This window comes from Enterovirga sp. CN4-39 (assembly GCF_049446235.1).
Taxonomy (GTDB): domain Bacteria; phylum Pseudomonadota; class Alphaproteobacteria; order Rhizobiales; family Beijerinckiaceae; genus Enterovirga.
This window is the reverse complement of sequence record NZ_JBMSEF010000009.1, coordinates 1-56,997: the sequence shown is the minus strand read 5'-3', so window position 1 is coordinate 56,997 and position 56,997 is coordinate 1. Positions and strand designations below refer to the sequence as shown.

Annotated in this window: 50 protein-coding genes and 1 pseudogene (1 of these 51 only partly in view); 23 read left to right on the top strand and 28 right to left on the bottom strand. The window is 65.9% G+C overall.

Annotated features, from left to right (window positions below; all coding sequences use genetic code 11):
* From ACO2SS_RS15725 to ACO2SS_RS15700, 6 genes are all read right to left on the bottom strand, one after another.
* On the bottom strand, positions 1-310 hold the 5' portion of the coding sequence (locus ACO2SS_RS15725; RefSeq protein WP_423278634.1) for a hypothetical protein. The gene continues 77 nt to the left of window position 1, outside the view; the window shows 310 of its 387 coding nt (coding positions 1-310); its start codon is at positions 308-310; its stop codon lies off the left edge, out of view.
* A 270-nt stretch (positions 311-580) separates the two neighbouring features.
* The gene (locus tag ACO2SS_RS15720) at positions 581-2,419 is read right to left on the bottom strand and encodes an adenylate/guanylate cyclase domain-containing protein (RefSeq protein ID WP_423278633.1); all 1,839 of its coding nucleotides are present in this window, start codon (positions 2,417-2,419) and stop codon (positions 581-583) included.
* Between the two features lie 171 nt (positions 2,420-2,590).
* On the bottom strand, positions 2,591-3,016 hold the full coding sequence (locus tag ACO2SS_RS15715; RefSeq protein WP_423278632.1) for a hypothetical protein: 426 nt from the start codon (positions 3,014-3,016) through the stop codon (positions 2,591-2,593).
* A 120-nt stretch (positions 3,017-3,136) separates the two neighbouring features.
* Complete coding sequence (locus tag ACO2SS_RS15710; RefSeq protein WP_423278631.1) at positions 3,137-4,594, bottom strand: sugar transferase; 1,458 nt, start codon at positions 4,592-4,594, stop codon at positions 3,137-3,139.
* 94 nt (positions 4,595-4,688) lie between these two features.
* Entirely contained in the window at positions 4,689-5,687 is a 999-nt protein-coding gene (locus ACO2SS_RS15705) for an NAD-dependent epimerase/dehydratase family protein (RefSeq protein ID WP_423278630.1), read from the bottom strand.
* A 148-nt stretch (positions 5,688-5,835) separates the two neighbouring features.
* Positions 5,836-6,816: a UDP-glucuronic acid decarboxylase family protein gene (locus tag ACO2SS_RS15700; protein ID WP_423278629.1), complete on the bottom strand. Its 981-nt coding sequence runs from the start codon at positions 6,814-6,816 to the stop codon at positions 5,836-5,838.
* A 301-nt stretch (positions 6,817-7,117) separates the two neighbouring features.
* Between ACO2SS_RS15700 and ACO2SS_RS15695 the strand changes: the two genes are divergently transcribed.
* From ACO2SS_RS15695 to ACO2SS_RS15665, 7 genes are all read left to right on the top strand, one after another.
* Positions 7,118-8,602, top strand: coding sequence for a mannose-1-phosphate guanylyltransferase/mannose-6-phosphate isomerase (locus ACO2SS_RS15695; protein WP_423278628.1), 1,485 nt, complete (start codon positions 7,118-7,120; stop codon positions 8,600-8,602).
* 197 nt (positions 8,603-8,799) lie between these two features.
* On the top strand, positions 8,800-9,750 hold the full coding sequence (locus ACO2SS_RS15690) for an NAD-dependent epimerase/dehydratase family protein (protein WP_423278627.1): 951 nt from the start codon (positions 8,800-8,802) through the stop codon (positions 9,748-9,750).
* Positions 9,750-11,015, top strand: a complete 1,266-nt coding sequence (locus tag ACO2SS_RS15685; RefSeq protein ID WP_423278626.1) for a glycosyltransferase family 4 protein — start codon at positions 9,750-9,752, stop codon at positions 11,013-11,015. Before ACO2SS_RS15690 ends, ACO2SS_RS15685 begins: the two co-directional genes overlap by 1 nt.
* A 196-nt stretch (positions 11,016-11,211) precedes the next feature.
* The gene (locus tag ACO2SS_RS15680; protein ID WP_423278625.1) at positions 11,212-12,498 is read left to right on the top strand and encodes a lipopolysaccharide biosynthesis protein; all 1,287 of its coding nucleotides are present in this window, start codon (positions 11,212-11,214) and stop codon (positions 12,496-12,498) included.
* The gene (locus ACO2SS_RS15675; protein WP_423278624.1) at positions 12,485-13,201 is read left to right on the top strand and encodes a glycosyltransferase; all 717 of its coding nucleotides are present in this window, start codon (positions 12,485-12,487) and stop codon (positions 13,199-13,201) included. Before ACO2SS_RS15680 ends, ACO2SS_RS15675 begins: the two co-directional genes overlap by 14 nt.
* A 12-nt stretch (positions 13,202-13,213) precedes the next feature.
* Positions 13,214-14,026: a glycosyltransferase family 2 protein gene (locus tag ACO2SS_RS15670; protein ID WP_423278623.1), complete on the top strand. Its 813-nt coding sequence runs from the start codon at positions 13,214-13,216 to the stop codon at positions 14,024-14,026.
* A gap of 19 nt (positions 14,027-14,045) precedes the next feature.
* Complete coding sequence (locus ACO2SS_RS15665) at positions 14,046-15,386, top strand: O-antigen ligase family protein (protein ID WP_423278622.1); 1,341 nt, start codon at positions 14,046-14,048, stop codon at positions 15,384-15,386.
* A gap of 106 nt (positions 15,387-15,492) precedes the next feature.
* Here the strand turns inward: ACO2SS_RS15665 and ACO2SS_RS15660 are convergent, their stop codons facing one another.
* The gene (locus ACO2SS_RS15660) at positions 15,493-15,753 is read right to left on the bottom strand and encodes a hypothetical protein (protein ID WP_423278621.1); all 261 of its coding nucleotides are present in this window, start codon (positions 15,751-15,753) and stop codon (positions 15,493-15,495) included.
* A gap of 307 nt (positions 15,754-16,060) precedes the next feature.
* On the opposite strand from ACO2SS_RS15660, the gene ACO2SS_RS15655 reads away from it, so the two are divergent.
* Positions 16,061-16,861 (top strand): hypothetical protein, encoded by an 801-nt coding sequence (locus ACO2SS_RS15655; RefSeq protein ID WP_423278620.1) that lies wholly within the window; start codon positions 16,061-16,063, stop codon positions 16,859-16,861.
* Here the strand turns inward: ACO2SS_RS15655 and ACO2SS_RS15650 are convergent.
* From ACO2SS_RS15650 to ACO2SS_RS15625, 6 genes are all read right to left on the bottom strand, one after another.
* Complete coding sequence (locus ACO2SS_RS15650; RefSeq protein WP_423278619.1) at positions 16,858-17,577, bottom strand: ABC transporter ATP-binding protein; 720 nt, start codon at positions 17,575-17,577, stop codon at positions 16,858-16,860. The two genes, ACO2SS_RS15655 and ACO2SS_RS15650, sit on opposite strands and share 4 nt — an antisense overlap.
* Entirely contained in the window at positions 17,574-18,323 is a 750-nt protein-coding gene (locus ACO2SS_RS15645) for an ABC transporter ATP-binding protein (protein WP_423278618.1), read from the bottom strand. Before ACO2SS_RS15645 ends, ACO2SS_RS15650 begins: the two co-directional genes overlap by 4 nt.
* A complete protein-coding gene (locus ACO2SS_RS15640) occupies positions 18,320-19,339 on the bottom strand; it encodes a branched-chain amino acid ABC transporter permease (protein ID WP_423278617.1) in 1,020 nt (339 codons plus the stop codon). Before ACO2SS_RS15640 ends, ACO2SS_RS15645 begins: the two co-directional genes overlap by 4 nt.
* A 4-nt stretch (positions 19,340-19,343) precedes the next feature.
* Positions 19,344-20,198 carry a branched-chain amino acid ABC transporter permease gene (locus ACO2SS_RS15635; protein ID WP_423278616.1) on the bottom strand — a complete coding sequence of 285 codons (855 nt, stop codon included), beginning with the start codon at positions 20,196-20,198 and terminating at the stop codon, positions 19,344-19,346.
* Positions 20,199-20,259: 61 nt separating this feature from the next.
* Positions 20,260-21,432, bottom strand: coding sequence for an ABC transporter substrate-binding protein (locus tag ACO2SS_RS15630; RefSeq protein WP_423278615.1), 1,173 nt, complete (start codon positions 21,430-21,432; stop codon positions 20,260-20,262).
* 106 nt (positions 21,433-21,538) lie between these two features.
* The gene (locus ACO2SS_RS15625; RefSeq protein ID WP_423278614.1) at positions 21,539-22,195 is read right to left on the bottom strand and encodes a class II aldolase/adducin family protein; all 657 of its coding nucleotides are present in this window, start codon (positions 22,193-22,195) and stop codon (positions 21,539-21,541) included.
* 72 nt (positions 22,196-22,267) lie between these two features.
* Here ACO2SS_RS15625 and ACO2SS_RS15620 point away from each other — a divergent pair, with 72 nt between their 5' ends.
* On the top strand, positions 22,268-22,570 hold the full coding sequence (locus tag ACO2SS_RS15620; protein WP_423278613.1) for a hypothetical protein: 303 nt from the start codon (positions 22,268-22,270) through the stop codon (positions 22,568-22,570).
* Positions 22,571-23,171: 601 nt separating this feature from the next.
* On the opposite strand, the gene ACO2SS_RS15615 is transcribed toward ACO2SS_RS15620, so the two are convergent.
* Complete coding sequence (locus ACO2SS_RS15615) at positions 23,172-25,010, bottom strand: glycosyltransferase family 2 protein (protein ID WP_423278612.1); 1,839 nt, start codon at positions 25,008-25,010, stop codon at positions 23,172-23,174.
* A gap of 802 nt (positions 25,011-25,812) precedes the next feature.
* Between ACO2SS_RS15615 and ACO2SS_RS15610 the strand changes: the two genes are divergently transcribed.
* From ACO2SS_RS15610 to ACO2SS_RS15595, 4 genes are all read left to right on the top strand, one after another.
* Positions 25,813-26,868, top strand: coding sequence for a hypothetical protein (locus ACO2SS_RS15610; protein WP_423278611.1), 1,056 nt, complete (start codon positions 25,813-25,815; stop codon positions 26,866-26,868).
* Between the two features lie 33 nt (positions 26,869-26,901).
* On the top strand, positions 26,902-27,549 hold the full coding sequence (locus ACO2SS_RS15605; RefSeq protein WP_423278610.1) for an ABC transporter ATP-binding protein: 648 nt from the start codon (positions 26,902-26,904) through the stop codon (positions 27,547-27,549).
* 136 nt (positions 27,550-27,685) lie between these two features.
* The gene (locus tag ACO2SS_RS15600) at positions 27,686-28,483 is read left to right on the top strand and encodes an ABC transporter permease (RefSeq protein WP_423278609.1); all 798 of its coding nucleotides are present in this window, start codon (positions 27,686-27,688) and stop codon (positions 28,481-28,483) included.
* Between the two features lie 131 nt (positions 28,484-28,614).
* Entirely contained in the window at positions 28,615-30,123 is a 1,509-nt protein-coding gene (locus ACO2SS_RS15595; protein ID WP_423278607.1) for a glycosyl hydrolase family 28-related protein, read from the top strand.
* Here ACO2SS_RS15595 and ACO2SS_RS15590 read toward each other — a convergent pair.
* Positions 30,096-31,481: a glycosyltransferase family 4 protein gene (locus ACO2SS_RS15590; protein ID WP_423278606.1), complete on the bottom strand. Its 1,386-nt coding sequence runs from the start codon at positions 31,479-31,481 to the stop codon at positions 30,096-30,098. The two genes, ACO2SS_RS15595 and ACO2SS_RS15590, sit on opposite strands and share 28 nt — an antisense overlap.
* A 443-nt stretch (positions 31,482-31,924) precedes the next feature.
* Here ACO2SS_RS15590 and ACO2SS_RS15585 point away from each other — a divergent pair, with 443 nt between their 5' ends.
* Both ACO2SS_RS15585 and ACO2SS_RS15580 read left to right on the top strand, forming a co-directional pair.
* Positions 31,925-33,364: a glycosyltransferase gene (locus ACO2SS_RS15585; RefSeq protein ID WP_423278605.1), complete on the top strand. Its 1,440-nt coding sequence runs from the start codon at positions 31,925-31,927 to the stop codon at positions 33,362-33,364.
* A 36-nt stretch (positions 33,365-33,400) separates the two neighbouring features.
* Complete coding sequence (locus tag ACO2SS_RS15580) at positions 33,401-34,882, top strand: hypothetical protein (RefSeq protein ID WP_423278604.1); 1,482 nt, start codon at positions 33,401-33,403, stop codon at positions 34,880-34,882.
* A 141-nt stretch (positions 34,883-35,023) separates the two neighbouring features.
* On the opposite strand, the gene ACO2SS_RS15575 is transcribed toward ACO2SS_RS15580, so the two are convergent.
* Entirely contained in the window at positions 35,024-36,175 is a 1,152-nt protein-coding gene (locus ACO2SS_RS15575) for a hypothetical protein (protein ID WP_423278603.1), read from the bottom strand.
* Between the two features lie 72 nt (positions 36,176-36,247).
* Complete coding sequence (locus tag ACO2SS_RS15570) at positions 36,248-37,210, bottom strand: FkbM family methyltransferase (RefSeq protein ID WP_423278602.1); 963 nt, start codon at positions 37,208-37,210, stop codon at positions 36,248-36,250.
* A gap of 363 nt (positions 37,211-37,573) precedes the next feature.
* Here ACO2SS_RS15570 and ACO2SS_RS15565 point away from each other — a divergent pair, with 363 nt between their 5' ends.
* The 7 genes from ACO2SS_RS15565 to ACO2SS_RS15535 all read left to right on the top strand — a co-directional run bounded on the left by ACO2SS_RS15565 (position 37,574) and on the right by ACO2SS_RS15535 (position 44,491).
* Positions 37,574-38,515, top strand: a complete 942-nt coding sequence (locus ACO2SS_RS15565; RefSeq protein WP_423278601.1) for an SMP-30/gluconolactonase/LRE family protein — start codon at positions 37,574-37,576, stop codon at positions 38,513-38,515.
* Between the two features lie 64 nt (positions 38,516-38,579).
* Positions 38,580-39,107 carry a YidB family protein gene (locus ACO2SS_RS15560; RefSeq protein WP_423278600.1) on the top strand — a complete coding sequence of 176 codons (528 nt, stop codon included), beginning with the start codon at positions 38,580-38,582 and terminating at the stop codon, positions 39,105-39,107.
* Positions 39,108-39,214: 107 nt separating this feature from the next.
* Complete coding sequence (locus ACO2SS_RS15555) at positions 39,215-40,966, top strand: IlvD/Edd family dehydratase (RefSeq protein WP_423278599.1); 1,752 nt, start codon at positions 39,215-39,217, stop codon at positions 40,964-40,966.
* 32 nt (positions 40,967-40,998) lie between these two features.
* Positions 40,999-41,997: a Bug family tripartite tricarboxylate transporter substrate binding protein gene (locus ACO2SS_RS15550; protein WP_423278598.1), complete on the top strand. Its 999-nt coding sequence runs from the start codon at positions 40,999-41,001 to the stop codon at positions 41,995-41,997.
* Positions 41,998-42,162: 165 nt separating this feature from the next.
* Entirely contained in the window at positions 42,163-43,377 is a 1,215-nt protein-coding gene (locus ACO2SS_RS15545) for an NADP-dependent isocitrate dehydrogenase (protein ID WP_423278597.1), read from the top strand.
* A gap of 280 nt (positions 43,378-43,657) precedes the next feature.
* Positions 43,658-43,942, top strand: a complete 285-nt coding sequence (locus tag ACO2SS_RS15540; RefSeq protein WP_423278596.1) for a hypothetical protein — start codon at positions 43,658-43,660, stop codon at positions 43,940-43,942.
* Positions 43,943-44,023: 81 nt separating this feature from the next.
* The gene (locus ACO2SS_RS15535; RefSeq protein WP_423278595.1) at positions 44,024-44,491 is read left to right on the top strand and encodes a GFA family protein; all 468 of its coding nucleotides are present in this window, start codon (positions 44,024-44,026) and stop codon (positions 44,489-44,491) included.
* 11 nt (positions 44,492-44,502) lie between these two features.
* Here the strand turns inward: ACO2SS_RS15535 and ACO2SS_RS15530 are convergent, their stop codons facing one another.
* The 11 genes from ACO2SS_RS15530 to flgB form a co-directional block, all read right to left on the bottom strand.
* A complete protein-coding gene (locus ACO2SS_RS15530) occupies positions 44,503-44,886 on the bottom strand; it encodes a RidA family protein (protein WP_423278594.1) in 384 nt (127 codons plus the stop codon).
* A gap of 95 nt (positions 44,887-44,981) precedes the next feature.
* Positions 44,982-47,639, bottom strand: a complete 2,658-nt coding sequence (alaS, locus tag ACO2SS_RS15525) for an alanine--tRNA ligase (RefSeq protein ID WP_423278593.1) — start codon at positions 47,637-47,639, stop codon at positions 44,982-44,984.
* A 171-nt stretch (positions 47,640-47,810) separates the two neighbouring features.
* Positions 47,811-48,191, bottom strand: a complete 381-nt coding sequence (locus tag ACO2SS_RS15520; RefSeq protein WP_423278592.1) for a helix-turn-helix domain-containing protein — start codon at positions 48,189-48,191, stop codon at positions 47,811-47,813.
* A 117-nt stretch (positions 48,192-48,308) separates the two neighbouring features.
* Complete coding sequence (gene recA / locus ACO2SS_RS15515; RefSeq protein ID WP_423278591.1) at positions 48,309-49,394, bottom strand: recombinase RecA; 1,086 nt, start codon at positions 49,392-49,394, stop codon at positions 48,309-48,311.
* Between the two features lie 858 nt (positions 49,395-50,252).
* Positions 50,253-52,778 carry a cell cycle histidine kinase CckA gene (gene cckA, locus ACO2SS_RS15510; protein WP_423278590.1) on the bottom strand — a complete coding sequence of 842 codons (2,526 nt, stop codon included), beginning with the start codon at positions 52,776-52,778 and terminating at the stop codon, positions 50,253-50,255.
* A 30-nt stretch (positions 52,779-52,808) separates the two neighbouring features.
* Positions 52,809-53,876 carry a flagellar biosynthesis protein FlhB gene (gene flhB, locus ACO2SS_RS15505; RefSeq protein ID WP_423278589.1) on the bottom strand — a complete coding sequence of 356 codons (1,068 nt, stop codon included), beginning with the start codon at positions 53,874-53,876 and terminating at the stop codon, positions 52,809-52,811.
* Positions 53,876-54,634 (bottom strand): flagellar biosynthetic protein FliR, encoded by a 759-nt coding sequence (gene fliR, locus ACO2SS_RS15500; RefSeq protein ID WP_423278588.1) that lies wholly within the window; start codon positions 54,632-54,634, stop codon positions 53,876-53,878. Before fliR ends, flhB begins: the two co-directional genes overlap by 1 nt.
* A 42-nt stretch (positions 54,635-54,676) precedes the next feature.
* Positions 54,677-54,943 (bottom strand): flagellar biosynthesis protein FliQ, encoded by a 267-nt coding sequence (gene fliQ / locus ACO2SS_RS15495; RefSeq protein WP_423278587.1) that lies wholly within the window; start codon positions 54,941-54,943, stop codon positions 54,677-54,679.
* Between the two features lies 1 nt (position 54,944).
* Complete coding sequence (fliE, locus tag ACO2SS_RS15490) at positions 54,945-55,262, bottom strand: flagellar hook-basal body complex protein FliE (protein ID WP_423278586.1); 318 nt, start codon at positions 55,260-55,262, stop codon at positions 54,945-54,947.
* 16 nt (positions 55,263-55,278) lie between these two features.
* Positions 55,279-55,689, bottom strand: a complete 411-nt coding sequence (flgC, locus tag ACO2SS_RS15485) for a flagellar basal body rod protein FlgC (RefSeq protein ID WP_423278585.1) — start codon at positions 55,687-55,689, stop codon at positions 55,279-55,281.
* The gene (flgB, locus tag ACO2SS_RS15480; protein WP_423278584.1) at positions 55,689-56,084 is read right to left on the bottom strand and encodes a flagellar basal body rod protein FlgB; all 396 of its coding nucleotides are present in this window, start codon (positions 56,082-56,084) and stop codon (positions 55,689-55,691) included. Before flgB ends, flgC begins: the two co-directional genes overlap by 1 nt.
* 249 nt (positions 56,085-56,333) lie before the next feature.
* On the opposite strand from flgB, the pseudogene ACO2SS_RS15475 reads away from it, so the two are divergent.
* Positions 56,334-56,997 (top strand): annotated as a pseudogene (locus ACO2SS_RS15475) (hypothetical protein); the annotation flags it as partial.

Genomic DNA, 56,997 nt, shown 5'->3' with positions numbered 1-56,997 from the left:
TGTGGTCCAGGCGCTCAGCGGCCTCATAGCCGCTCAGCCTCGTCCCGACATGGCAGGAGCAGAATGCGAAGTGCATCTCCCTGTCGCTCAGATCGAAGAAGTCGGTGCAATCCCCGACCCTGTCACTTTTCAGCCCGGCCGAGCGCAGGAGCGGATCCTCATAGGCGACCGTCAACGGTGAGTTCTCGGAACGGCATTCCCGCCTGGTTGCCTGCGGCAGGTGCTCGATCTCGTTCAGTGACCGAAGCTTGCGGTCAGGATCTGCCCGGAGCAGCGCGATCCAGCGCTCGAGACGCTGCTCGCGGCTCATCCACTCCTGAGACTCCGGGGAACGGACTTCTGCTATCGCTTGCAGTTCGACAAACGGCTTGTGCTCCATGAGCCTTCTCCTCTGAGAAGATCAGGTCGAAGCCCCCACTCTTGTTTGAGGAGACGCCTCCAAGAAAGCAAGCGGAAAGTCGAAGCACCCGAAAAGGCTAAGCTCGGCAAAACCCTTCGCCGGAGAGAGGCTAATCATGTCTGCGACACCATGCGTCCACACGCCCCCCGCCCTGCGGCGCACGGTCTGTCATAACCTGTACTATTCTACCCCTGCCCGCCTTAGCCCCTCTTCAAACCGCGAACGAAATTCTTCGTTGGCGCAGTAGGCGAAATCTGCTCGCATCAGCGAGAGGCTGTAGCCTGGCTTCTTCTTCAGGAGCAGATCCCTTGCCTGCGCTGCCTCCTCAACTCTGGCTTGAAGGCCGAGGAGCGACAGAAGGGCAGTGTACGGAAAGTACGTCGCATTAGACTGCGCAATTGCTTTGCGGGAGAAGAACTCGGCCTGCCCGAGCTCGTCCAGCGCGAAATGCGCCATCGAGCGGACGTGGTAGAAGGTCCACCGATGCGGATCGCGCGGGCTGAGGTCCAGAGCGCGCTCGACGAGGGCGATCGCCTCCTCTTCCCGGCGGCAGAAGACGCACGCGAAGGCGAGGGCAAAGTAGCCCTGTGCGAAGCTCGGATTGAGTTCGATCGTCTTCTCGAGCGCGGCTATGGCCTCGCCGTATCGACCGGAAAGGCAGAGCGCGCGTCCAAGAACGCAGTGGCAAACGGAATCGCGCTCATCCAGCCGCACCGCCGCCTCGGCGGATTCGAGCGCAGAAGCGAGCAGGCGAGGACGTTCGGGCGGCTCCGCGTAGAAGCATTCCTGGAGCTGGACGTAGGAGAGCGCGGCCTGCGCCCGCGCCAGTGCGGGATCGATCCCGATCGCTTTCCGGAACAGCGCCTCGGCCGTCGAGAAGCCCTCCCCCGTGAAGAACCACAGGTGCCAGAACCCACGTTGGTAGCAGTCCCAGGCATCCAGGTTTCCGGGATGCTTGCGGGCGGCAACCTCCTGCTCGACGCTTCCGAGTTCCGGCTCGATCGTGGCTGCGATCTGCCGCGCCATCTCCTCGTGAATGTCGAAGATATCGTCCAGATCGAAGGCGTAGACTTCGGACCAGAGCTGCCGCTCCGACTGTGTCTCGATGAGCTCGACCGCGATCCGGACGTGGTCGCCGCGCTTGCTGAACGAGCCCTCGACGAGGTAGCGGGCGTTCAGGGCATCCCCGATTTCCCGCACGCTCAGCCGGCTGCCCTGGAATGGCTGCGTCGAGTGGCGCGTGAGGACGTCGAGCCATCGTGATCGCCCGAGCAGGCGGATCACGTCCTCGGTGAGGCCGTAGCTGAAATAGGCATAGTCCGGCGTGCCGCTTTCGCACGCGAAGGGAAGAACCGCGACCCGTGGCTTTCTGCCCGCCGTAGGGCTGTGGTCCGAACCGAGTCCAGCAAGGAGCTGATCGGAAATTGTCCCCGCGGCCCGGCCGATCTCGCCGGGCAGGACATGGAACACCCGCACCGGCCGGGTGATGTTCTTTACGCTCTGCTCCCCGGCATCGTGAAAGGAGACGTCAAGCTTGTCCCTGACCTGATCGCGGACGGCTCGCGAAACGCAGATACCGCCGGGCTCCGCCAAAGCTTGGAGCCGCGCGGCGATGTTGACGGCATCGCCGTAGATCTGCTCGGCCTCGCGCACGACATCGCCCACATGGACACCGACCCGGAACCGGACCCCACCGTCAGAGGTGGCGGGGCCGCCCGCGGCAGAGCCTGACAAAGCCTGGAATCGCAGCGCGCAGGCAATCGCCGCGATGACGCTGGAGAATTCGGCGAGGATGCTATCGCCGGCCGTGTTGACCACCCGTCCGCCGCATGCCGCCGCTACGGTTTCGAACAATGAGCGATGATCCCGAAGCGCGCTGAGCGTTCCGATCTCGTTCCCGGCCATGAGCCGCGAATAGCCCGCCACGTCCGCGAACAGGATCGCAGCAAGACGTCTCCGATGCGATGGCGCGCGGTCCGGCGAAGTCGCCGATCTCGGGACCGAACCGGCATTCTGCATGTGGCCCTGCCTTCGAGGCGCGGGGCGGGGATCCTCGACCGCCGCCGCCACGCCGCACTACGGACCGATCGCCATCATCGGAAATACATTGCGGCGGGAGCCACCGAGCAACTCCGAACAGCGTACGGTTTCAGGCGGATCGATCCGTATGAACAGCCTTCACGAGAGCTTTTAGTTCCTGGAGAGATGCGGATCAACTTGGCTCTGATCGGCAGAAATCGCGCGCAGGCGTGACGCCTTTGACCGGTTCAATTCGGCGAGAGCGGTGAGTTGCGCGATCATGGCGACCGCGTCCGCGCGATCCTTCACATCTTCAAGGGCTTCGAGGAGATGACGAAGGCGTTGTGCCCGGTCCTCAAGTTCGAGTGCCTTCTGGTCGAAGTGACCAAGCAGGCGAGCCCGCGCCCGTCTGACCAAGGCGTGGCTCTCGGCATCCATCCGAGGCCCAGCCGACCCTCCCTCCCATCCATCCAGCATCACGTCGCCCTCGGCTTCATTGCCCTGAAAGCGGAGCAGCGATGGTTTCGGATGCCGGCCTTCGTGGATCCGTCTGCTCTTCTGAGCCGCGATCGCAAGACGCTGGGTCGCGCGCCCCAAATTAGGCAACCCAGGCTCTTCGCTTCCAGGCGAATCCGCAATCTGCCCTTCCGGGCTACCTCAAGAGACGCCGAGGGCAGGGATTCCCTCGCCGGACCCTGCCGGCCACGCGGGCACGCCTCAGCAGGCACCCCGAGCTGCCGCTACCGTGATGGGGGTGCGGAGGAGGATGTAGAAGTCCAGCCACACGGACCAGTTCTGAATGTAATACGTATCCTGCGCCTTCTGCACCGCGAGGTCGCCGTTGCTCCTGGCCGAGATCTGCCAGAAGCCCGTCAGCCCGGGTGGAACGCTGGCTCGCAGCCGCCGGAAATCCTCGTCGAAGCCCTGCATATGATAGGCTGGGAAAGGACGCGGCCCGACAAGGCTGATGTGGCCGAGCACAACATTGATGAGTTGAGGCAGCTCGTCGAGGCTGTACTTGCGCAGCAGGCGGCCGATCCGCGGGATCACGCGCGGGTCATCCTGGAGCTTGAAGAAGGCATCCCACTGCGCGCGAGCGGCGGCGTTGCTCGCCAGATGAGCCTTCAGCCGGGCATCCGCATCCACGTACATCGTCCGGAACTTGAGGACCTCGATCACCTTCCCGTCCATTCCCGTACGCGCCTGCCGGAAGAACACCGGCCCGGGCGAGGCGAGCTTGATCGCGAGCGCGATGAGCAACATCACGGGGGACGCAATGATGAGAAGCGGGATCCCGAAAGAGCAATCGAGGCATCGCTTCACGAGAAGGTTTCGCCGCCTGAAGATGCCGCGGGGCACGTCGAAGCCGAATCCGTCGCAGAGCGAGCGCAGCTTCAGGCAGGAGGTCGGGCCGTTCGCCGCCCAATGCGCCAACACGACATGCGCGAAGGGAAGTCTGAGCAGGTCAGAGGACGCGTGCGGGTCCCGCGCCGCGACGAGCACCACCCTGATGCGCCGGCTCAGGCGATCCGCCTCGCTGCTGCGGCCGATCACCGGAAGCGGCAGATCGGGGTTTCGACGCTCGTCCCATTCCGAGTCGGTGTCGATGAATCCGACGATGTCGAGGCCGTATTCGGGCCTGGCAAGGAGAGCGTGCGCCAACGCGATGCTGTGGGGCCCCGTCCCGATCAGCGCGGTGGGGACGCCCCAGAAGCCCGCCCGAACCAGCAGCGCCCGCACGGCCTCGCTCGCATAGAACCCGAGCGGCACGATCAGGATGCCCGCGAGCACCACCTGGCCTACGACGACGTCGGTCAGAACCCTCTCGCCAGCGCCAAGCACGAGCAGGGCCGCGAAGCTGAACAACGCAACGCCAATTCCTCTGGCGCGCAGTCGTTCGACCGGCCCCATCCCCCACTCTGTGTACAGCCCCGCCGCCAGGAAGGCGAAGACGCTGAAGAAGGCGGATGGGATTATCGCGACCAATTCCGCCGGAGCGGGAAGAGCGATTGCCGCGAAGGCTTGGGCCAGGTGGACGATGACTAAATCGGCTGCGCCGAGCGTACCGACGCAGGCCAGCCGCTTGAGGCTGCGCGGTACCTCCCGGGAGCGCCCGCCGGCCTCCGCCGCCGCGACCTGGCGGATCGCGACGGACCGGCTGCTTCCTTGGGGCACGTCAAGTCCGGGTGAGCTTGCGTCCATTGCTGCACCCCCGGCGCATGAAAGCGCCACACGAGACTACGCGGTGACGGGCAGGCCAGGCGGGCGGTTATTCGGCCGCCATCGTTGGCAGCGGCATCCTGTGCTCGACCAGGCCGACCTGCTGCTCGATCCACTCGTAGGTCGGAACCAGCCCTTCCTTGACGAGCGTCTTCGGCTCCCAGCCGAGCACCTCCCGCAGCCTCGTGTTGTCGCTGTTCCGGCCGCGCACACCCTGCGGCCGCGAGGTATCGTGAACCTTGATGATCCGCTTCCCGGCGATCTCGGCCACGATGTCCACCAACTGGTCGATCGAGACGAGTTCGTCCGTGCCGAGATTTAGCGGCGCCGCATGGTCGGACTGCATGATCCGGTAGATGCCTTCCACGCAGTCGTCGACGTACATGAACGAACGCGTCTGCTGGCCGTCGCCCCAGATCTCAACCATGTCGCCGCTCGCCGCCATGGCTATCTTGCGGCAGATCGCGGCCGGCGCTTTCTCACGCCCTCCGTCGTAGGTGCCGAGCGGGCCGTAGACGTTGTGGAACCGGACCGAGCGCGTCTTGAAGCCATAATCGGCATCGAAGTACTCGCAGAGCTTCTCCATGAAGAGCTTCTCGAGGCCGTATCCCTCCTCCGGCTGGGCGGGAAACGCATCCTCCTCCCGGAGAGGCACGACGTCGGGCTTGTCCTGCAGATACATCGGATAGACGCAGGCCGAAGAGGAGAACAGGAACCGCTGCACCCCGCTCGCCCGCGCGGCTTGGAGCATATGCGCGTTGATCAGGGTGTTGTTGATCGAGATCGTCGCGTGCGAGCCGCTGATGTAACCGATGCCGCCCATGTCGGCCGCGAGGTGGTAGACCTCGTCCACCCCTTCCACGACCCCCTCGCAGTTATCCATTTCACGAAGGTCGCAGAGGGCGAATTCATCGGCAGGCGAAGCCTCGAAAGATGGAGCCTTGATGTCGGCACCACGCACGCGATAGCCTTTTGCCATTAGGTATTTGACCAGATGATGCCCAATAAATCCGCCGGCACCCGTGACAAGAGCAAACTTCCGCGACATCCCTGATCTCCTCTGAGCTTCAGCAATATCTAACGAAGTCAGTACTTTTGATATTGCGCGTAAGGAGTAATTCCTGGAGCACGCGACATAATCTTACCAAACGATGCCGCGAGCCAACGCCCCAGGTACCGTCCCCGCCAGCAGACGCCTAAGCGTGAGCGGCCGTTCGTAGCCGAGCCACGGGATCCTTCGAGGAGGAGAGCAGCGCCTCGAAATACGCGATGGTCCGCGCGAGCCCTGCCTCGAGCGGGACCTTCGGGGCCCAGTGCAGAAGGTCTCGTGCCTTCGAGATTTCGGGGCAACGCTGCCTGGGGTCGTCGACCGGTAGCGGACGCCGCACCAGTTCGGAACGCGAGCCCGTAAGTTCGATGACCTTCTCGGCGAGTTCCAGGATCGTGATCTCGGCCGGATTTCCGAGGTTCACGGGCGTCGACAGGTCTCCGCCGACGTTCATCAGGCGCACGAGACCTTCGACCAAGTCATCGACATAGCAGAAGGAACGGGTCTGCTGGCCCTCCCCATAGATCGTGATCGGCTCGTTCCGAAGCGCCTGCATGATGAAGTTCGACACCACGCGGCCGTCTTCCGGGTGCATGTTGGGCCCGTAGGTATTGAAGATGCGGGCGACGCGGATCGGCAGCTTGTGCTGACGGTAGTAGTCGAAGAAGAGCGTCTCGGCGCAGCGCTTCCCTTCGTCGTAGCAGGCCCTCGGACCGACGACGTTCACTCGCCCCCAGTACTCCTCGACCTGAGGATGGACCTCGGGGTCTCCATAAACTTCGCTGGTCGAACTCTGCAGGATGGGGCAGCGCAGCCGCTTTGCGAGCCCCAGCATGTTGATGGCGCCGAGGATGCTCGTCTTCGTCGTCTGGACTGGGTCGCGCTGATAATGGATCGGCGAGGCCGGGCAGGCGAGATTGTAGATCTCGTCGACCTCCACGTAGAGCGGGAACGTGACATCATGGCGCATCAGCTCGAGGCGGCGAACATCCGTCACGTTATCAAGGTTGGCCCGGCTCCCAGTGTAGTAGTTGTCGACGCAAAGAACGTCGTGACCCTCGGTGACCAGCCTTGCACAGAGATGTGAGCCTATGAAGCCGGCCCCGCCCGTCACGAGTATCCTTTTCATCGCTTGATCCTTGATTGCGCGTGCATAGCAGGCGCCTTCAATGGACCCGCCGCAATCGCGCATGCGGATTGGTATCGACCCACGTCTATTCTGAAAGAGGTACTTCCCATTCTGGCTTGCGGGTCGCAGAGCGCCCGCGTCGTGCAGGGATCACAGGATCCAAGGCCGCCGGCGCAAGTACCCCGAAATGGCCGCCAAGCTTGCCGTCGTTGCACGCCTCACCTGCCGCTCGCTCGCCGTAACGTTCCAGCGGGCCGCATCTGGGCTGGCCCCAGCGTCATCAGGGCGTCAGGAGGCGAGAATGCAGAAGCGGATCAGGCCGCTGATCATGTGCGGCGGGGCTGGAACACGGCTCTGGCCAGCGTCGCGTGAGACGATGCCGAAGCAGTTCCTCCCGCTCCTTGGTAATCGGTCAAGCTTCCAGCAAACCTTGCTGCGCACCCAGGATGCCGATTGGGCCGGCACGCCGCTGATCATCGCCAACGAGGCCTATCGTTTCATCATCGAGCGGCAGCTCAGCGAGATCGACGCGGTCGCGGACCTCCTCCTCGAGCCGATCAAGCGGGACTCAGCGCCGGCCATCATGGCGGGCACCCTCGCCCTCTCGCAGGACGACGCCAAGACGCCCGTCCTGGTGCTCGCGGCCGACCACCACGTGTCCGACGCCGTGGCCTTCAACAGCGCTGTGCGCGACGGCCTTCAGGCTGCCTGCGACGGCTGGATCGTGACGTTCGGCGTGAACCCGACCCGTGCAGCAACCGAGTTCGGCTATATCGAGCCTGGCCCGGCCGCATCGGGCAAGGCCGCGAAGGTCCGCCGCTTCAGCGAGAAGCCTGATCCGGACACGGCCGCCAGGCTGATCGCCCAGGGCGGCCTCTGGAATTCCGGAAACTTCCTATTCTGCGCGGAGACGCTGCTCGGGGAGTGCGAGCGGCTCGTGCCGTCGTCGCTGTCGGCCGTACGCGCCGCCGTCGCCCGGAGCCAAACGATCGCAGGGGCCCGTGTCCTAGCGGCCGACGAATTCAGTCGCGCCGAGGGAACCTCCATCGACTACGCCGTCATGGAGCACACCGACCGCGCGGCCGTCGTGCCGGTCTCCTGCGGATGGTCCGACATCGGCAGTTGGGACGCGTTGTGGTCTCTGTCGGACCAAGACGATGCCGGCAACGTGCCGCGCGGCGAGGTGGCGCTCGTGGATGCGAGCGGATGCTTCGTCTGGACAAACCGCCAGGTCACATCGCTCCTCGGCGTGCACGATCTCGTGGTCGTGGCGGACGAGGACGCAATCCTGATCGCCGACCGCAACCGGAGCGCCGAGGTCAAGCAGGTCGTCCAACTGCTCAAGTCCAAGGGCAGAACGGAGGCGAGTGCCCACGCCCGGGTTCATCGTCCTTGGGGCTGGTATGAGGCTCTCGATCGCGGCGAGCGCTACCAGGTCAAGCGCATCGTAGTCCATCCGGGCGGCCGCCTGTCGCTTCAGAAGCACCGCTTCAGAGCCGAGCACTGGGTTGTTGTGAGCGGCCAGGCCCACGTGACGGTGGGAGAGGAAGTAAGCATCCTCGGCGCCAACGAGCACGCCCACATACCGCTCGGAGCCGTCCACCGGCTGGAGAACTTCGGCAACACGCCGGTCGTGCTCATCGAAGTCCAGTCCGGCTCCTACCTCGGGGAAGACGATATCGTCAGGCTCGAGGACATCTACAACCGCGAGGCCGTCCCGCGTTCGGAAGCCCCATCCCACCTCGGCGAGGAAGCGCGCCGCGACGTCGGCGCGGCCGGCTCGTAATCCTCCAGCGGATCCGGCTCCCCAGAGTAACCCGTAATTGACGTTCTACGGGGGCCCAACAGATGGCAAGATCGCTCTAGTCAACTGTGTAGACACTGAGAATTATGAGGCCTCCACTTCCGCCAAGCGATCATTGAGCTTGGACATTCGGAGGCCTCATCTTCCAGCTACCCCCGCGAACTTGCCCGGAGAAAGAAATGCGCGTTCTCATTTCCGGCGGAAACGGCTATGTCGGACGGGAGCTCGCAACCCTCCTCGCTCCTGGCCACGAAGTCTGCGTCCTCGACAACTTGCGGTACGGGCGGGTCCGGTTCACCGAGCACGACCTGAAGCGGCTCCGGTTCGAGGTGGCGGACATAACCGACCGGACGGCGGTCGACAGAGTCGTCAAGTCGTTCCGGCCGGAGGTCGTCGTCCACCTGGCCGCCATACATTATATTCCCGAATGCGAGGCCGACCCGGCAGGCGCGATTGCGACGAACGTCGTTGGAACGACGAACCTTCTTCTCGCAACCGAGCCCGGCTGCCGGTTCGTCTTCGCCAGCAGCGGCGCGGTCTATGCCCCCGCTGCCGAGCCGCACGCCGAATCCTCCGAGTTGAAGCCGAGCGACATCTACGGCTTCACGAAGCTCCAGGCGGAGGATTACGTCCGACACATCGCACGCGATCGCCGGCTCGAGGCGGTCGTCGTTCGCCTGTTCAATGTGATCGGGCCGGGGGAGACGAATCCCCATCTCGTGCCGGAGATCGTGGCTCAGCTGAAATGCGGCCGGGCGACGATCAAGCTCGGCAACATCTGGCCCAAGCGCGACTATGTGCACGTCGCCGATGCCGCGCGAGGCTTTGCAGCCACGGCGCTCAGCAGCGCCGTCTCCCCGGGAGAGACCGTGATCGTCAATCTCGGGACGTCGCGGAGCTATTCCGTGGCCTCGGTCCTGCGGAAGCTCCGCCGTATCGCCGGGGTACACTTCGTTCTCGAGCGGGACGAGAGCCGTGTCCGGCCCGTGGACCGGCCGTTCCTGGCTGCCGATAACAGCCTGATCCGCCGATTGTTCGGCTGGAGCCCGAACCACACGATCGAGGACGCGCTCGCCGATCTCTGGAGCAATCCGGACCTGTCCGACGCCCTGTTGGCGAGATATCGGTGATGCGCGTTCTCGCCGCGATCGTCATTCCTCCGCACATGAGCGCGAGCGGCGCCGTGCGGGCGGGCGAAAGGCTGAGCGCAGAGCTCTCGCGCCACTGCGACGTCACCGTCGCAAGCATGATGAACGGCAAGGCCGTCGACCGCCGGATCAAGGGTATCGGGTCCGTCGAGCGGCTTGAGATCCGTTCGAGACTGCCGCTCCTCCTTCCATGGTCCCGCATCCCGCAGGGCTACGGCACACCCTTCTACAGCTCCGACATCCCGGAGATCGTACGTCGGGAGAGCTTCGATCTCGTCCACATCCACAACCCGATGCCGGGGCTGGAGATGGAACGGGTCGGCAATGCCTGCCGGCAGCGGGGTATCCCCTACGTGATCTCGACCCACGGCTACAACGAGATCGCCAATGGCGAGGCTATCCACCGCTTCTCGGTGGCGCGACGGCTGGCATGGCGAACGCTGGTCTCGGACCCGGTACGGCGGGTGACGGCCAACGCGGACGGCGTTTTCGCGCTCTCGCCGGCCGATGTGGCGATCGTTCGTCGGATGGGCTTCGAGGGCGAGATCTCGATCGTCACGAACGGGGTCGATCTTCCGCCCGAAAACGCGAGCGCGACCGACGAGGCCGCCCTTCATCGCTACGCCATCCCGCCCCGCGGTGAAGACGACGTTCCCACCTTCATGTTCCTCGCCAACCACACCCCGAACAAGGGACTTCCGGTCCTGCTCGAAGCGTTCCGGGGCGTGCGCTCGCCTTACCGGCTGATCCTTGGGGGCGAGCAGCGCGGCGGCATCGACTACGACGGGGCGAAAAAGGCCTGCGAGCCCGGCCAGGAGATCATCGTCACGGGCCGGCTGGAGGATGAGGAGGTTTCGGCGCTGCTCCGGCGCTCCGACCTGTTCGTGTTTCCCACGCTTGCAGACACGCTGCCTCTGGTCGTGCTGGAGGCCATGGCCCACGGCAAGCCGGTGCTGGCGTCGCGCGTCGGTGGCATCCCCTTCCAGCTCGATGGCGAGAGCGGCGTGCTGGTGCCACCCGGGGACCCGGCCGCCCTGGCTGCCGAGATCGAGAGACTTGCTCGCTCGCCCGACAGGCTCGCCGAAATGGGCCGGCATGCCCGGGGGCGCGTTGAGGCGCATTTCACCTGGCCAATTGCTGCGCAGCAAGCGCTGGCCGGCTACGAGCGCGTGCTCCGCCGGGAGGTCCGCGTACCGGCGAGATCTCGGTCCCGATTGCTCCCCCTCCAGCAGGATACGTTGGGATGAAGGTCGGGTTGGCGCGTCGTGGCGGAACTGGCGGTTCATTTGCTCCAGTTGCCGGCCCGAGGTTCGGAGCTATGGAGCCCGTGCTCCCCCTAGCTTTGTTGCCGATTCCGTCCGTGCCCCTAGCGGCGGGCGCGTACGACCGACGTGGGGTGTCGCCTCGGACGGTCCGGCCAAGCCTCGCGCAGGCTGCCGCTCGATGAGCGGGATCGAGCGGATCGAGGAGGCGCAGCGCGGATTTCCGCGGTGGGTCCCCGTCGTGCCGCCGCAGGTTCTGCGTGCATTCTGGACGCTTTCGGATCAGGCCGTCGTCAGCATCGGCTCGTTCGCGCTCAGCGTCCTCCTGGCACGCCGCTTCGTGCCGGCCGACTACGGGACCTACGCGCTTCTTGTCGGGGGCATGCTGATGCTCCAGATGGCGCTTGCCTCGCTTGTCTTCCATCCTCTTTCCATATTCAGGAGCATGGCGAGCGAGGAACGCCGAAGCCGATACACCTGGACAAGCCTCGTCATCGCCGGCCTTCTTTGCCTGCCTCTCGCGGCCATACTCGCGGCAGGTCTGCTCTCGACCGGGCGAACGGACCTCATCGGGCCTGCGCTCTGTTACTTCCTGAGCTGGCAGGTCCACGAAGCCGCGAGGCGCAACCTGCTCACGGATTTCAGGTTCTGGGATGCCCTGCCCGGTGACCTTATCGGCTACCCGGGCCAGGCGATCGTCGCATTGGGCCTCTTCGGCCTCGGCGATCTAACGCTCCGGGCTGTCCTGATCTGGGGATCGGCGACGTTCCTGATCGGCAGCGCGGCGCATTTTGCACGGCTCGAGCTGAAGCGCGGCAGCATTTCGGAGCTCCTCGGGGACGCACGTGCATTTTGGGCGACCGGGCGATGGTCGCTGCTTAGCAACGCCCTCTCGTTCGTCCGACTCATGGTCTCGCCCTGGACGCTCGCCTTTCTTCACGGTCCCGCCGCGACCGGCATGTTGCAGGCGGCGTCGAATCTCGTGGCGGTGACCAACCCGATCGTCACGGGTCTGTGCAATGTCGTCCCTCAGACGGCGGCGCGGGAGCGGCATCACGGGATAGGACGCGCGCTGAGGGCCTCGGCTTCCTACGGCTTGGTTGGCCTGCCGCTGATCGCGCTCACTTACGGTGTGGCCTTCGCTTTCCCGGAGCAACTCCTGCAGCTCGTGTACGGGGGGAACTCACCCTACGCCGCGTTCAGCAGCGGGGTACGCATCCTGGTCGTCGGCGCTTTCCTGACCTACACGACCGAACTGATCTGCGCGTTCTTCCACGGGATCGACCAGCCGCGCACGGCTTTCCTGACAAACGCCGCCGGCGCGGCCGCAGCCGGAATGCTCGCGTTCCCGATGATCTGGCTGTGGGGCGCCACCGGCGCCTGCTGGGTGGTGGCGGCCACCAGCGCTGTCCGGCTGATCACGGCTTGCCTCCTGCTCTCGAGGATGATGGCGCATGACGCTCGCTAGCGACGCTCGCCCTTTCGCGAGTTCGGGGCATGGGGCGACGTATCCCGCCACTCACAAGCTGCACATCCGGCATGTACTGATCGATGCCCAGGACAGGAGGGCGCAGGCGGGCCGCGCGACCGCGCTCGCTCTCGCCCAGGCGGAGGCCGATGTCGAAGCCGAGGTTGAATTGGTCGTGCTCCGCGCCGGCCAGCATCCGGCCTCCGACATCTGCGAATTGCCCACCCAGTTCCTTCCCGCTGAAATTGATCAGCGGACGGGGCGGATGGGCTCGCTCAATCCGGAGATCATGGCCGTCCTCGACTCCTACCGCCCAGGCACCCTCTTTCACCTTCACGGCGGCAGCGAGTTCGTCTTCCTGCAACTCGGCCGGAGGCTGCGGCGACGCGGCACTCCCTATCTGGTCACGACGCACGGCGCCTATGCCGAGGCGATCGGGAAATCCCGGATGCCCGGGCAGCTTGGCCCTGGCCTTGCCCGCCGGCTCCTCTGGAAGTCGTTTTTCGAGGGAGCGGAGTTGGTCTTCGTCTCCTCACCCGCCGAACGAGACATGCTCCGCGGGATCGCATCCCGCAGCCGGCTATCGCCCAACTGGGGCGTCCCGCGCTTCTCGGCCGGCGCCAGGCCGGCCGAGAGCCTAGCCCCGAATCGCAATTGCCCTGCCCTCGACCTTCCCCTTCCAATGAAGGTCCGCGCTGCCTGAGGAGACGCCAAGGTGATCGTGACCGTTGTCACCCCGACCCTCAATGGCGTCGGCTATCTTCGCCAATGCATCGAGTCCGTGAAACGGAACCATGGGCAAGGCTACGAGGTCGACCACGTTATCGTCGACGGCGGCAGCACCGATGGGACGGTCGAACTCGCCCAGTCCTATGGGCTGCGAATACGCCAGGGGCGCGACGACGGCATCTTCGATGCTATCAACAAGGGCTCTTTCGACTCCAAGGGCGACCTTCTCGGGTTTCTCGGCGCCGACGACGTGATGCTCGATGGAGCGCTGCAGGCGGTGACGGAGGCTCGGCGCAAGCGCGGGCGGCGCTGGATCGTCGGGGGCATCCGCTGGATCGACGAAAAGGGCCTGTCGCTCGGGGAACTCGCCGCACCTCCCGCGTGGATGACGACCCGGATGCATGTGTGTCTCGGCTGGAACCCGATCATGCACATGTCGACGTACATCGCGCGCGACTTCTTCGAAGAGCTCGGCGGCTTCGACAAGCGCTTCCGGGATTCCGGTGATTACGACCTTTTCGCGCGGGCCCTCGCGCGCAGCCCCTACGAGCGGCTGCCGCAACCGCTTACATGCTTCCGGCGGACCGGCGAGAACAACAGCGCCATCCATTTCGCCCGCACGAGGGCCGAAAATCGCTCCGTGCGGGAGGCGTTCGGACCGCGGTCTGAGACCGAGCGCGCGTTCTGGCGGTTCGTCCTGCGGGCCTGGATGAACGGCCGCAATCCACGCTGGATGATGGCCAAGTTCACCGGGGCCGCCCAGCATCGGCTCGGGTTGCAGGAGAAGGCCTATTTTTGAGCGGGCGAGCGCCCGCGCCATGGGTGTGGCGGGGGCTCCATTCGCGGCGATTGCCGGCCCTGCACCGCGGCCGATCTCGCCAGACCGGCCCGATCTCCACGACCGCTATGTCGGCCTCCTGTTCTTTGCCCTGGTCGGCTACGCAACATTGGGGAAGGGTTTCGCATATCTGGGCATCGCGCCGCTCTTCATCGGCGAGGTCGTTCTCGCGCTCGGCCTCCTCGCTCTGCTTCGGTCAGGCTGCCTCGTAGCGATCTGGGCCGGGTTGCCCAATCTCCTGCTTCTCTGCCTTATGACCTGGGTATTGGCCCGCACGGCGCCTTTCGTCGGCGCCTACGGGCTCAATGCCCCCCGAGACAGCATGGTCGTGATGTACGGCCTCTTTGCCCTGATCGTCACGGCATTGCTTATCGAGAAGCCCGCGAGGCTCGGCCGCGTGCTGCAATCCTACGCGCGGTTTGCCTGGTTCTACGGGATCTTCGGCGGCCTGATCTACCACGCCACCAACCCCGGCTTCCTGGGCTCGTCGGGAGCGTTCCAGCTTCCGCAGGTCCGCGCGGGCGAGGCAGCCGTGCACCTCGCGGGAGCTGGAGTGTTCATGGTGGTCGGCCTTGGGAAGTCGACCCGGATGTGGTGGTTCCTCTTCCTGGTCAGCGTCGTCATGGTCGTCCCGAGCCGCGCCGCCATGCTGACCTGCCTTCTGCCGCTCATACTCGGCGTCATTCTCTCTGGGCAGTTGGGACGGGTGCTTCCCGGGCTGGGGATAGGCCTCCTGATCCTTCTTGCGGCCTATGCCGCCGATTTCGAAATCGAGACACCGGGGGGGCGCAGCGTCGGCCCCGTGCAGATGGTGGAGAACGTGGAGAGCATCGTGGGCCGCAGCGAGGCCTCGAACCTCGACGGCACGAAGCTCTGGCGGCTGCGATGGTGGCAAAGCATCCGCGATTACACGTTCGGCGGCGATTACTTCTGGACGGGAAAGGGCTTCGGCGTGAACCTCGCTGAGGCGGACGGGTTCACGCTCGAGGCGGGTCCTTCTGCGCTGAGAAGTCCACATAACGCACATATGACGATTCTCAGCCGCACAGGCGTGCCCGGGCTCTTTCTGTGGAGCGCGACCGGCTTGGCCTGGTTCGGCCTCCTTGCGCTCGCCGCCCTCCGGGCAAAGCTGGAAGGGCTTCACCAGTGGAGCGGGATATTCATCTGGATCCTGTGCTACGGGGCGGGAATCATCATCAATTCGTCATTCGATGTGGCGCTGGAAGGCCCCATGCTGGGCATCTGGTTCTGGTCGATCTTCGGCCTGGGCGTCGGCGCCATGATGATCTTCGCCGCCAGGGACAGGCTCTTGGCGGCCTGAAGGCGACCGCAGGCAGACGCTGGCGCTCCATCGCGCAGGACGGTTTCCACGCCTCCGGTTGTCTCTCCCGGCCGAGAGGGCGGGAGAGCTGGCCGAGTTCCTCGGCTTAGCGCCCCGGATCCGACCAGCGATTGTTCAGCAGCGTATTGAGAGTCGTGCAGGCCCAGTCGTATTCGGCCGAACCCGCAGCAGGCTTTTCCTTGCTGCAGATTTCCGCGAAGCGCCTCAGCGACGCGGGATCGCGCGTCACCGTCCCATGGAGGGAGGCCACATAGGCCTCGAGCGCGGCGACCTTACCCGTGAGGCGCTTCACTTCTTCCGCGAGCACCTGCATGGCTTCCGCTGTGTCGGCGGGTAGCTCTCTCATGTTTTCCTCCCTTTTCAGGATGAAAGCAGATTGCCGCCTGCCTGTTCCAGACTTTTCGTCAGGCGAGCGCCGAGCAAGCGGCCGAGTTTTCGGCGGGGGAGCGCTCGCTCTCCCGGACGGATGAATCAAGGCGGACCTCCAGGCCCGAAGAATCGCACGACGCTAGCGACAATACATCTACAATCGAACGTACCCTTAGGACGATTTGCCTTTATGATCCTGAGATTTGCCCCCGCGGCCGGTTTGTAATTTTGTAGCTAGCGATTGAACGTGGACGGCTACGTTCTCGATTTGGGAGGGCCACGCGATGGTTGCTCCTTCCGACAAGATTTTTCCTCTCGGCGTCCTGATCGACTACTGGAACCTGCAGCCGGATATTCCCGGTTCGGGAAAGATCAGGATTTGCGTCAACAGCTACAAGTGCCGCAATCCGGCCTTCGGTGGGACCGTCAAAGAGGAGATGATCAAGGACGCTTTCCTGGGTGTGAGCAAGTGGAAGATCGTCGCCGAGGCGGGCGGGGCGAAAAAATACGTGGACGCATTTGTCGGGAAGGGATCTCCCGATACGATCACGACGATCCTTGAGCTCGTCTACAAGTACAAGGACGACTTCCTGAAAGCGTATGGAAAATCTCAGACGGAGCCGTACAAGGCCTGTGCCCGCATCCTCAAGGCTGATTCCTCCCCGGAAGCGATGTTGCAGGCCTTCTGCGACGCATTCATCGGGCTCGACTGCAACGGCTTCGTCGGGAACTTCGTTCAACGAGCGAATCACGCGCTGAAGCTGGAGGCATCGTCATCGATCAAGACCGGGTTCTACTCGGCCCGGAAGGCGGTTCGGAAGAGCCCGGAGGAGATCCGGGACCGCGATCTCGTGATCTGGTCGAATTTCCTCCACATCGCCGCCGTCGACCACGTCCAGCCGGAGACCGGGAGGGTGATGGTGGCCCAGTCCACGGCCGGCGGCCCCCAGGCGAACAACCACAAACCGGTTGCGGTCAATGGAGGGCTCTTCCGCTTCGACCCGCCGGCGACGCGGTTCGGCGGCCAAGTCTACATCCTCGATGTGGGATTATCGGAGCCGGCAAAGCAGGCCGTCTCTCCCTAGGCACCCGCTCGGCCTGCAACGCCGAGATAGCGGTCCAGCGCCGCCCCATCCTGCAGGAGCGCCGCGCTGTTGGCGCGATGCGCGATCGCCCCGCGTTCGAGGATGACGGCCTCGTCGGTCACACGCAGGATCTTCTGGGCGTGCTGCTCGACGATGATGGCCGACATGCCTTCTTCACGCAGGATTCTCTGCAACGCCGCGAGCAATTCCTCGATGATGATGGGCGCGAGACCCTCGGTCGGCTCGTCCAGCAGCATGAGCCTCGGATTGAGGACAAGTGCGCGACCGATCGCCAGCATCTGCTGCTCGCCACCAGATAGCTGGTTGCCCATGTTGGAGCGCCGCTCCTTCAGGCGCGGGAACAGGCGGTAGACGCGCTCGACCGTCCAAGGTCCGGGACGAGCGACGGCCGTCATGTTCTCCTCGACAGTGAGCGAGCGGAAGATGTTTCGCTCCTGCGGCACCCAGCCGATCCCGGCCTCCGCCCTCCTTTCGGGGCCGAGCCTGGTGATGTCGCGGCCCGCAAGCACGATCGACCCGCCGCGATGGCGGGTCACGCCAATGATCGTGTTGAGAAGCGTCGTCTTGCCGACGCCGTTGCGGCCGAGGACGGCCAGCGAGCGCCCACCCTTGAGGCGAAGCTGGATACCGTCGATGACGACGGCCTCGCCATAGCCGGCCCGCAGGCCATCGAGAACCAGGAGGTCGTCGCTCAAAGGCCGCCCTCCCCGAGATAGACGGCCCGGACGCGGGGATCCGACGACACCTGGGCCACCGTACCCTCCGCGAAGAGAGCGCCATTCACCAGCACCGAGATGCGTTCCGCAAAGGAGAAGACGAGGTCCATGTCGTGCTCGATCAGCAGAACGGACACATCCCGCGGCAACCCAGCCACCACGGCCAGCAATTCCTGTCGCTCGGCTGCCGGGACGCCCGCCGCCGGCTCGTCAAGCAGCAGCACGCGCGGCCTCGCCGCAAAAGCCAGAGCAATCTCCAGGAGGCGCTGCTTGCCGTAAGGGAGGGTGGCGGTCCGCTCTTCCAGGACGTCGGTCAGGCCAAAACGCGCCGCCGCCTCCTCGATCTCGGCCATGATCGGGCCGCTCGCGCCGAGGTTGCGCCACCAATGCCAGCCGCCGCCGAGCCGCTCGGAGACGACGAGGCCGATCGACTCGAGCGGAGTCAGGCCCGGGAAAAGCTGGTTGATCTGGAAAGTGCGGGCGAGGCCGCGTCGGACTCGGGCATCGGGCGACAGCCGCGTCACCTCCGCACCGTCGAGCAGCACCGAGCCGGCGGTCGGGGTGAGAACGCCCGTCAAGAGATTGATGAAGGTGGTCTTGCCGGCACCATTCGGCCCGATGAGCGCATGACGCGCCCCTTTCTCGAGGCGGAAGCTCACGGCATCAGTCGCCGTGATGCCGCCGAAGCTCTTGCTTAGCCTTATGGTTTCAAGCGCGGCCGTCATGGCTTTCGCTCCCGCCCAGCCCAGGACCGGCGGCCGAGCAGTCCGAGGCCGCCGCCGAGCAGATGGCCGAGGCCGGCGCTGATCCGCTCGCGTCCGACGAGAACCAGGCAGACGAGGATAAGGCCGATCCAGAACAGCCAGTATTGCGGCGTGAGGGTCGCGAAGGCGTCCTGAAGAAGCTTGAAGACGACGGCTCCGATGAGCCCTCCATAGAGGTAGCCGGCTCCGCCGATGACGAGCACGAGCAGAACGTCGGCCGAGCGGTGGAACTCGAGCACATCGAGCGAGACGAACTGGGTGGTCTGTGCGAGGAGCGCCCCGGCAACGCCGGCATAGCCCGCCGAGAGGGTGTAGACGGCCACGAGGCGCCGGTTAGCCGGCACCCCGACTGCCCGCGCGCGCAGGGGATTGTCCCTGACCGCCATCAGCGAAAGGCCGTAAGGCGAGTACACGACCCGGCGCGCGAGCAGAAACAAAAGAAAGAGGATTGCGAGCGTGTAGGCGTGGGCGACCCTGCCGAAAATGTCGAACTCAAACAGGCCGAGGATGGGTCCCATCGACACGCCCTGGAGCCCATCGGCGCCGCCCGTCAGCCACGATGCCTGGTTGGCGATCTCTCCGAACACCAAGGCGACCCCGAGCGTCACCATGAGCCGGGTGAGGTCCGCCCCCCGCAGGACCAGGAAGCTCGTGACGTATCCCGCGAGCGCTGCCGCGAGGGCCGATGCGCCGAGCCCGGCGAGCGGGTCGGAGATCCCATGCTTGGCGAAAAGACCGGCCACATAGGCGCCAAGGCCGAAGAAGGCTGCATGGCCGAGCGAGACGATGCCGGCATAGCCGAGGATGAGGTCGAGCGAGAGGGCGAAGAGGGCGAGGATCGCGATCTCGCTGGCGAGAAGGTGCTTGTCGCTCACCAGGAAGAGCGAGCCAAAGGCGGCGAGCCAGAAGACGATTTCGGGCCAGCGCCAGCGGGAGCGGTGCTGCAGGCCTCCCTCGACGGTCCCGGACAGCGGCATCGCCTCACCGGGCACGGGCGAAGAGCCCCTGCGGCCGAAGCACGAGGACGACGATCATGAGGGTGTAGATCACGAAGGCCCCGAAGGCGGGCACGTAGTACTTTCCGGCGACGTCCGCGATACCGAGGATGAGCGAGGCGACGAAGGGCCCGACGATGCCGGACGTGCCCCCGACGGTCACCACGATCAGGAAGTAGATCATGAACTTGAGGGGGAAGGTCGGGTCGAGGCCGAGGATCTCCGCCCCGAGCGCGCCGCCGAGCCCGGCAAGGCCGGATCCGACCGCGAAGGTGACGGCGAAGATCGCACCCACATTGATGCCGAGCCCGCGTGCGACCCGAGGATCGTCCACGGCAGCCCGCAGACGGCTTCCGAAACGGGTCTTCGTGAGCGTGAGTTGAAGGCTGACCACCAGGACCGCGCAGACGGCGATGATGAAGGAACGGTAGAGCCCAACCTGCACGCCGGCGACCTCCACACGTCCCTGGAGCCAGGCCGGCAAGCGCATGAACTGCTGCTGCGAGCCGACGAAGTAGTCGACGCCCGCTACCGCCATGAAGGTGAGCCCGATCGAGAAGAGCACCTGGTCGAGATGCGAGCGGCCGTACAGGTGGACGTAGAGCGTCCGCTCCAACAGGAGGCCTATCGCGCCTGGGATGAGGAACGCGAAGGGCAGCGTCGCGATGAACGGGACGCCCCAGCGGTTCAGCATGAGCGCGCTGACATAGCCCCCCGCCATGGCGAAGGCGCCGTGAGCGAGGTTCACGAAATTCATCAGTCCCAGCGTCACGGCCAGCCCGCAGGCGAGCACGAAGAGCAGCATGCCGTAGGCAATGCCGTCGAACAGGATGGTCAGCACGGGACGCGCGAGACGGCGCGCCGGATGCGTCGCGCCGAGCTGGACATCACCCGGCGCCGGTTCAGTTCGACTTCGCGGCCTTCACGGGATCCTTGACGTCCGCGATGGTCTCGAACTCGACGTTGTAGAGTTCGCCCCCTACCCTCTCGACCTTGCGGACATAGACGTTCTGGACGATGTCCCGCGTCTTGGGGTCGATCGAGACGGGGCCGCGGGGGCTGAGCCAACTGAGGCTCTTCATCGCGTCGACGAGCGCCTGGCCGCCCTGCCCGTTCGTCTTCTTCAGGCCCTCGTAGATCACATGCATGCCGTCGTAGCCGCCGACGGCCATGAAGTTCGGCCGCATGTTCGCAGCCTTCCGGAACTCGGCCACGAAGGTCTTGTTCTCCGGGCTGTCATGCGCGGCCGAGTAATGGTGGCTGGACACGACACCAAGCGCCACCTCGCCCATATCGTTGAGGATGTCATCGTCCACGACATCCCCGGTCGAGATGAGCCGGATGCCGGACTTGTCGAGCCCGCGCTCGGCGAATTGCTTCATGAGCTGAGCGCCGACGCCCGAGGGAACAAAGGTGAAGAGAGCGTCTGGCTTCGCATCCGCAGCCCGCTGCAGGAAGGGCGAGAAATCCGGATTGCGCAGTGGCACGCGGAGGTTCTCGACGGTGCCGCTGCCCTTGGCGAGGGTCTCCGAAAAGGCCTTTTCGGCGTCGATCCCCGGTCCGTAGTCGGAGACAAGCGTCACGACCTTCCTGAGCCCGTTCTTGGAGGCCCATTCCGCCATCGGGGTTGCGACCTGCGCGAGCGTGAAACCCGAGCGAACGATGAAAGGCGAGGCTTCGGTAATGGTCGAGGTGGCGGCGCACATCACGACGGCCGGCACCTTCGCCTGGGTGGCGAGCGGGGCTGCCGCCAGCGCAAGCGGCGTCAGGCCGAAGCCTGCGAGCACCGACACCTTGTCGTTGACGATCAATTCCTGGGCGAGCCGCTTCGTCACGTCCGCCGTGCCGGTATCGTCCTTCACGATGACCTGCACCTTGCGTCCGGCAACCGTGTCGCCATGCTGCTGCTGGTAGAGCTTCACAGCCGCCTCGACCTGGCGGCCCGTGGACGCGAAGGGTCCGCTCATCGGGAGGATCAGGCCGATCCTGATCGGCTCCTGCGCCCATGCGTTGCCGCTGGCCAGCGCGGCCGACAGCATCGCTGCGCCGGCCAAGAGCTTGCGCCTGTTCGTCATCCCGATCCCTCCCGGAACTTTGCACTTTCTTATCTTGGCGGCCGCTCGAAGCCGAGACGTTCGGAACGCGACTTTCGTCGCCGGACGAGGGCCGCCGCTTGCGCCTTCAGGCCTGCGGGATCCGCGCGCGTCCATAATAACCGTAGCGTCGGCGAGCTTCCGCCATGTCGTCCGGCGACAGGAGCACGGGCGAGCCGGCCTGAAGCGCCAGGATGTATTGGCGCGCCAGCATCTCCAGCAGGGAAGCCCCTTTCGCGGCCTCGGCCATGCTGCGGCCCACGCTGATCATGCCGTGGTTCGCGAGGAGACAGGCATTGCCTGCTCCCAACGTTTCCGCGGCGCCGCGCGCCAGGTCCGGCGAACCGAAATGGGCATAGGGAGCGCAGGGAATCGCGTCCGTGCCGAAAAAGGCGACCATGTAGTGGAAGGCCGGAAGCGGCTGGCGCAGGCAAGACAGGGCCGTGCAGGCGTCCGAGTGCGTATGGACGATCGCCATTACGTCCGGCCTGGCTTCATATATCGCGGCGTGCATCGGCCATTCGCTGGACGGGATCCCCTGCCCTCCCACCTCTCCGTTCCGGTCGATCAGGACGATCTGCTCCGGCTCGATGGACTGGTCGGCTCCCGTCGGCGTGATGAGGATCCTGTCACCCTCGCGCAGGCTGAGGTTCCCGGCGCTCAGAAGGAGTAGCCCTTCGGCCGCGAGGCCGCGATAGGCATCCACCAGAGCGGTCCGCTTGCTCGCACCATCCGCGACTAGCATCCTGTCTTCCTCCTCCTGGACCGCACCTGCGGTCCGGCGGGAGCCTGCGCCCCTGCCGGCACGGGAGTCGAGATGCTGCACGCGAAACCTGTGGTCTCGGGTGCGCGCCTGCTTTCCGGAGCCTGCCGACTCATGATCGGTGAAACCATGCGGTACCGGCTGGGCATGAAGGACGATGGTTGGCTCGTCGTCGACACGGAGCGGCGGCGCGTCGCCCAGTTCGGCGGCCTCAAGCTCGAGGGGCTCTCGGCCGAGGAAGCGCATATCGGCCTGGGACTGATGGAAGCGTTCGACCGGGGCCTCGCGACCGGGGTGGAACGGGAGCCGTTGCCGCCCCTGGCTGAGAATGCCGGACGGGACGCGTTGCAGGCGTGATCGCCACCCGCTGCCAGAAACAAACCAAAACTCCGGCCAGGAACCAAGCTCGGCTTTAAGGGTTGGAGGCGCAACCGGCCGCCACCTGGCGGCTGGGACGCCATCCTGGAGGGGTCAAGGGGCATTCAGTTGGGCTGGCGCGCACAAGGCGGGTTGCGCTTCCTGGCTTGAGGGCCCATGTAGGGATAGACCTCGATTCGACCCGGCGCAGGCTCGCCCCGGTCTCGAGGCATCTCAGCCTCCATCGATTTGAGGATCTTGTCATACGCCCGACATCGAGCCGGGCCAATAATCATGCCGGCCATGGGAGCCGGTGCATAGGAACGACGTGCAGATTTCATTCATCAAAAGCGACAACCACCATCAGAAGAACGCAGCAGACCGGTCACGCGGCGGCCCGGACATCCCGGTCGTCTCCGGCAAGCGGAGCAAGGGCTGGAAGCCCCAACCCTCAGGTCTGACGAGGGACGAAACACGCGATCTCGTCCGTGAGATGATCGGCTGAGGTCAGCCGCGCCCCACCAGGTTTCGGCTCCTTAGCAGCCCCAGGGACCCGCCGCGCGCCGCAGTCCGACGCTGCCGGCGGGGACCCTTTATCCCCTCATTCCAGCCAGTCGTTGAAGCGGGTCGTCGAGAAGAGAGGGTTGTAGAACGGGTCGTCGTGGATGAGGGGGCGCCACCTCTCCCGGAAGCGCGCGGCCTCTTCCAGAAAGCGAACCCGCTTCGGGCCGCGATCCTTCCCGCGGCTGGCCGATTCCAGGTGCTTGAGGACGACCTGCGGGACGAGCAGGTTCTGGTAGCCCTTCGCCTGCAATCGGAGGCAGAAGTCGACGTCGTTGAAAGCGACGGCAAATGCCTCGTCGAAACCGTCGACCTCAAGGAACTTGCGGCGATCGACAGCGAGGCAGGCTCCGGTCACGGCGGACACCTCGTGAACGGCCTTCATCCTCAACAGGTGGCCGTAATGGCCCCGTACCGGCATGTTGCGATCCCGGTGTCCGGCCTCGCCACCCATACCGATACTCACACCGGCATGTTGGATGCGCTCGTCTCCGTAGAGCAGGAGCGCGCCGACGCCGCCGATCTCCGGCTGCTGCGCCCACCCGCCCAGGCGGGTCAGCCAATCCCCCTGCTCGACCTCGCAGTCGTTGTTCAGCAGCAGAAGGACATCTCCCCTCGCGGCCGCGGCGCCGGTGTTCACGAGCCTCGAGAAGTTGAAGACACCCGGGTCGCGGATGACCGTGAATCCGCCGCTAGTCTCAAGGCCGGCCAGGTACTTGATGGAATCGGGGCTCGTCGAGTCGTTGTCGACGACGATGACTTCGTAGGGACAGGTCCGCTCCGTCGCCGCCGAGATGGTGTCGATCGCGCGGCGCAGCAATTCCACCCGGTCCCGCGTCGGGATGACAATGGATACGATGGGGCCGGGCGGGGCCGGACTGCGCGCGAGGCCGGGGGTGGCAAGCTCCTTGATCGGGCGCGGCTGCTCCGATGCAGTTTTCAGCAGCACGCGCTTCAGGTGTCCGAAGGCTTTGCGCGGCCTATGCCGCCCGGCCGCCACCAACGCCCCCCACCACGGGAGGGCGTCCCCATCGACCCGCTGCGCGGCCTCCGCGAGCACGTCCGCCCGAAACAGGCACAAGCGCCCGACATAGTCGACCTGCTGGAGGAAGACCGGGCTCCAATCGGGCTTCAGTTGCGGATAGAGCCGCCCATCCCACCGGTCGACCTCGGCGCTGTCCGAATAGAGCACGTCGAGCGTCGGATTTGCCTGAAGGTAGTGCCTCAGCAGCAGGATTGCCTTGGGGTCGAGAATGTCGCCGGCCCTGAGCAGGCCGACCCACCCGCACGTTGAGCGCGAGGCGAGACCGAGCGTGATCCGATCGGCAGCCCCGTTCTCCGCAGGAACGAGCTCCACGCATTCCCGAAGCCCAAGCCGCCCGACTTCCGCTCCCACCGACGCCGCCCGATCGGGCCGAAGCGCGATGGTCAGGCGGAATGCCCGGTCATGCTGCGCGGCCAGCGAGTTGAGGGTGCGCGACACTCCAGCCGCGCCTTCTGCCGCCACGCTCATGACAAAGGCGAGTTCGCCGACATCAGGAACGCCCGCGCCCAGCGCCGCGTCCAGACCATCCGGCTCCAGCTTCCGCTCCCGCTCGGCGGCAAAGGCCGCGAAGGCGGGGGTTCGCCTGAGGTCGAGCGCGGTGCGGGCCATCACGGCGCGCTGCCTCATTCCGCGAACCCGACTCAGCAGGTAATGGGGGATGCGAGACGGATGGCGCGTGAAAACCCGCAAGGCGACCGAAAAATCGCCTAGACTGACCAGGCGGTCGACGCGGATATCCTGCCCTGCACCGAGGGGGGCAAGGATGTCCACGCTCACGAGGTCGGTCGGCGCGAGGCCGATCCAGCGCGCACGTCCGAAAGTTGCCGCGGGCAAGAGGCAATCCTGCGCCGCGCCGCCCGAGCGACGGAAGCGCAGAAGTGGCCGCACGGGCTGGCCGACGAAACTCTGGCTGAATTCGATCCGGACCCACCTGGACCGCAAGCTAGATGCGTCCGCGAGGCAGAAAACGGTCCTCATCGAGCCCGATGTGGGAGAAGGAGAAATGGGGAGACTCGTTCCGATCGAACTGAACTGGCTTCAAAGGCGGACGCTTCTCTGAGCCACAGACATCAGCCCCGTGCGCACGCCCCGGTCAGGATCCGCGTCGAAAGAGGCTACTTTCAAGCCGGTCAGGGCGGAGACTGGGCGCTGCTCATTGTGTTTCCTTGTACCTTACAGCCGATCGAAGGCCAATTCGCCGCGGGGCACATCAGGGTTGCAGTACAGTTAGCTTCGCAACCGGGCGGCAGAGCTTCCAAGGCCGGCGCGTCCGCCCCCCTTCCTGTCACGCTGCGCCGCAACTTGGACGCAAATCCAGCGTAGCCGAACCGGTCGGTTTGGAGCCGGGGGGCTTCAGCCAGGATCGAGCTCGGCCATGGGCCGAGGTGACATCTGAGCTTGAGCCGGTCTAAGGATCAGCCACGGACGCTCTGGAAAGGCGAACGACCTTCGAATGCCACAGCTTGAGTACAAGACCCGCTCCGGTGTCGGCCTGACGGAGGAAGGGCGCGCTCGGGGTGCACTCTCGCTCTTGAAGGGCCGGATTGCTGCCCTGCGCCCCGCCTCCTCCGTGGTCCCGCGGCCTATTGCTCGCGGAACCCAGCGCACCCGCAGGAAATCCTGGCTGTTCCGAGCGATGGTCATAGCTCCGACCATTGCCGCCGCCATCTACCTGTTTGCCATCGCATCGGACCAGTACATCTCCGAGGCGCGCTTCGTCGTTCGGAACGCCCAGAAGCAAGGCGGCTCTGGTATCGGCGCCCTCCTGCAAAACGCCGGGGTGAGCGGTGTCCGGGACGAAGCGTATCCGGTCATCGACTTCCTGAAATCGAGGGACGCGGTCCGAGAACTGGAGCAGAAGGTTCCGCTTCGAGAGATGTTGAGCCGCCCCGGCGCCGACTTCCTCGCACGCTTTCCGTCCTTCTACTCGGAAGGGACATTCGAGGAGCTGTATGAGCACCTGTCGAGCATCCTAACCGTCACACACGATGCGACGACCGGCATAACGACGCTCAAGGTACGGGCGTTCGCGCCCAGCGACTCGCAGCGCATTGCCGAGGCGCTGATCGAGTCCAGCGAGCAGCTGGTCAATCGAATGAACGAGCGCTCGCTGCAGGACGCGGTCGGCTTGGCGACCAAGCAATTGGTCAAGGCGGAGCAGCGCTCCGCTGCAGCTCAGCAGGCCATCACCGCCTATCAGATCAAGGCCGGGCTGGTGGACACCGCGTCGACCGCCAAGACCTACCTGGAGCTGATCGGCGGCCTCGAAAAGGAACTTGCGGCCACCAGGACCCAGATCTCGCAAACGCGTTCCGTCTCGCCGAACAACCCCGGTATACAGGCGCTGCTCGACAAGGAGGCGGCCCTCTCCAAACAGATCACGGCCGAGCGGAGCAAACTCCTGGGGGCCGATGGGTCTCTGGTCGGGAGCTTCGCCGAATTCCAGCGGCTGACACTCGAGGCGGAGTTCGCCGCCAAGGCCTTGCTGGCCACGAACACCTTGCTCGAGTCGGCCCGGATGGAGGCTCTGCGCAAGCAGCTGTACCTGGAGCGGGTCGTCGAGCCGAACACCGCCGATTCTTCGCGCTATCCGCGCCGGTGGCTGGCGATCCTGACCATCTTCGGAACCCTGTTCCTCGCCTATGGGATCGTTCGCCTCCTCATCGTGAATGCACGCGAGCACGCCAGCTAAGGCGCGAGCGGCAGTGTCATTTCGGGAAGAGACATGATCCGGGTCGACTCCCTCGTGAAGGAGTACAAGACGGGGCACACGTTCAAACGCGTGCTCGACAACGTGAACTTCGACGTCCGCCCAGGCGAGCGCGTGGCTGTCCTCGGGCGGAACGGGGCCGGGAAATCCACGCTCGTGCGGATCATCGGGGGCGTCGAGTATCCGACCAGCGGCCGGATCGATCGACAGATGTCGCTGTCGTGGCCCCTCGGGCTGAGCGGCGGGTTCCAGGGAAGCCTGACCGGCCTCGACAACGTCCGGTTCATCGCCCGGATCTACGACAAGGACTATCGGGAGGTCCGCGACTACGTTGAAGAGTTCTCCGAACTGGGAAAATACCTGCAGGCGCCGGTCAAGACCTATTCATCCGGCATGCGGGCCCGGCTCGCCTTCGGGCTGTCGCTCGCGATCGATTTCGACTGCTACCTGATCGACGAAGTGATCTTCGTCGGGGACCAGCGCTTTCACCGGAAGTGCCGCTACGAAATCTTCGAGAGGCGGCCCGACCGCGCCCTCCTCCTAGTCAGCCACGACGCCGGGATTATCAATGAGTACTGCACCAGCGCAGTCGTCCTGCATCAAGGGAAGTCGAAGACCTTTTTTGACCTTCAACTCGCCATCGATATCTACAACGCGCTGTGACGATGCGGGTGCAACAAGCTAGCGCCGCCGTTGAGCGCAGACGTGGACACGCCGGGCACACGAGGGTCATCAAACCGTTGAGATCGCGCTGCGAAAGCGAGGGACTCCCTCCTATCGCAGCCAAGAGCACCAAGCCATGCAGAGCGTAGCGAAACCGTCGCCAATCCAACTTGCCCGCGAGCAGATGCGCGTCATAGACGCGTTGATGGTCCGAGAGATCTACACGCGCTTCGGACGAGAGAACATTGGGTTTCTCTGGATCATCGTAGAACCAGCCATGTTCTGCCTGGGCGTTGTCGCCCTCTGGTCAGCGATCAAGCACTCTGGTCATGAAGAGACCGCAATCGTGCCCTTCGTGATCACGGGCTACATGCCACTGCTGTTCTTCCGCCACCTCTGCGGAAAATTGATGCGGTGCATGCAGGCCAACGGCGCCCTCCTCTACCATCGCCAAGTCAAGGTCATATCGCTTTATCTCGCGAGGATCGGGGTCGAATTTTTGGGCACGACGGCATCGTTCGCCGTTGTCATGTTCATGTTTTACATGGCGGGCCTAGCTGAAGCTCCCCATGATCTCTCCCTGATGCTGGGCGGATGGCTGATGTATTGCTGGTTCGGCGCATCGTTTGCCATGCTGATCGGCGCTCTCGCGGAGCGGTCCGAGGTCGTCGAAAAAATCTGGAGCCCAGCAAGCTATATATCGATCCCGTTTTCCGGGACGTTCTACATGCTTTATTGGATGCCCGACGAGCTGCGGCGAGTGCTCGAATGGTCGCCTCAGGTGAACGGCGTCGAAATGCTCAGAAGCGGATACTTCGGACCTGGCATCCCGACTTACTATTATCCTGCCTACACGCTTCTGTGCTGCGCCATCCTCACCTTTGTGGGACTTTATCTGGTCTCCCGAGCTCGCGAGCACATCGAGATCGAGTAGCGGCTACGGCAGCCGCTGATCGGGGCATCGCACACCCCAACGCTGCAGGAAGCAAGTGCGGTTCGGCCCACCGGCCGCACGGCGAAACGCGGGGCGGTGGATCTCCCCGTCACTTCAATCTGGGAACATCCATGACTGCGCTTCGGCCCCTCGTTGCCTTGATCAGCGCCCTTGCGGCCGCGCAGATCGCCATGCTTTCCGCCGGCAGCGCACAGACCTCTTCCGGATACGCGACCGAGGCCCGGAATGGCCCGCTTCCCGCGCCTCGCCGACTTGCGCTGCAGGGAGATGCCGAGAGAGCGCGAAATGCAGATGGCCGAGGTCTCTCTCAGGAACACAGACCGCCGCCCATCGATGCGGTGAATGCCGGAGCTTTATGCGCCGCCAGCCCGGACAGAGACGAAGCCGCTTGCCTGCAGCGAGCGCTGGACGCGGCCTGTGCCGGCTCGAATGCTCGCGGCGGGAACGTCGTTTATCTGCCCCCCGGCACATACACGATCGCCAGCACCGTGACCGTGCATTGCGACGGGGTGCGCATTGTTGGCGCCGGGATCGGCCATCGGGACAGCGCCCAGCGCGGGACAGCGCTGCGGTGCTCGGTGACAAGCGGGCCCTGCATTCGATTCGCGAAGCGCGGGAGCAAGAACTACTCCTACGGAGGAGGAATCGAGCATCTGAGTTTCGTCAACCCAGTCGAGCAAGGCTCGGGGACCGCCGTCTCGCTCCAGGTCGAGCATGCGCAGAACTTCCACGCGCAGAACCTTTATTTCTGGGCGCCCTTCCAGGCGATCAAGGTGATCGCAGGCGCACACAACACCTTCTACGCGATCCATATGGAGGCGATCCTCCCCGGAGGAACCGGCATCGAAGTGACCGGCGCGTTCGCCGGAGGCAGCATCGAGGCGAGCCAGGCGACCCGGAACGATACGACCACCTTCCAGGACATCTTCATGAGCGCCGGTGGTGTCGTCACCCCCTCAGCCAAGCATCCGACCTGCCTCGCGATCCGCGACTTTGCAGCCACTACCGTCGTACGGAGCCTGCAATGTCTGAACCCCCACGATGGGGTTGTGATCTCTTGCGCACCCGGAGCGACGATCGACGCATGTCCGGCGTTCATGGATTTCCGCGACCTTGAGATCGACTTCGCACACGGGCGCAACCTCGTTGCGTCAGACTTCCAATCCCTCAAATGCTTCGGCTGCTACTTCCACGGCTCCGAGAGCACGATCGAGAACGTCGCGCTATTCAATCGGCATTATAATGCAAGCTGGTCCGCGCAGTTCATCGGCGGGAAGGCCGACGGAGCCATCGGAACCTGCTTCGCAAGCCAGGTCGGGGCGACGGTTGTGCAAGGGATGGACATCCATAACTGCAATCGCGGCGGGGCCGGCGCTGCGGGCCTGACGCTTTTTGGGCCCCGCCCTGACGCCGAGGACGCGACCGGGAACAACGTGATTGTTGGGAACACCTTTTGTCGGTTCCGGGGTGCGGCCCCGACCCGGATGGGGGCAATCACGATCAGGCCCGGCGTTGAAGCGACGACCGTAGTGGCGAACGTGTTCGCGGATTGCGCCGCGGGCGTGGCAGGAGCGGGCCCGGAAGCGAACCATCAGGTGGGCCTCAACGCTGGCCCGTAGGGCACCCCTGCTACCCCATCGGAGATCTGCTCCTCTCGACCCGCCTCGAAGCCGAGTCCGCGGTAGAGACCCGCAACCCGCTCGCGGTATCGATCGGTGCTGAACTTCTCGGCCTGAATCTTGCCGCGCCCCGACAACTCGCGGCACAGATCATCGTCCGACGCCAGGGCCACAAGTCCTGCCCGAATGGCGGAGACGTCCGTGGGATCCACCAAAACGGCGGCATCGCCCGCGACCTCTGGCAGGGAGGCAGCATTGGAGGTGAGGACCGGCGTACCGAGGAGCATGGCTTCCAGCACCGGAAGTCCAAAACCTTCGTAGAGGGACGGGAAGGTCACGGCACGTGCTCCCTTGATGAGGCTCACGAGAACCTCGTAGGGCGCGTAGGAGATCGGCTTGAGCTTGGGACGCGGCCGCCGTCCGGCCACCCCGCGCCGCTGAAACCACTTGTCGTCTATGATCCGAAGTTCCTGATCGTTCTGCCACCCTGAAGAACTGACAATCACCAGGGGAAGATCCAGGCCCGATGACAGGAAGGCCTGCAGCAGACGCCCGACATTCTTCTTAGGCTCGATCGCACCGTAGAAGAGGAAATACCCTCCCGGTTCGAGCCCAAACAGGCCGCCGATTTCGTTGGCAACCTCGTCGGAGGTTTTGCTCCGGAGATGCAGGGGAATGTCGACGGCCTGGTACGTATTGGTCACCCGGCTTTCCGGAACCTTCAGCAGGCGGATGATGTCCTGCTTCGAGGCTTCCGACACCGTGACGATATGATCGGCCGTCCTGGCGATCTCCCGATGAAGCCTCAGAAAATATTCCTTGTCGTCCAGCGTGGTGTAGGGGAGGCGCAACGGGACGAGATCATGAACCGTGTAGACGTTTGCAGCCTGCGGAAGCCGCAGCGGCGTCGAGAAGGTGAAATGCGCGATGTCGGGGCGGTCCCGCATGCGCACTTCCGACAGGCATCCATGCGCGAGAAAACTGGACCGAGCGAAGTCGAAGATGCGCTCACCCACTTGGATCTCGTCAAGGACGGGCAGGCGCTCACGGATCGGCCCCGTGGCGACATGACCGCTCGGCGTGGCGTCGGTCAGCGTAAGGCGCCTGTACATTCCAAGCCGCGCTTGAGCCCAGGTCAGCGCTCGATCGAACTTCCTCCGGCGTTCCTTCCGCCCTTCGAAAAGGGCGACTTCTCGCAACATAGGATCGGTCGGCACTGGGCAGGGCAGAGCGTAGGCAATTGAGACGCGATAGCCAATCTGCTTCGCCGTGGCGGCCAAATTCCGGGTGTACGTGGCTATGCCCGTACCCGTGGCCAACGACAGATTCAGACCGTCGTAAAGGATCTTAGAGGGCATTCAGATCCATTCGGCGCTAACCGAAATCCTGTCAACCGAATGCTCCTCCGCGAGCGGCAGGTTATACCCCTGAATTGCCAATACTTAGAGTTGCATCTCTGGACTAACATCTTTGTGCCTCAAAAACGCCTTCCTGCGACCATCCAGCCTCTTCGTTCCACGGGCAGCAAATACGCTCCAGGCTTTCTCCCCAGGGAGGAAATTTGTAGGATCGCTTCGGTACGCAGCTAGCGCTCGTAAACGGTTCTGCTAAAAGCTGCCGCTCGCCCCGCCCGCGAACCTCCATCAGCATGCGGCCGCTCGTCCGGCGCGCCGGATTGAAAATGCGATCACATTCGAGATGCAGGGTCCTGTACGTGAGCGACTCGCTCGGTACGCCCATCCACCCTCGGGGCATTTTCAACTACAGCGTTTCGGTCCTGGAAATTCTCCGGTCCCTTGGGATGAAGGTGACCCTCGCCGTCGAAGGTACGCCTGGCTACGGCGGATACGGCATACGGGGCCGGATGGCGGAGGATCTCGCGCGGATCGCTCCTCGGGCCTTGGACTCGATGCGGCTGGCCGAAATTTACCGCTATTTCAGCGGGAGCCGGTTCAGCCACAGGTTCGAATATCGCCAACGCGCCATGCGTGTCCTGGCCAAGCATGCAGCAGGCCTTGTAGCCGTGGCGCAGAGGCAGCTTGCGACGGTGAAACCCGCGCGGCCTACCCTGGTGCCCAATGAGACCTCGCTCCTAAGCGAAGTGCCGAAGGCTGCGGAACATCTCCTTCTGGCCGATCGGCTGCTCGTGGTAGATGAACTCTACTCGGCCTCGATGCTCCGTGCCGTCAATCGCACGGGCCCGGTGCCCCTCGATGCGACGGGCTACGATATCGTGCTCGTCGATACGCCTCACTACGTCGAGATAACTGGCGCTCGCCGGGACCAGATCATCTCCGTAGTCCACGACCTCATTCCTCTCCAAGATGTTCAGATGTCGAGCGACTGGCGGCTGCTCTTCCAGAGCAAGCTGGACGTGACACTGAAGAACTCAGGCCACCTCATATTCGTGTCCGAAGCCACGCGCGACACGTTCAACAATCTCTTTCCCGATCGAGCCAATACTCCCAACACCATCCTGTACCCTGCGATCAGGTCTGGGCTTCTTGCGTCGGCGGAGGAGCCTGCCGAGCGAGGCTCAGAGTATCTGGAGACGATCGGTGCGCGGATCAGAACGTCCAGAATCGAACGGAACGCCGACCAGATCTCGGATTCGGCCCTGATCGCGCTCGCCCTTGGGCAGGTGAGCAAAGCCGACCTGCGGGCCTCGCTCACGAAAGGCAGTGACTGGGATCCTTCGCTCCCATTCTTCGCAACCGCTGTCTCCGACGAACCGCGCAAGAACATCGCCATCTTCGTGGAGGCGGCGGAGGCGCTCCGCGGGCTCGCGAACCTGGTCGTGATGGGGCAGGTCGATGGCAATCGGTATATGGGTCATCAGCCGGAGCGCTATCCAAACCTCCACTTCACGGGATACGTCACCGAGACCGAGAAGCTGAACATCATCCGGGGCTCTACCGGACTGATTTTCCCGAGTTTTTCGGAAGGTTTCGGAATTCCGGTCGTGGAGGGCGCAGTCTTCGGGCGGCCTGTGATCTGCTCCAACATTCCGGTCTTCCGTGAGATCACCGGCGGGTTGGCGGTCTACATCGACCCCCACCGTCCCGATGAACTGGTCAGCGCTGTGCGCGACATCATCAGCAACCCGGCCGAGGCGACAGCGCGTGCCGCGCCGCTGCAGGCCCTCTGTCTCTCGCGTTACCGCCAATCCGCGATGGCCGAGCGTCTGAAACAGACGCTCGTCACGATGGGGCGGCTCAAGGAACTAGACCAGGCTGCCTAACGTCCCTCAGGCGCGGGCTCTCAATCGAGGTCGAGGATGAAGACGAGACGTCCCAAGGTGCTGCTGGTCAGCCAGAACCTTGGAACTCCCGGCGTGCGGAGCGCTTGGCGTGAGTACAGCGTTGCACTCCTCGAAAGCCTCAAGGCGCTTGGGGCCGAGATCACACTCGTGGTCGAGCGGAGTGCGGAGTACGAGGACGCAGCGTATTCGGGACCTAGCGCTTCCGCGGCTCAGAACGCGGCCCGCCTGAGTTCGGTCTACAGGTACCTCAGCACCGGATCGTTTGAGCCCACTCTGTTCTACCAGGGCCGGCTCTCCCGGATGCTCGCGCTGAAGGCACCGGCTGTGCTGGCTGTCCACGCTCGGCTTAGCCAGCGGCGCGACGATGCGGGGCAGGCTCCGATCTGGAACGAAGCCTCCGAGCTTACCGGAATCCCGGAGCGACTGGATCACCTGAGATCGGCCGACCGCTTCCTCTTCCTCAAGTCCTTCTACTCCTCCGCCAGCCTGCGGGCGGTCTACGGAACCGGTCCGGCCGAGATCGACGCGCAGGGCTATGACGCTGCGATCACCGACGGACTCTTCCCCGTCCGATTCAGGAATGTGCCCGCCGGCTCGGTCGTGACGATCATCCACGACCTGTCGACCCTTGAGGCTCCGAGTACCCCTGCGAAGCTTCGCCGCATCACGGGGCAGGCTCTTCTCACTCTCGCCGATCAGAGGGGCGCCGTCGCCTTCGCGTCGCCAAGCGTCCAAGCGCAGTTCGGGCGCATCGGGGCCGCCATCCCGGTAACCCGCTCTGTCTCGCTCGGGCCTCTTGCCTCCAACCGCTTGCTGAAAATCGCAGCGGAGCCGCCCGTGTTCGAACGCAGCAAACTCCTCGCGCGGGCCGACCTCGCGGCCGAATCCGCCGATCTTTCAGAGATGCGCGCTTCAAAGGTCGTGCGGCATCTTCTGCCTGAGCTCTTCGAGGATGGATCCAGGGAAGAGCGAGCAGGCTCGCGCAAGTGGGATCCCACCCTGCCCTACTTCGTGCTCGTGTGGCCTCCAGAACGGCAGGTCGATCTGGGTCTGGCCGAGAAGCTGGCTTCAAAGGCGGAAGGCCGCGCGAACCTGATCGTCCTCCGCGCACCCAGCCATCGCTCAGCCCACCTCAACCTGTACTGCCCGGAGGTCCGTTCGGAACAGGAGCGGCTTGCCCTGCTCGCGGGAGCCAGCGCTCTCGTCTACCCGGAGCAGACCGGTTCAGGGCCGGCGCTCCTCGAGGGCGTTGCCCTGGCGGTCCCGGTGATCTGTCCCGACGTGCCCCTTCATCGTGAATTCGCGCCGAACGCCGTCTTCTACGACGGCCCCTCAGACGGCCCGCTGCTTTCGGAGATCGTCCGGGTGCTGGACGCCCCGACAGTGAAAGGTGCTACCACTTCAGGACCGCTGCGCGATCACGATGCGTTCGCCCGAAGGTATCGCGCAGAGCCGAGTGCCCGCCTCCAGGAGTTGCTCGGAGCGAACTCGACCTGATCGCGGGCGAGTGTCTAAACCACGGGTCGTCGGTGGACGCCTGTCATCGAGTGGGCTCGTAGCCGGTGGCGGCGCTCTGGTCAGCAGCCGCTGCGCGATGCGGCCAATGCGGGCGTATGACGACGCGAGAGGGGCAAGCGCCTAGCTCGATAGAGGCTCTTCGACGAGCGGCGCAACGATGGGCTGCGTGTCCGGCTCGGCCACCGAGAACTCCACGTACCCCAGAGACAAGGTCCCATCGAACACGCCCCGCTGGGAGGAGAACCGCACCTCGACGGGCGCCGAAGCGTCCTCGTGCTTGAACTCCACGACCATGTCGCGACGGCCCGGGACCTCGATGTTGAACGTAGCTTGAGCCAACGTGTTGGTGCCGAACCCGGCAGTGATCTCGATCCCGAAGGTCTGGCCCACCAGTTGTTCGGCGAAAGCTACGACGGTTCGCGCGCGCCAGATCCCACGAGGCAGATAGGCGTACGGACCATAGAAGAGGATGCGGGCCCGCCCGGTGGCGTCGATGGCGCGATCGACAGCCGCGCCATCTCGGGTGGCATCATGAAACAGGAGCCGCGAGGTCAGGACGGATCGCGGTCGAACGCCCTCCCGAAGCCCGTCGAAGCTTCGCAGCACCGCCCGTACGGTAGCGTCCAGCTCTCGGTTCTGCTCCGATTGGCCTTCCCGGCCCGAAATCTCGCTTTCGGGGCGGACCGATCCCAGGGAGAGATCCCGCAGGCCGAGCCTGCTGCCGACGAATTTGAGCAGTTCCTCAGTGGCTTGCGGCGCGGCGGCATCGATCGTCTGGCAGATGCCGCTTGCTTGCGGCTCGACGAAGCTCGCCAGCCTCATCATCACGGTCCGCGTGCCGTCGAGGAGGCTTTCATGACCGGCGACGAAGGCCATCGGGTCGGCATGCAGATAGGCAAAGGCAGCACCCGACCTTTCGAGAACGCGAGCCCAGTCTTGAGCGGCGTAAGCCACCAAAACGAGCGAATGCGTTGCTTGGGTCGAGATGGCGTGGGCTGCCACGCCGACGAGATCGTCGACTTCGACAACATCAGTCGGGGTACCAGCCGATGTCAGCGCGGCCGCTACGTCGTGAAGCATGTTGCGGACCTGCGGCACAGGCAGGCCCAACACGACAACGAGCATGAAAGGGTTCGAGTTGATGAGTAACGGTCCGATCCGCGTAAAGGACCGGGCAGGCTGCGGCAAGCTCTCAGCAACTCGCCTAAGCCTCCGGACGGCGATCAGCTGACATGCGGGATGGCCTGGCAGGCGAGCGAGGCGGCCCAGCACGCCCCTTCGGAGCGCCCGCTCATCGCCGGCCAGGCCAGAGCGGCCGAGCAGCCAGTTCCTCGTTCTCCGCCGTCAGGCGGCGCTCCGCAGGGCGGCCTTTACCTGCCCGTAGGCGCGTCGCCAGACGGGGACAGCCAGTTCTTCGATTAGCCTCGCGACCTCCTGGCGGGCTGCCGCGAGTTCCCGCTCTTCGGCCGAGATGCGCTCCCGCAGCTGATCATTCTCCTGGCTGGCCGCCGTGAGCTCTCGCTCTGCAGCCGAGATGCGCTCTCGTACGTTGTCGATGTCCCGACGCGCCTCGGCGAGCTCCCGCTCCGCGGTGGACAGGCATTCCCTGAGGTGCTCCTTCTCGTGGTAGTATGCGGCCTTGAGGTAGTCGTCGGCGCGGTAGAGGAAGGCCGATTTCAGTTCGGGGTGCTCGGGCGCTACGTAGAAGCGATTGAGGTCGTCCGTGAGGACGAACTCGTAGCCGGCGGCCGTAAGGATCGGCTCCCAGCCCTCGTAGGATGGGGATGACGTCAACGGCTCAGTCGCCTCGACAAGGACGATCCAGGGTCGCCAGCGTGTGAAATCCGCGCCCTTGAGGGCAGCCTCCTCGCCGCCCTCGCAATCCACCTTCAGGAAGTGGACTGGACGGTCCTTGACATGCTCCTCACAGATCGACGCCAGGGTTCTGCACTCGACCGAGTAGGACACCCTCTCGCGGCCTTCGGCTTCGGCGGCAGAGGCATATTTGCTGTTGGAGGTGGACAGGCCCGTGCCGACGATCTCGTGGAACGTCGTCTCGCCGGGGGCGTCCCAGGCTGCTGCCCGGATGTTGATGTCGCGGGGCCGGTCACGCTCGAACAGGGCAAAGGCCGCTGGAGTGGGCTCGATATTGATGCCGCTCCACCCGTGATCGTAGAAGAGCTTCGTCACGGAATCGACCTCCGGATGAAACCCTCCGACGTCGATATACAGGCCATCCTGTACGCGTCCCGAGAGGGCACGCCACAGCAGCACGTCTTCGTAGATCTGCGCGTAGGAGAAGAGCACCTAGAGCCTCTTCGCTTGGACCTCTTGAACTAGCAGCGGGGACTCTCGAGGCGCAACCGCCAACGCGACGGGAATTGGTCTAACAATACCATCGCAAGACGGCGCGCGCTCAACGGAAAGATCGTTGAGACTTCGTACAAAGCCCCCGACCTAACCGGCGATCAGCCCGATACCGCCCTGCTTTCTTAGATTGTTCTTATGATCCCGGGCTCTGCAACAAAGCTGCTCAGAGTGCGCCAGGGGGCAGTGAAGCCCCCGGGTCGGGCGGCTTGATGTCGGCCGCGCCTTGCCTTTTGCTTCCCGGGTTGGCCCAGCTTCCGGAATATCGCGCAGCGGCCATACTGCACCGCGGAGGCAGGGTTCATGTGGCAGCCGGCGAGTCTCTACCCCGATCCGGCGATCGAGATCCTCGACGAGAGCTTCCTCAAGTACCGGGTGTTCAGCGCCGCCGTGGAGCGGCTCGCGACCGGGTTTCGCTGGGCCGAGGGGCCGGTCTGGTTCGGGGATCAGCGGCAGCTGATCTGGAGCGACATTCCCAACGACCGGATGATGCGCTGGGACGAGGAGAGCGGCGCAGTCTCCGTTTTCCGGAAGCCCTCCAATTGGAGCAACGGCAACACCCGCGACCGTCAAGGCCGCCTGGTCACCTGCGAGCACGGGCGCCGGGTGACCCGTACGGAATATGACGGCTCGATCACCGTGCTGGCCGACAGCTTCGACGGGAAGCGGCTGAACTCTCCGAACGACGTCGTCGTGAAGTCCGATGGCTCGATCTGGTTCACGGATCCGGTCTTCGGCATCCTCGGCAACTACGAGGGGCGGGTCGCTCCGCCCGAATTGCCGCAGAACGTCTACCGGATCGACGGCGAGACGGCCGAGCTGACCGTCGTCGCCGAGGATCTGCGCGGCCCGAACGGCCTCGCCTTCTCGCCGGACGAGAGCGTCTTCTACCTCGTCGAATCCCGCGCCACTCCGCACCGGCGGATCCTCGCCTACGACGTCACGGAGGGCGGGCGCGCCATAGCCAACAAGCGCACGTTCATCGACGCGGGGCCGGGCGGTACGCCCGACGGCTTCCGGGTCGATGTCGACGGAAACCTCTGGTGCGGCTGGGGCATGGGCTCGCCCGAACTCGACGGCGTGATGATCTTCAACCCGGACGGGCGACTGATCGGCCGCATCCGGCTGCCCGAACGTTGCGCCAATGTCTGCTTCGGCGGGCCGATGCGGAACCGGCTCTTCATGGCGGCGAGCCAATCCGTCTACGCCCTCTATGTGAATACTCAGGGCGTCGCCCGAGGCTGAACCCCGCCGACCATTCGCCGTTGTTGCTCCGCAGCTTCTCGACGAAGCTGAACGGGAGGCGCAGATGAGCGACAGTCGGTTTCCATCCATGACGGCGCTGCTCGGGCTTCTGGCTGTGGCCGGGTACCAGAACCGGGACAAGATCGCCGAGATGCTGGGCAGCCTCGGCGGCCATGGCGGATCCGGCCAAGGCCAAGGCGGCCAACCGAACCAGGGTGGCCAGCCGGAACAGGCTGGCGGTCTCGGCGGGCTCCTCGGAGGATTGCTGGGGGGCGGCGCGCAGAGCCATGCCACGCCCGGTGGAACAGGCGGCCATGCCGGAAATCCGGGCGGCTTCCTCGGAAGCGGGCTGAGCGAGCTGCGCGACCGCTTCGCCGAGGCCGGACAGCGTGACGCTGTGGAGTCCTGGGTCGGAACCGGACCGAACCGCGAGATCGCCGAGAACGAACTCGAGCAGGCGATCGGCACCGATGTGCTGCAAGCCCTCTCGCAGCGGACGGGCCTGTCCCGCGAGGAGCTCCTCGCACGGCTCACGCGCGCGCTGCCGGACGCGGTCGATCGTTACACGCCGGACGGGCGGGTCCCGGGCTAGAGAACATCGCGGGCGGGCCACTAAGTGAGAGTGGCCCGCATCCGCCGATCCGGCTAACCTTCCGGCCCAGGGCCAGGCATAGGCCGAAGGGACGGGTGGGAGTCAGGATGTCCAAGGGTTTGCGCAAGGGGCTCACGAGCTACGGCGATGCGGGCTTCTCGCTGTTCCTGCGCAAGGCCTTCATCAAGGCGATGGGCTATTCCGACGACGCGCTCGAGCGGCCGATCGTCGGAATCACGGATACCTATTCCGACTACAATCCCTGCCACGGCAACGTGCCGCAGCTCGTGGAGGCGGTGAAGCGCGGCGTGATGCTGGCCGGCGCGATGCCCATGGTCTTCCCGACCATCTCCATCCACGAGAGCTTCGCGCACCCGACCTCGATGTACCTGCGCAACCTGATGGCGATGGACACCGAGGAGATGATCCGCGCCCAGCCGATGGATGCCGTGGTGGTGATCGGGGGCTGCGACAAGACGCTGCCGGCGCAGATCATGGCTGCCGCATCGGTCGATCTGCCGACCGTCGTCGTCCCTGTCGGCCCCATGGTGGTCGGCCACCACAAGGGCGAGGTGCTCGGCGCCTGCACGGATTGCCGGCGTCTCTGGGCGGCCCATCGCGCCGGCGAGATCGACGAGGCGGAGATCGAGACTGTCAATGGTAGGCTTGCCCCATCGGTGGGCACCTGCATGGTCATGGGCACGGCTTCCACGATGGCCTGCATCACCGAGGCGCTCGGCCTATCGCTGCCGATGAGCGCGACCGTGCCCGCCCCGCATGCCGAGCGCATCCGCATCGCGGAGGCGAGTGGCAAGCGCGCGGCCGAGATGGCCGTCTCCGGGAGCCCCCGCCCGTCCGAGATCCTGACCGCGTCGGCCTTTCGCAACGCGCAGATCGTGCTCCAGGCGATCGGCGGCTCGACCAACGGCCTCATCCACCTCACGGCGATCGCGAACCGCACCAAGGAGCGCGTCGACCTGGAGACCTTTGACCGGATCGGGCGCGAGGTGCCGGTGCTGATCGACCTGAAGCCGTCCGGCCAGCACTACATGGAGCATTTCCACCATGCCGGTGGCATGCCGAAGCTGATGCGCGAGCTCGGCGACATCCTCGACCTGGATGCCAGGACGGTCGGCGGCACCACGCTTCGCGACGTCGCCGCAGCCGCGGAAGAGGTGCCTGGGCAGGACGCGATCCGCGCGCGCGGGAATCCGATCAAGCCGATCGGTGCCATGGCGGTGCTGCGCGGCAATCTCGCCCCGCGCGGGGCCGTCATCAAGCACTCGGCCGCGAGCCCGAAGCTGCTGCAGCATACCGGCCGCGCCGTCGTGTTCGAAAATGTGGAAGACATGGCGGCCCGGATCGACGATCCGGATCTGGATGTGACGGCGGACGACGTGCTCGTGCTGCGCAACACCGGCCCGGTCGGCGCGCCCGGCATGCCTGAGGCCGGCTACCTGCCGATCCCCCGCAAGCTGGCCCGGGCCGGCGTGAAGGACATGGTGCGCATCTCGGATGCCCGGATGAGCGGCACCGCCTTCGGCACGATCGTGCTGCACATCGCACCGGAATCGGCCGTCGGCGGGCCGCTGGCGCTGGTCCGGACCGGCGACCGGATCCGCCTCGACGTCGAGGCACGCCGCATCGACCTGCTGGTCGGCGACGAGGAGCTGGCCTCCCGCCGCGCCGCCCTGCCCTCAGCCTCGCGCCCGGATTGGGCGAAGCGTGGCTATGCCCGCCTGCTGCACGACACCGTGCTTCAGGCGGACCAGGGCTGCGATTTCGACTTCATGACCGGCACCGGCAACGACCGGGGCTTCGTGGAAGAGGTTCCTGCCATCGATGGCACGGACAAATAGACCAACAACCACAATGATTTCGGGAGGGACATATGATCAAGGGGAGAGAGCTCACGCGTAGGCGCCTCGCCGCGCTGGCAGGCACGGCCGCCGCCGCCATGGCCGTGTCGAGCCTGCCGGCCGGCGCGCAGGAGAACTGGCCGCAGCGCCAAGTCATCATCGTGGTGCCGTTCACGGCCGGCGGCACGACCGACATGTTCGGGCGCATCTTCGCCCAGGCCATGCAGGCGAAATACGGCCAGCCCTTCATCGTGGAGAACAAGGCCGGTGCAGGAGGAACGGTCGGCGCGGCCTCGGTCGCGCAGGCGCCGAAGGACGGCTACACGCTGCTCGTCGGGACCGCGAGCACGCATGCGATCGCGCCCTACGTCTACAAGCGCCTGAGCTACAACGCCGAAACCGATTTCCAGCCGATCAGCCTCTTCGCCCAGCTGCCGAACCTGCTCGTCGTCAGCCCGAAGATGCCGGTGAAGACCTTCCCGGAATTCGTCGCGTACCTCAAGGCGAACTCGGGCAAGCTCAGCTACGGCTCCTCCGGGGTCGGCGCCTCGAACCACCTGCCCGCCGAGATGATCGCGAACCTGACCGGGACGAAGATGGCGCACGTGCCCTATCGGTCCTCCGGGGACATCATGACGGCCATCGCGGGCGGGCATATCGACCTCGCCTTCGACAACATGACGCTGGCCTGGCCGCAGGCGGAAGCCGGCACCGTCCGGGCGATCGCCGTGACCAGCAAGGACCGGAGCCCGACGGCGCCGGACGTGCCGGCCATCGCGGAGACGATCCCGGGCTTCGACGTCGCGACCTGGCATGGCCTCTTCGCGCCCGCGGGGGTCCCGCGCGCGATCGTCGACAGGATCGCGGCCGACGTGAAGGCGATCTACTCGACCCCGGACGTCCAGGCGAAGCTGAAGGCGGTCGGGGCCGTCGCGGCCCCGAACACCCCGGACGCGTTCACGATGTTCTCGGCCGCGGAGCGCAACAAGTACCGGGACATCGTCAAGGCCTCCGGCATCGAGCCGCAATAGCCGGCCTCGCCTCGCGCGGGACGGTTCTCCCGTCCTCGCGAGGCCCCGAGCAGACGTTATGGGCCGGCTATCGGCCGGCCCGCCTTTCCGGCTTCGCTGCAGCGCGCTATGAGCGGACCACATCAGTCCACGGGGCCTCGAGCCCCAAGCGCAAGGTGAGCGACAATGCCCAAGATCAAGGTGGCCAACCCCGTCGTCGAACTCGACGGCGACGAGATGACCCGGATCATCTGGCAGCTCATCAAGGACAAGCTGATCCATCCCTATCTCGACGTCGACCTCGAGTACTACGACCTCGGAATCGAGTACCGCGACAAGACGAACGACCAGGTCACGATCGATGCCGCCAACGCCATCAAGAAGCACGGCGTCGGCGTGAAATGCGCCACCATCACGCCCGACGAGGCGCGCGTGAAGGAATTCAACCTGAAGGAGATGTGGAAGTCGCCGAACGGCACGATCCGCAACATCCTGGGCGGCGTGATCTTCCGCGAGCCGATCATCTGCAAGAACGTGCCGCGCCTCGTGCCCGGCTGGACGCAGCCCTTCGTGATCGGCCGCCACGCCTATGGCGACCAGTACCGCGCGACGGACTTCAAGGTTCCGGGCAAGGGCCGGCTGACGGTCAAGTTCGAGGGCGAGGACGGCACCGTCATCGAGAAGGAAGTGTTTAACTTCACGGGCTCCGGCGTCGCGATGTCGATGTACAACCTCGACGAATCGATCCGTGACTTCGCCCGCGCCTCGTTCAACTACGGCTTGGCCCGCAAGTACCCGGTCTATCTCTCGACGAAGAACACGATCCTGAAGGCCTATGACGGGCGCTTCAAGGACATCTTCCAGGAGATATTCGACGCCGAGTTCGCGAGCCAGTTCAAGACGCTCGGCCTCACCTACGAGCACCGGCTGATCGACGACATGGTCGCCTCCTGCCTCAAGTGGTCGGGCGGCTATGTGTGGGCGTGCAAGAACTACGACGGCGACGTGCAGTCCGACACGGCCGCGCAGGGCTTCGGCTCGCTGGGCCTCATGACCTCCGTGCTGATGACGCCGGACGGGAAGACCGTCGAGGCCGAGGCGGCGCACGGCACCGTGACCCGGCACTACCGCGAGCACCAGAAGGGCAAGGAGACCTCGACGAACTCGATGGCCTCCATCTTCGCCTGGACCCGCGGCCTGCTGCACCGCGCCAAGCTCGACGACAACGCGGAGCTGAAGCGCTTCGCCGAGACGCTCGAGAAGGTCTGCGTCGACACCGTCGAGTCGGGTTACATGACGAAGGACCTCGCGCTCCTCGTCGGCGCCGACCAGAAGTGGCTTTCGACCACGGGCTTCCTCGACAAGATCGACGAGAACCTGAAGAAGGCCATGGCGGCCTGAGGCAGAGCGATCGGGCCCTGCCTGGACCGAGCCTGCGATGCCGCGGGCTCGGTTCGAATCCATCGCGGCAGGACTGGAAGAGTTTCTGGGTGGCGTACCGCGCTTTGCGCCAACGCCACGCGGAGCAAAGCAATGGATCGGACCGAACGGCAACGTCGTTCGGTTCGACATAAGCCCCGGCCAGTACGGCCGGGAGGGACCGCACATCAACCTAGAGACGGCAGCCCTTCCGAGGAATAATCCGGCCTACGTCAATCGCCACATCAGATTGAGGTGACAGATGGACCCCAATGAGATGCAGGCATTTGCTGATCGATGTGTCCAGACGGGCCGCTTCGAGACGGCTATCGCGATGTACCTGCACATGGCCGAAGGCGATCCATCGCTCGATGGCGGCTCCCTGGGTCACGCGATTGGCGCCTGCTACGAAGGGCTCGGCGATCTGCACGCCGCACGCTACTGGTACGGGCGGGCGGCTGAAGAGAACCCTGCGATCGAGCTTTATCGACGCGATTTCGAGCGCATGGCCAATGTCCGGGCCGAGGATCTTCTGTCCGCCGCCTGACACCCGACCGAGGGCCGTCTTGTCCCTCCGGGCGAACCGAAAGACCTCTGGGAGCGTTCGAAGCCGAAAGGGAGACGTCCGATGCTGTCTGGCGGATGCCAATGCGGCGCCGTGCGCTACCGGCTGCTGAGCGAGCCGACCGGGCCGTCGATCTGCCATTGCCGCATGTGCCAGAAGGCCTTCGGCAACTACATCGCCCCGCTCGCCGGCGTCCCGCGCGCGGACCTGGTTTGGACCAGGGGAACGCCGGGCGCGTTCCGGTCCTCCGAGGCGGTGGAGCGCGGCTTTTGCCGCGATTGCGGCACCCCGCTCTACTACACCGTGCTCGAGCACGACCGTATCTCGATCTCGATCGGCTCGCTGGACGATCCGGACCGGGTTCTGCCGGCGAGCCAGTTCGGCGTGGAGAGCCGCCGCCCCGTCTTCGCCCGCCTGCACGAGCTACCCGACGAGGCGACCGAGGACGGAACCGGCCCGGATCTTCTGGCCCGGATGGCATCACGCCAGCATCCCGACCACGATACGGAAAGCTGGCCGCCGGCTGCCTGAGGCCGGGCGGCTCAGGCCGCCGCAACCGCCTCGATTTCAAGCAGCCAGGTCTCGTCGAAAATCCCGGCGATCACGACCGTGACGGCCGTCTCGCGTGCGCCGAGCACCTCGTTCCGGATCGTGCGGTTCGGGAGCGCGTAGCGGCGATCGGACAGGTAGGTCCGGCTCATGACGAGGTTGTCGAGCGTCATGCCGGCCGCGCGAAGCTGCGCCTCGACATTGCGCCACACGAGCCGGCACTGGGCCTCGAACCCCTCCGGCACCTTGCCGTCGATATCGACGGGCGTCTGGCCGCTGATGAACAGGACGCGCGACTGGCCGGAAATCTCGCGCGCCTGGACGTAGCCGGTGCTCGGCTTGTGCACGCCGGGCGCATTGATGGAGCGGCTCTGCATCTATCCCCTCCCCTGGCGGGCCCTCTCGAGGCCCGCCCGCAGCCGCATGGCGCGGCCGGCAGAGGATAGGGGATCGGCCGGAACTCGGCGAGCCGTCAGGCCGCCGCCAGCGCCGCCTCCACGGCCGCAAGCGCCGCCTCGGCCTGGGCTCCGTCCGGTCCACCGGCCTGGGCCATGTCGGGCCGGCCGCCGCCGCCCTTGCCGCCGAGCGCCGCCGCTCCCGCCCGCACGAGATCGACGGCATTGCGCGCGCCGACCTGGTCGGGCGTGACGCCGACGATGATGGAGGCGCGCTCGTCCTTGTCGACGGCGACGAACACGACGACGCCTGAACCCAGGCGCTTCTTGGCCTCGTCGACCAGGGGCTTCAGGTCCTTCGCGGGCACGTCGCGCAGCACCTTGCCGAGATAGTTCACGCCGCTGACGACCCGGATCTCGTCGGCGGAGCCGGCGCCGCCACCGCCCATGGCGAGCTTGCGACGCGCTTCCGCGAGCTCGCGCTCGAGCCGCCGGCGGTCCTCGACGAGGGCGGACAGGCGCTCGGGCGCCTCCGCGACCGGTGCCTTCAGGATCCCGGCGATCTCGCGCAGGGTGCGGCTCTCGCCCGCGAGGTAGCGCCGCGCCGTCTCGCCGGTCAGCGCCTCGATGCGCCGGACGCCCGCCGCCACCGCGCCCTCGGACACGACCGCGATCAGCCCGATATCGCCGGTCCGGACGACATGGGTGCCACCGCAGAGCTCGACGGAGAACCACTTGCCGTCGGCCTCGCGGTCCGTGCCCATGGAGACGACGCGGACCTCGTCGCCGTATTTCTCGCCGAACAGCGCCCGGGCGCCCGATTCGACGGCCTCGTCGACGGCCATCAGCCGGGTCACGACGGGCTCGTTCTGCAGGACGAGGCGGTTGGCGATGTCCTCGACCTCGCGAAGCTCGGCATCCGTCATCGGCTTCGGATGGCTGAAATCGAAGCGAAGGCGCTCGGCCTCGACGAGCGAACCTTTCTGGGCGACGTGGTCGCCAAGGACGCGGCGGAGCGCCTCGTGGAGGAGGTGCGTCGCGGAATGGTGGCCGCGGATCGCCGAGCGGCGGCGGGTATCGACCTGCAGCTCGACCGCCGCGCCGACCGCGAGCGTGCCCTGCTCCACGGTGGCATGGTGCACGAACACGTCCCCGAGCTTGCGCTCGGTGTCGCCCACCTGGACGAGCACGCCCGGACCCCGGATGGTCCCGGTATCGCCGACCTGGCCGCCCGACTGGCCGTAGAACGGCGTCTGGTTCAGGACGACGAGCCCGCTCTCGCCGGCGGAGAGCGATGCGACCTCCTGGCCGTCCTTGAGGATGGCCGTGACGACCCCCTCGGCGGCCTCGGTGTCGTAGCCGAGGAATTCCGTCGCGCCGACCCGCTCCCGCAGGCCGAACCACACGGTGTCGGTCGCCGCCTCGCCCGAACCCGACCAGGCGGCCCGCGCCTTCTCGCGCTGCCGCTCCATGGCGGCCTTGAAGCCGTCCGTGTCGACGCCGATGCCGCGGGACTTCAGGGCATCCTGCGTGAGGTCGAGCGGGAAACCGTAGGTGTCGTACAGCGTGAAGGCGGTCTCGCCGGAGAGGGACTGGCCCTGGGTGAGGCTACGCGTCTCGTCCTCCAGGATGGCGAGGCCGCGCTCCAAAGTGCGGCGGAAGCGGGTTTCCTCGAGCCGCAGCGTCTCGACGATCAGCGGCTCGGCGCGGGTCAGCTCCGGATAGGCCTGCCCCATCTCGCGGGTCAGGGCCGGCACGAGCCGCCACATCAGCGGGTCCCGCGAGCCGAGGAGCTGCGCATGCCGCATGGCGCGACGCATGATGCGCCGGAGGACGTAGCCGCGACCCTCGTTCGAGGGCAGCACCCCATCCGCCACCAGGAAGGATGCGGCACGCAGGTGGTCGGCGATGACGCGGTAGGAGGCGCGGGTCGCGTCCTCGGGGGCGCGGCCGATCTGGTGCGCGACCGCATCGATCAGGGCCCGGAACAGGTCCGTGTCGTAGTTCGAGTGCACGCCCTGCAGGATGGCGGCCATGCGCTCGAGGCCCATGCCGGTGTCGATCGAGGGGCGCGGCAGCGGGACGCGCTGGCCGGGCTCGATCTGCTCGAACTGCATGAAGACGAGGTTCCAGAATTCCAGGAACCGGTCGCCGTCCTCGTCCGGGCTGCCGGGCGGCCCGCCCTGGAGAGCGGGACCCTGGTCGATGAAGATCTCCGAACAGGGGCCGCAGGGGCCGGTATCGCCCATCTGCCAGAAGTTGTCGGAGGTGCCGATGCGGATGATGCGGTCATCCGGGAAGCCGGCGATCTTGCGCCAGAGGCCGGCGGCGTCCTCGTCATCGGCATAGACCGTGACCAGGAGCCTGTCCTTGGCGAGCCCGAACTCCTTCGTGATCAGGTTCCAGGCGAGCGTGATCGCCTCTTCCTTGAAGTAGTCGCCGAAGGAGAAATTCCCGAGCATCTCGAAGAAGGTGTGGTGCCGGGCCGTGTAGCCGACATTGTCCAGATCGTTGTGCTTGCCGCCGGCCCGCACGCATTTCTGGGCTGTCGTCGCACGGCTGTAGGGCCGCTTCTCGACGCCCGTGAAGACGTTCTTGAACTGCACCATCCCGGCATTGGTGAACATCAATGTCGGATCGTTGCGGGGCACGAGGGGCGAGGAGGCCACGGCCTCGTGGCCGTTCTTCGCGAAGTAGTCGAGGAAGGTGGACCTGATCTCGTTGACGCCGGACATCGCGAGGGGAACCTGAAATGCGCGCGGCCGCCGGTCGGCGGCCATTTGGGCCGAGTTCTAGTGACGGCTCAGGAACTTGTCGAGCAAGGCCCTCGTTCGGCGGCGCACCGATCTGATATTCGGCGCGCTTGGTGGCTTCTGCCCAATCCGGCAGCCCTGGCCTCGCCGCCTCTAGGCCGCGTCGGCCAGCCCGGGAACGGGGAGCAGGGCGGCGGCAGGAATGTGCCAGGCAGCACTGATCCGGGCGATCATTTCAGGCGTGAGCGGACGCTTGCCGTGGAGCACCTCGGATGCCCGGGACCTGGATCCCAGGATCGCGGCAAGCTCGCTCTGGGTCCTCCCGAGTTCCTCTATGGCGTACCGCAAGACCTCGACTGGCCCGGCTGCGGGCACCTGGTGCTCGCGGCTTTCGTAGGCGGCAATCAGAGTCGTCAGGACGTCGAAGCGATCCGCTTCGGGCGTATCGGGTTCGGGCGGCTGGTCGAAATACCGGGATACCTCCGCCAGAGCCCAGTCGAGATCCGCTTCGGTTCGGATGGGTCGGACATCCATCACACCTTCTCCGCGTCGTTCCCGCAGTGGGAACAAGGCCGATCGAAGATGGCGGGTACACGCTCGGTCACGCCCGAGCGTGTACCCATCGTCGGCGCGTCTCCGTCGAGGCCCTGCCTACGGCTCACCCTCGTCCAGGTCGTCCTCCGTCGGCGTCGCATTCTCGAGAATGCGCTCGGCGAGGAGGCCGGAATTCTGGCGGATCGCATTCTCGATGCGGTTCGCCACGTCCGGGTTCTCCTTGAGGAAGGTCTTGGCGTTCTCGCGCCCCTGACCGAGACGCTGGCTGTCGAAGGAGAACCAGGCGCCGGACTTCTCCACGATGCCGCCCTTGACCCCGAGATCGATCAGCTCGCCGACCTTCGAGATGCCTTCGCCGAACATGATGTCGAACTCGACCTGCTTGAAGGGCGGCGCGACCTTGTTCTTGACCACCTTCACGCGGACGGAGTTGCCGATCGCCTCGTCGCGATCCTTGAGCGTCGAGACGCGCCGGATGTCGAGGCGGACGGAGGCGTAGAATTTCAGCGCGTTGCCGCCGGTCGTCGTCTCCGGCGAGCCGTACATGACGCCGATCTTCATCCGGATCTGGTTGATGAAGATGACCATCGCCTTGGAGCGGGAGATGGAGGCGGTGAGCTTCCGGAGCGCCTGGCTCATGAGGCGCGCCTGCGAGCCCGGCTGCACGTCGCCCATCTCGCCCTCGATCTCGGCCCGCGGCGTGAGCGCGGCGACCGAATCGACGACCAGGACGTCGATCGCACCCGACCGCACCAGCGTGTCGCAGATCTCCAGCGCCTGCTCGCCCGTATCGGGCTGCGAGATCAGGAGGTCGTCGAGCTTCACGCCGAGCTTGCGGGCGTAAACGGGATCGAGCGCATGCTCGGCGTCCACGAAGGCGCAGATGCCGCCCTTCCGCTGGGCTTCCGCGACCGTGTGGAGGGCCAGCGTCGTCTTGCCGGAGGATTCGGGGCCGTAGATCTCGATCACGCGGCCGCGCGGCAGGCCGCCGACGCCGAGCGCGATGTCGAGGCCGAGCGACCCGGTCGGCACCGTCTCGATCTCGACCGCCTTCTCGTTCTTGCCGAGACGCATGATCGAGCCCTTCCCGAAGGAACGTTCGATCTGGGAAAGCGCGGCGTCCAGCGCTTTGGTCTTGTCCATGGAGGGGCTTTCGACGATTCGAAGGGCTGACTGGGCCATTGGGCAAGTCCTTATGGCAGGCTGGACGGGTCGGCTCAATGCGTGCTGCCCGGGATTTGTACCTGTTTTGTTCTCATCGCACAAGATCTCGCGCTGTGGGCCGACATGGAAGTTCCTGCTCGCCTTCGCTGGCTCGTGGATCCCGGCTTTCGCCGGGATGAGCGGGTCACGCTCTCCCGTGCGGGAGGGTCGGACGGCGCAGCCGGTCGGGGTGAGGGACCGACCTGGGATGTGAAGCGACACGCTCACAGCAAAGTCGGGTGCGGATGCTTGCCCTGGGGAGTCCTGCCCTCACCCCATCCCTCTCCGGCAGGGGAGAGGGGGCGCGGCGGCGCGCTCGAGCCAGATCCTGAAATCGCCCACGCCGAGACTTCCCCTCGGGGATCCCGAGAGGGTGGTGCGGGAGGTCGGGCGGCACCGCTCCGGCGGGCGGATCGGATGCCGGAAGGGAGTGTCGGAACCCGCGGGCGCTCTCGCCCGGACCTCCCGCACACGGTGTTTGAGGCTTGCTTCGGCGAACCCCCGGGAGGGTGACCTTTCTATCCTCCCGCTGCGTCCTCCTGGACCCGCGAGGGCCCCGGGACAGTGACCGGCAGGCTCAGCCAGCCGGGATTGCCGACTTGGGCCGCCCGGGGTGCCGGTGCGTGACGCCGACTTCCCCGGACCACCGTTCCCGACCCGCACGAGCCACGCTGCGCACACGCCCCTCTGTGGGCCGGGACAGGCAAGGACATAGGATAATATTCTGGTTTTGTCAAGACTGCCCGCCGCTCACATCGGGGAAGCCCGGTACCAGGCCCGACCGGCTGCCGGATCCCGGCTTGCGCCGGGATGAGCGGAGGCGGAGGCGGCGGCCGCTCAGCGCTGGATCGCGCCCTTCACGGTCTCGACCAGCTGCTTCAGGCTGAAGGGCTTGGCGAGGAACGAGAAGCTCTCGCCCTCGGGCAGGTGCTTGGCGAAGGCGTCTTCCGCATAGCCCGACACGAAGATGATCTTCAGGTCCGAACGGCGCTTGCGCAGCTCTCCGAGCAGCGTCGGGCCGTCCATCTCCGGCATCACGACGTCCGACACGACGAGGTCGATCGCGCCCTCGTGGGCATCGACGATCTCCAGCGCCTCGACGCCCGATGCGGCCTCCAGCACCGTGTAGCCGCGGGCGGACAGCGCGCGCGCATTCACCGCACGGACGGCGTCCTCGTCCTCGACGAGCAGCACGGTGCCCTGCCCTGTCATGTCGGCCGCGCGCTTCTCCTCCTTCGGGTCCTGCTTCGCCGCCGCCTCAACCTCCGGGACGAAGCGCGGGAGGTAGATCGAGAAAGTGGTGCCCTTGCCGACGGCGGAATCGACGTAGATGAACCCGCCCGACTGCTTCACGATGCCGAACACGGTCGAGAGGCCGAGGCCCGTGCCCTTGCCGAGCTCCTTGGTGGTGAAGAAGGGCTCGAAGATCTTGTCGAGCAGATCGGGCGGTATGCCGGTCCCGGTATCCCCGACGTCGATGCGGACATAGTCGGCCGCCGGCATGCCGCTGAGATCGAGCCTGCGGGCTTCGGCCTCGTCGACGTTCTCCGTCGCGATCGACACCGTCCCGCCGTCGGGCATGGCGTCGCGGGCATTCACCGCCAGATTGATGATCACCTGCTCGAGCTGGTTCACGTCCGCCTTGACGAACCAGAGGTCGCGGCCCTGCCGCATCTCCAGCTGGACACGCTCCCCGAGCAGACGCTTCAGGAGCAGCGAGAGATCGGACAGCGTTTCGCCCAGCTTCACGGTCTCGGGGCGCAGCGTCTGGCGCCGCGAGAAGGCCAGCAGCTGGCGCACGAGGCTCGCCGCCCGGTTCGCGTTCTGCTTGATCTGCATCAGGTCCTGGAAGGACGGATCGGTCGGCCGGTGGCTCGCCAGCAGAAGGTCGGAATAGCCGATGATGGCCTGGAGCACGTTGTTGAAGTCGTGCGCGACGCCGCCGGCGAGCTGGCCGATCGCCTGCATCTTCTGCGCCTGGGCGAATTGCTGCTCCAGCAGCCGCTGGTCGGTCGTGTCGAGCGCATAGAGGATGGCGCGGTCGCCTTCGGCGGAATCGCCGTCGGCCACGGCGCTCACCCAGAACCGGGCCGAGCGGCCGCCCTCCCGCGCGAGCGTGACGTCGAGCGCCCCGCTCTCCCCGGAGATCGCGCCGGCGAGCGAGGCTTCGAGCCTCGCGCGATCGGGCGGCGCCACGAGGTCGAGGGCCGAGTGGGACCCGCCGCGCCCGGATCCGAGGCCCGGTCCGAAGAGCTTCGTGAAGGACGGGTTCGAGCCGACGATGCGGTAGCCGGCATCGAGGGTGGCGATGGCGAGCGGCGACGAGTTGAAGAAGCGCGCGAACCGCACCTCCGCGGCGCGCTGCCCGTCCTCGATCTCCGCGCCCGCCGAACGGTCGAGGACCAGGGTGCGGGACGGGCCGGCCTTGCCGTCCGGCCCGAAGGCGACGCGGTGATAGAGCCGCACGGGGAGCGTTCCGCCCTGGCGGCGGCGGAGATCGAGGTCGAGCGTCTCCGTCCGCGACTTTCCGGGCGAGCCGGAGGCCGAGATGAGCATCGCGACGACGTCGTCCGGCATGATGTCCGGCAGCTTCAGCCCGCCCGACCCGACCTTGGCGAGATCGTGCCCGAGCCATTCCGCCAGGGTCGCGTTCATGTAGACGATCGAGCCCAGCCGATCGGTGGACAGGAAGCCCGCCGGGGCGTGGTCCAGGTAGTCGATCGCGTGCTGCAGCTCCTGGAAGACCGTCTCGTGCCGCTCGCGGTCGTCGGTGACATCCGTCACCGTCCAGAGCGTCGCGGGCCGGGCTCCCGGCCGGGGGATCGACCGCACCCGCAGGCGGTACCAGCCGAATTCGCGCGCGCCGCCGAGAGCGGGGCTGAGCCGGACCTCCTCCGCGGCGGTCTTGCCGTCCCGGGCCGCCTGGGCGAGCCGGTAGACCGCCTCCGAAATCTCCGGGCCGCCCGTGAAGAGGCGCTCGACCGTCCTCACCTCCTGGCTCTTCTCCGCGCCCGCGAGCCGCAGATAGCGCTCGTTCGCGTAGATGATGCGGCCGGTATCCTCCACGACGAGCAGCCCGTCCGCGGCCGTGTCGGCGAGGACCTTGGTGAGGTCGTTCCGCGCTCCGGAGCCGGCGAACTGCACCGTCCCGATCGCCACGGCGAACACGAAGAACACGCCGATCATCGCCAGGACGGCGAGGAGCCCCAGGATCAGGGGCTGCGCCTGCTCGTTCGGGACGAAGCTCAACCCGGCGAAGGCGGCGACGAAGACGACGCCGAGCACCAGCAGCAACCCGACATAGCCGGGGCGCTCGGACCGATCGATCGCGGATCCGTTCGAAGCTTGCGTATACTCGGCCATGCTGCCGCGTCGTCCTCCGGCTGGGTCCCGTTACGATGCGCGCCGCTTCAGCCGCAAGACGAAGCCAATCACCTCGGCGACGGCCTTATAGTGCTCGACCGGGATCTCCTCGTCGATCTCGACGGTCGCATGCAGTGCGCGGGCCAAGGGCGGGTTCTCGATTATGGGAACCTGATGCTCTTCGGCGACACTCCTGATCCGGAGCGCGAGATCGTCCACCCCTTTCGCGACGCAGATCGGAGCGGCCTGGCCGGCTTCGTACCGCAGCGCGACCGCGAAGTGAGTCGGGTTCGTGACGACCACGGTCGCGTTGGGCACCTCCGCCATCATCCGCTTGCGCAGGCGCTGCTGCCTGATCTGGCGCAGCTTCGCCTTGATCTCGGGATTCCCGTCCTGCTCCTTCAGCTCGTCCTTGAGCTCCTGCTTCGACATCCGCAGGCGCTTCATCCACGAGAACCGCGCGACGATGTAATCGGCAATCGCGACGACGGCGTAGATCGCCAGGATGACGCCCAGCAGCCGCAGGGCGATGCCGACCATCGCACGCACCAGGTCCGCGACGTCGAGCGTGATCAGCGCCTCCGCCCGGTCGTGCTCCGCCCAGAGCGCGACGCAAGCGACGACGCCGACGATGAGGATCTTCAGGAGGCCCTTGCCGAAGCGCCCGAGCGCCTGGAGGCCGAAGATGCGCTTGAACCCCGCCATGGGCGAGAGGCGGCTGAATTGCGGCTTCAGCGGCTGGGTGGTCCAGACGAGCCTGTGCTGGAGAAGCCCGCCCGCGAGAGCCGCCGCGACGAGGATGCCGAGCGGCAGCGCGAGGACCTGAAGCGCGGTCACGAGCGCCCGGCGGCCCGCGCCGAGCATTCCGGCGGGATCGGCCGGGACGAGGTGCGCGTTGCCGAGGTAGTGCCTGAGTTCCAGCGTGAGCGTCTGTCCCGACCAGCCGCCCGCGAGAAGCAGCGCCAGCGTCATGGCGCCGAGCGCCAGGAAGGTCGAGACCTCCTGGCTCTTCGCCACCTCGCCGCGCTTGATGGCATCGTCGAGGCGCTTCTGCGTCGGCTCTTCTGTGCGATCCTCGCGGTCGGCTCCCTCTGCCATCAGCCCATTCCGAGCTGGGACAGGAAGGCGCCGAGCTGGCCGAGATAGACGCTCATCATCATGCCGAGCGCGGCCAGGAGGACGAGGACGCCGATCAGGATCGTCAGCGGCATCGCCAGGAAGAACACCTGCATCTGCGGCATGAGCCGCGACAGGATGCCGAGGCCCAGGTTGAACAGGAACGCGAAGGCGATGAACGGCGCCGAGATCTGGACGGCCAGCCGGAACGCGCGGCCGACCGCGCCGATCGCCAGCTGGGCCGCATCGCCGGCCTCCGGCAGCCGCGCGGGCGGCAGGAGTTCGTAGCTGTTGCCGATCGCCGCGATCGCGAGGTGATGCAGGTCGGTGGCGAAGACGAGCGTGATGCCGAGGAGCGTCAGGAAATTGCCGATCGCGGCTTCCTGCCCTCCTCCCTGCGTCGGGTCGATCGTCATGGCGAAGGACAGGCCGAGCTCCTGCGCCACGATGTTGCCGGCCGTCTGCAGGGCGGAGACGACCATCCGGGTGGCGAGCCCGAGCATGAGGCCGATCGCCACCTCGCCGATCATCGTCCCGATCACGACCTGCGGCGCATCCCCCGCCGGGAACAGGTTCCGCACGATCGGAAGCAGGAGCAGGGTGAGGAGGAACGCGAAGGCGAGCCTGAGGCGCGCCGGCACCAGCCGCTCCCCCGTTCCGGGCAGCAGCATCACCAGCGTGCCGACCCGGGCGAAGGTCAGCATGAACAGCGAGGCGAGTTCCGGGATCGCGAAGGTCACGTCCGTGCCACCCCGCGCCGGAGCCGGACCATGATGCGGATGTCAGCCCCCGGAGGCGATGCGCAGGGCGATCCGCCCCATATAGGACGCGAGCGCATCGGCCATGAAGGGCAGGAAGAGGAGCATGGCGCCGAACACCGCCACGATCTTCGGAACGTAGACCAGCGTCTGCTCCTGGACCTGGGTGAGGGCCTGGACCAGGGACACGATGAGCCCGACCGCCAGGGCGACGAGCATCAGGGGCGCGCTCACCTTCAGGAAGGTGCCGATCCCGTCGCGGGCGATGTCGAGAATGGCCGCGCCGGTCATGTCAGATCGGCATCCGCATGATTTCCTCGTAGGCCGCGATGACCTTGTCCCGCACGGCGACGAGGGTCTGCAACGCCGTCTCGCTCTCGGCGACCGCGGTCACGACCTCGACGAGATCCGCCTTGCCGGAGGCCGCAGCCATGGCCTGGGCCTCGGCCTTGCGGCCCGATTCGGCGACGCTGCCGACCGCCCGCTCGAGCATGGACGAGAAGTCCCCTGCCCCGGCGACGCCGCCGAGCCCGGAGCCCGCCGCCCCGGTCGTGGAGGATAGCAGCCGCTGGGTCGCCGCATAGGCGCCCGCTCCCGCAGTGATCGACATGATCGGCTGACCTCATCTAGGCGCGGAGGATCTCGAGCGTGCGCGAGATCATCCGGCGGGTGGCGGTGACGATGTTGAGGTTCGCCTCGTAGCTGCGCTGGGCCTCGCGCATGTCCATCGTCTCGACGAGCGTGTTGACGTTGGGCAGCTTCACGTGGCCCGTCGCGTCGGCTGCGGGGTTGCCGGGATCGTGCCTGGTGCGGAACGGCGCCTGGTCCCGGGCGACGCGGCCAAGCGAGACGACGCTCGCGCCGAGCTCGCGATCGACATGCTGGCCGAAGGTCGGGATCTTGCGGCGATAGGGATCCGCGCCGGGCTTCTCCCCGACCGAATCGGCATTGGCCACGTTCTCGGCGATCACGCGCATGCGGCCGGATTGGGCCCGGAGGCCCGAGGCCGCGATGCCGAGGGAGCGGAGGAAGTCCATCAGATGCCCCGCCCGCTGACGGCCGTGCGCAGCATCGCCAGGCTCTTCTGGTAGAGCGTCGTCGCGAGCTGGTAGTCGGACTGGTTGGAGGAGACCTTGAGCATCTCGTCCTCGAGGCTGACGGCATTGCCGGAGGGACGGGTCTCGAACCGCGCGCCGTTCGCGGTCTCGACGCTGCCCTGGGACGAGCCGAAGGCGAGGTGCAGCGGGCTCGTCTGCGCGAGCGGGAGGCTGCCGGAAGCGGGGCGGGCGGAGCTCGGCTCCTTCAGCTCCCGCGGCTTGAACCCGGGCGTGCTGGCATTCGCGACATTCTCGGCGAGCACCTTCTGCCGCGCCTGATGCCAGTGCAGCTTGCTCTTCAGCATCGAGACGAGAGGCAGGTCGGTGATCGACATGGGGGCCCGGGCCAACTCGGCAGGTTTTGCCGCCGTTATGGTTAACCGCGGGTTAAGCCGCTGAAGAGACTTGTTTGTATTCCGAGCAGTCCGGCTCCAGATCGCGCGGAGGTTGTGCCGCGGAGCGACAGATCCGCGACATCGCGGAGTTGACGTGCTAGATCGGAACAAGATTGTCCCGTCTCGGGTCTTGCAGCCCGGGGGGGCCGCATGGGACGGACCCCCGTCGCAATCCGAGAGAGTCGCGTCTTGCTGTCGATACCGGGCATCGAGAACCTACCACCAGCCGTGAAATACGTGATCGCGTTCGCGATCATCTTCATGCTCCTGGCGCTCTTTGCGCTGGTACTCCGGCGACTGACCGGCGGACGCCTCACGTTGTCCAACGACCGGGGGCGTGCGCGCCAGCCCCGGCTCGGAATCGTCGACGTCTACGATCTCGACCGGCACCGCCAGCTGATCCTGCTGCGGCGGGACAACGTGGAGCACCTGCTCCTGGTGGGCGGTCCCAACGACGTGGTGGTCGAGACGAACATCGTCAGGGTTCCGGGCGCGCGCCTGCCGGCCGCGGAGATTGCGGAACGTCTCGACGCTCCCGCCGAGCGCCCGCCGGAACCAGCCCCGGTCCGCCCGGTGCTCGAGCCGGTGCCGGCGCCCGTGCGGCCTGCTGCCCGGCAAGCCGAGCCGGTCGTCGCGGGGCATTCCGGCCGTGGGGAGAGCCCGCCTTCCCCCGCAGCGCCAACGCCGATTCGGCCGGCCGTGGTCGCCGGCGGCGGAGCGCAGGAGCGGCCTTCGCAGCCCCCGGCTGCCCGCGGCCCCGACAGAAGCCGCGCGACGCCCGTCGCAGCGCCTCCCCCGACGCCGGCGCCCGCGCCCGCCCCGCGCCCTGCAGCCCCCGCGGCGCCGGCCAATC

Excerpts from the sequence above, each read along its gene's own strand:
- ACO2SS_RS15720 (WP_423278633.1), bottom strand. The coding sequence starts at position 2,419 with ATGCAGAATGCCGGTTCGGTCCCGAGATCGGCGACTTCGCCGGACCGC.
- ACO2SS_RS15705 (WP_423278630.1), bottom strand. The coding sequence starts at position 5,687 with ATGTCGCGGAAGTTTGCTCTTGTCACGGGTGCCGGCGGATTTATTGGG.
- ACO2SS_RS15700 (WP_423278629.1), bottom strand. The coding sequence starts at position 6,816 with ATGAAAAGGATACTCGTGACGGGCGGGGCCGGCTTCATAGGCTCACAT.
- ACO2SS_RS15695 (WP_423278628.1), top strand. The coding sequence starts at position 7,118 with ATGCAGAAGCGGATCAGGCCGCTGATCATGTGCGGCGGGGCTGGAACA.
- ACO2SS_RS15690 (WP_423278627.1), top strand. The coding sequence starts at position 8,800 with ATGCGCGTTCTCATTTCCGGCGGAAACGGCTATGTCGGACGGGAGCTC.
- ACO2SS_RS15685 (WP_423278626.1), top strand. The coding sequence starts at position 9,750 with ATGCGCGTTCTCGCCGCGATCGTCATTCCTCCGCACATGAGCGCGAGC.
- ACO2SS_RS15680 (WP_423278625.1), top strand. The coding sequence starts at position 11,212 with ATGAGCGGGATCGAGCGGATCGAGGAGGCGCAGCGCGGATTTCCGCGG.
- ACO2SS_RS15675 (WP_423278624.1), top strand. The coding sequence starts at position 12,485 with ATGACGCTCGCTAGCGACGCTCGCCCTTTCGCGAGTTCGGGGCATGGG.
- ACO2SS_RS15665 (WP_423278622.1), top strand. The coding sequence starts at position 14,046 with ATGGGTGTGGCGGGGGCTCCATTCGCGGCGATTGCCGGCCCTGCACCG.
- ACO2SS_RS15660 (WP_423278621.1), bottom strand. The coding sequence starts at position 15,753 with ATGAGAGAGCTACCCGCCGACACAGCGGAAGCCATGCAGGTGCTCGCG.
- ACO2SS_RS15655 (WP_423278620.1), top strand. The coding sequence starts at position 16,061 with ATGGTTGCTCCTTCCGACAAGATTTTTCCTCTCGGCGTCCTGATCGAC.
- ACO2SS_RS15645 (WP_423278618.1), bottom strand. The coding sequence starts at position 18,323 with ATGACGGCCGCGCTTGAAACCATAAGGCTAAGCAAGAGCTTCGGCGGC.
- ACO2SS_RS15640 (WP_423278617.1), bottom strand. The coding sequence starts at position 19,339 with ATGCCGCTGTCCGGGACCGTCGAGGGAGGCCTGCAGCACCGCTCCCGC.
- ACO2SS_RS15630 (WP_423278615.1), bottom strand. The coding sequence starts at position 21,432 with ATGACGAACAGGCGCAAGCTCTTGGCCGGCGCAGCGATGCTGTCGGCC.
- ACO2SS_RS15625 (WP_423278614.1), bottom strand. The coding sequence starts at position 22,195 with ATGCTAGTCGCGGATGGTGCGAGCAAGCGGACCGCTCTGGTGGATGCC.
- ACO2SS_RS15620 (WP_423278613.1), top strand. The coding sequence starts at position 22,268 with ATGCTGCACGCGAAACCTGTGGTCTCGGGTGCGCGCCTGCTTTCCGGA.
- ACO2SS_RS15610 (WP_423278611.1), top strand. The coding sequence starts at position 25,813 with ATGGTCATAGCTCCGACCATTGCCGCCGCCATCTACCTGTTTGCCATC.
- ACO2SS_RS15605 (WP_423278610.1), top strand. The coding sequence starts at position 26,902 with ATGATCCGGGTCGACTCCCTCGTGAAGGAGTACAAGACGGGGCACACG.
- ACO2SS_RS15600 (WP_423278609.1), top strand. The coding sequence starts at position 27,686 with ATGCAGAGCGTAGCGAAACCGTCGCCAATCCAACTTGCCCGCGAGCAG.
- ACO2SS_RS15595 (WP_423278607.1), top strand. The coding sequence starts at position 28,615 with ATGACTGCGCTTCGGCCCCTCGTTGCCTTGATCAGCGCCCTTGCGGCC.
- ACO2SS_RS15590 (WP_423278606.1), bottom strand. The coding sequence starts at position 31,481 with ATGCCCTCTAAGATCCTTTACGACGGTCTGAATCTGTCGTTGGCCACG.
- ACO2SS_RS15585 (WP_423278605.1), top strand. The coding sequence starts at position 31,925 with ATGAAGGTGACCCTCGCCGTCGAAGGTACGCCTGGCTACGGCGGATAC.
- ACO2SS_RS15580 (WP_423278604.1), top strand. The coding sequence starts at position 33,401 with ATGAAGACGAGACGTCCCAAGGTGCTGCTGGTCAGCCAGAACCTTGGA.
- ACO2SS_RS15565 (WP_423278601.1), top strand. The coding sequence starts at position 37,574 with ATGTGGCAGCCGGCGAGTCTCTACCCCGATCCGGCGATCGAGATCCTC.
- ACO2SS_RS15560 (WP_423278600.1), top strand. The coding sequence starts at position 38,580 with ATGAGCGACAGTCGGTTTCCATCCATGACGGCGCTGCTCGGGCTTCTG.
- ACO2SS_RS15555 (WP_423278599.1), top strand. The coding sequence starts at position 39,215 with ATGTCCAAGGGTTTGCGCAAGGGGCTCACGAGCTACGGCGATGCGGGC.
- ACO2SS_RS15550 (WP_423278598.1), top strand. The coding sequence starts at position 40,999 with ATGATCAAGGGGAGAGAGCTCACGCGTAGGCGCCTCGCCGCGCTGGCA.
- ACO2SS_RS15545 (WP_423278597.1), top strand. The coding sequence starts at position 42,163 with ATGCCCAAGATCAAGGTGGCCAACCCCGTCGTCGAACTCGACGGCGAC.
- ACO2SS_RS15540 (WP_423278596.1), top strand. The coding sequence starts at position 43,658 with ATGGACCCCAATGAGATGCAGGCATTTGCTGATCGATGTGTCCAGACG.
- ACO2SS_RS15535 (WP_423278595.1), top strand. The coding sequence starts at position 44,024 with ATGCTGTCTGGCGGATGCCAATGCGGCGCCGTGCGCTACCGGCTGCTG.
- ACO2SS_RS15530 (WP_423278594.1), bottom strand. The coding sequence starts at position 44,886 with ATGCAGAGCCGCTCCATCAATGCGCCCGGCGTGCACAAGCCGAGCACC.
- alaS (WP_423278593.1), bottom strand. The coding sequence starts at position 47,639 with ATGTCCGGCGTCAACGAGATCAGGTCCACCTTCCTCGACTACTTCGCG.
- ACO2SS_RS15520 (WP_423278592.1), bottom strand. The coding sequence starts at position 48,191 with ATGGATGTCCGACCCATCCGAACCGAAGCGGATCTCGACTGGGCTCTG.
- recA (WP_423278591.1), bottom strand. The coding sequence starts at position 49,394 with ATGGCCCAGTCAGCCCTTCGAATCGTCGAAAGCCCCTCCATGGACAAG.
- cckA (WP_423278590.1), bottom strand. The coding sequence starts at position 52,778 with ATGGCCGAGTATACGCAAGCTTCGAACGGATCCGCGATCGATCGGTCC.
- flhB (WP_423278589.1), bottom strand. The coding sequence starts at position 53,876 with ATGGCAGAGGGAGCCGACCGCGAGGATCGCACAGAAGAGCCGACGCAG.
- fliQ (WP_423278587.1), bottom strand. The coding sequence starts at position 54,943 with ATGACCGGCGCGGCCATTCTCGACATCGCCCGCGACGGGATCGGCACC.
- fliE (WP_423278586.1), bottom strand. The coding sequence starts at position 55,262 with ATGTCGATCACTGCGGGAGCGGGCGCCTATGCGGCGACCCAGCGGCTG.
- flgC (WP_423278585.1), bottom strand. The coding sequence starts at position 55,689 with ATGGACTTCCTCCGCTCCCTCGGCATCGCGGCCTCGGGCCTCCGGGCC.
- flgB (WP_423278584.1), bottom strand. The coding sequence starts at position 56,084 with ATGTCGATCACCGACCTGCCTCTCGTCTCGATGCTGAAGAGCAAGCTG.